The sequence below is a fragment of the Hydrogenophaga sp. L76 genome, assembly GCF_057654755.1.
The window spans coordinates 338700-395077 of record NZ_CM172807.1 but is presented as its reverse complement, the minus strand read 5'-3'; the positions used below and the strand labels follow the sequence as shown (position 1 = coordinate 395077).

Annotated in this window: 51 protein-coding genes, 1 tRNA gene and 5 pseudogenes (2 of these 57 cut by a window edge); 20 read left to right on the top strand and 37 right to left on the bottom strand. The window is 62.1% G+C overall.

What is annotated here, in order from left to right; translation table 11 throughout:
• On the bottom strand, positions 1 to 92 hold the beginning of the coding sequence (locus AC23D4_RS01860; protein WP_472890347.1) for a DUF6172 family protein. The gene continues 256 nt to the left of window position 1, outside the view; 92 of the gene's 348 nt are visible here — the first part of the coding sequence; its start codon is at positions 90 to 92; its stop codon lies beyond the left edge, outside the window.
• A 54-nt stretch (positions 93 to 146) separates the two neighbouring features.
• Entirely contained in the window at positions 147 to 455 is a 309-nt protein-coding gene (locus AC23D4_RS01855; protein WP_472890348.1) for a hypothetical protein, read from the bottom strand.
• A gap of 92 nt (positions 456 to 547) precedes the next feature.
• Here AC23D4_RS01855 and AC23D4_RS01850 point away from each other — a divergent pair, with 92 nt between their 5' ends.
• Positions 548 to 1144: a 3'-5' exonuclease family protein gene (locus AC23D4_RS01850; RefSeq protein ID WP_472890349.1), complete on the top strand. Its 597-nt coding sequence runs from the start codon at positions 548 to 550 to the stop codon at positions 1142 to 1144.
• Here AC23D4_RS01850 and AC23D4_RS01845 read toward each other — a convergent pair.
• Both AC23D4_RS01845 and cysQ read right to left on the bottom strand, forming a co-directional pair.
• On the bottom strand, positions 1084 to 1485 hold the full coding sequence (locus AC23D4_RS01845) for a hypothetical protein (RefSeq protein WP_472890350.1): 402 nt from the start codon (positions 1483 to 1485) through the stop codon (positions 1084 to 1086). The two genes, AC23D4_RS01850 and AC23D4_RS01845, sit on opposite strands and share 61 nt — an antisense overlap.
• A 79-nt stretch (positions 1486 to 1564) precedes the next feature.
• A complete protein-coding gene (cysQ, locus tag AC23D4_RS01840) occupies positions 1565 to 2335 on the bottom strand; it encodes a 3'(2'),5'-bisphosphate nucleotidase CysQ (protein ID WP_472890351.1) in 771 nt (256 codons plus the stop codon).
• A 71-nt stretch (positions 2336 to 2406) separates the two neighbouring features.
• Between cysQ and AC23D4_RS01835 the strand changes: the two are divergent.
• The 5 genes and pseudogenes from AC23D4_RS01835 to AC23D4_RS01815 all read left to right on the top strand — a co-directional run.
• A pseudogene (locus AC23D4_RS01835) lies at positions 2407 to 2574 on the top strand (hypothetical protein); the annotation flags it as partial.
• A gap of 657 nt (positions 2575 to 3231) precedes the next feature.
• On the top strand, positions 3232 to 4131 hold the full coding sequence (cysD, locus tag AC23D4_RS01830; RefSeq protein WP_487623734.1) for a sulfate adenylyltransferase subunit CysD: 900 nt from the start codon (positions 3232 to 3234) through the stop codon (positions 4129 to 4131).
• Positions 4131 to 6031: pseudogene (gene cysN, locus AC23D4_RS01825) on the top strand (sulfate adenylyltransferase subunit CysN). Before cysD ends, cysN begins: the two are co-directional and overlap by 1 nt.
• A gap of 387 nt (positions 6032 to 6418) precedes the next feature.
• The gene (locus AC23D4_RS01820; RefSeq protein WP_472890352.1) at positions 6419 to 7792 is read left to right on the top strand and encodes a tyrosine-type recombinase/integrase; all 1374 of its coding nucleotides are present in this window, start codon (positions 6419 to 6421) and stop codon (positions 7790 to 7792) included.
• Positions 7793 to 7909: 117 nt separating this feature from the next.
• Positions 7910 to 8242, top strand: coding sequence for a helix-turn-helix domain-containing protein (locus tag AC23D4_RS01815; protein WP_472890353.1), 333 nt, complete (start codon positions 7910 to 7912; stop codon positions 8240 to 8242).
• 211 nt (positions 8243 to 8453) lie between these two features.
• Here AC23D4_RS01815 and AC23D4_RS01810 read toward each other — a convergent pair whose 3' ends face one another.
• The 4 genes from AC23D4_RS01810 to AC23D4_RS01795 all read right to left on the bottom strand — a co-directional run bounded on the left by AC23D4_RS01810 (position 8454) and on the right by AC23D4_RS01795 (position 12910).
• Positions 8454 to 9320 carry a nucleotidyl transferase AbiEii/AbiGii toxin family protein gene (locus AC23D4_RS01810; protein WP_472890354.1) on the bottom strand — a complete coding sequence of 289 codons (867 nt, stop codon included), beginning with the start codon at positions 9318 to 9320 and terminating at the stop codon, positions 8454 to 8456.
• A 179-nt stretch (positions 9321 to 9499) separates the two neighbouring features.
• Complete coding sequence (gene istB / locus AC23D4_RS01805; protein WP_487623626.1) at positions 9500 to 10321, bottom strand: IS21-like element ISThsp19 family helper ATPase IstB; 822 nt, start codon at positions 10319 to 10321, stop codon at positions 9500 to 9502.
• A complete protein-coding gene (istA, locus tag AC23D4_RS01800; RefSeq protein WP_487623627.1) occupies positions 10311 to 11855 on the bottom strand; it encodes an IS21 family transposase in 1545 nt (514 codons plus the stop codon). The genes istB (AC23D4_RS01805) and istA (AC23D4_RS01800) overlap by 11 nt, the downstream gene beginning before the upstream one ends.
• Positions 11856 to 11980: 125 nt before the next feature.
• Complete coding sequence (locus AC23D4_RS01795) at positions 11981 to 12910, bottom strand: type IV toxin-antitoxin system AbiEi family antitoxin domain-containing protein (protein WP_472890608.1); 930 nt, start codon at positions 12908 to 12910, stop codon at positions 11981 to 11983.
• 462 nt (positions 12911 to 13372) lie between these two features.
• Here AC23D4_RS01795 and AC23D4_RS01790 point away from each other — a divergent pair, with 462 nt between their 5' ends.
• The 7 genes and pseudogenes from AC23D4_RS01790 to istB (AC23D4_RS01760) all read left to right on the top strand — a co-directional run bounded on the left by AC23D4_RS01790 (position 13373) and on the right by istB (AC23D4_RS01760) (position 20087).
• Positions 13373 to 14131, top strand: coding sequence for a hypothetical protein (locus AC23D4_RS01790; RefSeq protein ID WP_472890609.1), 759 nt, complete (start codon positions 13373 to 13375; stop codon positions 14129 to 14131).
• 110 nt (positions 14132 to 14241) lie between these two features.
• Positions 14242 to 14847 (top strand): annotated as a pseudogene (gene istA / locus AC23D4_RS01785) (IS21 family transposase); the annotation flags it as partial.
• 830 nt (positions 14848 to 15677) lie between these two features.
• The gene (istA, locus tag AC23D4_RS01780; RefSeq protein WP_472890610.1) at positions 15678 to 17189 is read left to right on the top strand and encodes an IS21 family transposase; all 1512 of its coding nucleotides are present in this window, start codon (positions 15678 to 15680) and stop codon (positions 17187 to 17189) included.
• The gene (gene istB, locus AC23D4_RS01775; protein ID WP_472888557.1) at positions 17176 to 17940 is read left to right on the top strand and encodes an IS21-like element helper ATPase IstB; all 765 of its coding nucleotides are present in this window, start codon (positions 17176 to 17178) and stop codon (positions 17938 to 17940) included. Before istA (AC23D4_RS01780) ends, istB (AC23D4_RS01775) begins: the two co-directional genes overlap by 14 nt.
• Complete coding sequence (locus AC23D4_RS01770) at positions 17937 to 18119, top strand: hypothetical protein (RefSeq protein ID WP_305335885.1); 183 nt, start codon at positions 17937 to 17939, stop codon at positions 18117 to 18119. Before istB (AC23D4_RS01775) ends, AC23D4_RS01770 begins: the two co-directional genes overlap by 4 nt.
• A 205-nt stretch (positions 18120 to 18324) precedes the next feature.
• Positions 18325 to 19257, top strand: a pseudogene (locus AC23D4_RS01765) (Mu transposase domain-containing protein); the annotation flags it as partial.
• A complete protein-coding gene (gene istB / locus AC23D4_RS01760; protein WP_472890616.1) occupies positions 19254 to 20087 on the top strand; it encodes an IS21-like element helper ATPase IstB in 834 nt (277 codons plus the stop codon). The pseudogene AC23D4_RS01765 and the gene istB (AC23D4_RS01760), both read left to right, overlap by 4 nt.
• Positions 20088 to 20298: 211 nt before the next feature.
• On the opposite strand, the pseudogene AC23D4_RS01755 reads toward istB (AC23D4_RS01760), so the two are convergent.
• The 11 genes and pseudogenes from AC23D4_RS01755 to aceA form a co-directional block, all read right to left on the bottom strand.
• A pseudogene (locus tag AC23D4_RS01755) lies at positions 20299 to 20712 on the bottom strand (DDE-type integrase/transposase/recombinase); the annotation flags it as partial.
• 368 nt (positions 20713 to 21080) lie between these two features.
• Positions 21081 to 21157: transfer RNA gene (locus AC23D4_RS01750), tRNA-Pro, on the bottom strand.
• A 35-nt stretch (positions 21158 to 21192) separates the two neighbouring features.
• Positions 21193 to 21645: a MerR family transcriptional regulator gene (locus AC23D4_RS01745; protein ID WP_472889481.1), complete on the bottom strand. Its 453-nt coding sequence runs from the start codon at positions 21643 to 21645 to the stop codon at positions 21193 to 21195.
• A gap of 197 nt (positions 21646 to 21842) precedes the next feature.
• Positions 21843 to 22169 (bottom strand): integration host factor subunit alpha, encoded by a 327-nt coding sequence (locus AC23D4_RS01740; protein WP_305362868.1) that lies wholly within the window; start codon positions 22167 to 22169, stop codon positions 21843 to 21845.
• A 31-nt stretch (positions 22170 to 22200) separates the two neighbouring features.
• The gene (pheT, locus tag AC23D4_RS01735; protein ID WP_472889480.1) at positions 22201 to 24627 is read right to left on the bottom strand and encodes a phenylalanine--tRNA ligase subunit beta; all 2427 of its coding nucleotides are present in this window, start codon (positions 24625 to 24627) and stop codon (positions 22201 to 22203) included.
• A 9-nt stretch (positions 24628 to 24636) separates the two neighbouring features.
• Positions 24637 to 25689 (bottom strand): phenylalanine--tRNA ligase subunit alpha, encoded by a 1053-nt coding sequence (gene pheS, locus AC23D4_RS01730; RefSeq protein ID WP_472889479.1) that lies wholly within the window; start codon positions 25687 to 25689, stop codon positions 24637 to 24639.
• Positions 25690 to 25815: 126 nt separating this feature from the next.
• Positions 25816 to 26175 carry a 50S ribosomal protein L20 gene (rplT, locus tag AC23D4_RS01725; RefSeq protein ID WP_305362850.1) on the bottom strand — a complete coding sequence of 120 codons (360 nt, stop codon included), beginning with the start codon at positions 26173 to 26175 and terminating at the stop codon, positions 25816 to 25818.
• Positions 26176 to 26199: 24 nt separating this feature from the next.
• Entirely contained in the window at positions 26200 to 26403 is a 204-nt protein-coding gene (gene rpmI / locus AC23D4_RS01720) for a 50S ribosomal protein L35 (RefSeq protein ID WP_069048846.1), read from the bottom strand.
• Between the two features lie 180 nt (positions 26404 to 26583).
• Positions 26584 to 27120: a translation initiation factor IF-3 gene (infC, locus tag AC23D4_RS01715; RefSeq protein ID WP_487623683.1), complete on the bottom strand. Its 537-nt coding sequence runs from the start codon at positions 27118 to 27120 to the stop codon at positions 26584 to 26586.
• A 176-nt stretch (positions 27121 to 27296) separates the two neighbouring features.
• Positions 27297 to 29204 (bottom strand): threonine--tRNA ligase, encoded by a 1908-nt coding sequence (gene thrS / locus AC23D4_RS01710; RefSeq protein WP_472889478.1) that lies wholly within the window; start codon positions 29202 to 29204, stop codon positions 27297 to 27299.
• Between the two features lie 248 nt (positions 29205 to 29452).
• Positions 29453 to 30784 (bottom strand): isocitrate lyase, encoded by a 1332-nt coding sequence (aceA, locus tag AC23D4_RS01705; RefSeq protein WP_472889477.1) that lies wholly within the window; start codon positions 30782 to 30784, stop codon positions 29453 to 29455.
• A 396-nt stretch (positions 30785 to 31180) separates the two neighbouring features.
• Between aceA and AC23D4_RS01700 the strand changes: the two genes are divergently transcribed.
• Entirely contained in the window at positions 31181 to 32134 is a 954-nt protein-coding gene (locus AC23D4_RS01700) for a DMT family transporter (protein ID WP_472889476.1), read from the top strand.
• 17 nt (positions 32135 to 32151) lie between these two features.
• Here AC23D4_RS01700 and AC23D4_RS01695 read toward each other — a convergent pair whose 3' ends face one another.
• Both AC23D4_RS01695 and hemN read right to left on the bottom strand, forming a co-directional pair.
• Positions 32152 to 32811 (bottom strand): sulfite exporter TauE/SafE family protein, encoded by a 660-nt coding sequence (locus AC23D4_RS01695; RefSeq protein WP_472902489.1) that lies wholly within the window; start codon positions 32809 to 32811, stop codon positions 32152 to 32154.
• A 162-nt stretch (positions 32812 to 32973) separates the two neighbouring features.
• The gene (gene hemN, locus AC23D4_RS01690) at positions 32974 to 34353 is read right to left on the bottom strand and encodes an oxygen-independent coproporphyrinogen III oxidase (protein ID WP_472889474.1); all 1380 of its coding nucleotides are present in this window, start codon (positions 34351 to 34353) and stop codon (positions 32974 to 32976) included.
• A gap of 179 nt (positions 34354 to 34532) precedes the next feature.
• Here hemN and fnr point away from each other — a divergent pair, with 179 nt between their 5' ends.
• Entirely contained in the window at positions 34533 to 35252 is a 720-nt protein-coding gene (gene fnr / locus AC23D4_RS01685) for a fumarate/nitrate reduction transcriptional regulator Fnr (protein WP_472889473.1), read from the top strand.
• An 80-nt stretch (positions 35253 to 35332) separates the two neighbouring features.
• Here the strand turns inward: fnr and AC23D4_RS01680 are convergent, their stop codons facing one another.
• From AC23D4_RS01680 to AC23D4_RS01640, 9 genes are all read right to left on the bottom strand, one after another.
• Positions 35333 to 35626 (bottom strand): hypothetical protein, encoded by a 294-nt coding sequence (locus tag AC23D4_RS01680; RefSeq protein WP_472889472.1) that lies wholly within the window; start codon positions 35624 to 35626, stop codon positions 35333 to 35335.
• 95 nt (positions 35627 to 35721) lie between these two features.
• On the bottom strand, positions 35722 to 36021 hold the full coding sequence (locus AC23D4_RS01675; RefSeq protein WP_472902487.1) for a nitrogen fixation protein FixH: 300 nt from the start codon (positions 36019 to 36021) through the stop codon (positions 35722 to 35724).
• Between the two features lie 35 nt (positions 36022 to 36056).
• Positions 36057 to 37430: a cytochrome c oxidase accessory protein CcoG gene (ccoG, locus tag AC23D4_RS01670; protein ID WP_472889482.1), complete on the bottom strand. Its 1374-nt coding sequence runs from the start codon at positions 37428 to 37430 to the stop codon at positions 36057 to 36059.
• Between the two features lie 170 nt (positions 37431 to 37600).
• On the bottom strand, positions 37601 to 38509 hold the full coding sequence (gene ccoP, locus AC23D4_RS01665; protein WP_472889470.1) for a cytochrome-c oxidase, cbb3-type subunit III: 909 nt from the start codon (positions 38507 to 38509) through the stop codon (positions 37601 to 37603).
• Positions 38510 to 38535: 26 nt separating this feature from the next.
• The gene (locus AC23D4_RS01660) at positions 38536 to 38673 is read right to left on the bottom strand and encodes a cbb3-type cytochrome oxidase subunit 3 (RefSeq protein WP_305362860.1); all 138 of its coding nucleotides are present in this window, start codon (positions 38671 to 38673) and stop codon (positions 38536 to 38538) included.
• Positions 38674 to 38689: 16 nt separating this feature from the next.
• Entirely contained in the window at positions 38690 to 39451 is a 762-nt protein-coding gene (ccoO, locus tag AC23D4_RS01655; protein WP_472889469.1) for a cytochrome-c oxidase, cbb3-type subunit II, read from the bottom strand.
• A gap of 11 nt (positions 39452 to 39462) precedes the next feature.
• The gene (ccoN, locus tag AC23D4_RS01650) at positions 39463 to 40908 is read right to left on the bottom strand and encodes a cytochrome-c oxidase, cbb3-type subunit I (RefSeq protein WP_305362862.1); all 1446 of its coding nucleotides are present in this window, start codon (positions 40906 to 40908) and stop codon (positions 39463 to 39465) included.
• A 67-nt stretch (positions 40909 to 40975) separates the two neighbouring features.
• Positions 40976 to 41113: a cbb3-type cytochrome oxidase assembly protein CcoS gene (gene ccoS, locus AC23D4_RS01645; protein ID WP_177135122.1), complete on the bottom strand. Its 138-nt coding sequence runs from the start codon at positions 41111 to 41113 to the stop codon at positions 40976 to 40978.
• A gap of 43 nt (positions 41114 to 41156) precedes the next feature.
• Entirely contained in the window at positions 41157 to 43595 is a 2439-nt protein-coding gene (locus AC23D4_RS01640; protein ID WP_472889468.1) for a heavy metal translocating P-type ATPase, read from the bottom strand.
• 111 nt (positions 43596 to 43706) lie between these two features.
• On the opposite strand from AC23D4_RS01640, the gene AC23D4_RS01635 reads away from it, so the two are divergent.
• Positions 43707 to 44150 (top strand): universal stress protein, encoded by a 444-nt coding sequence (locus AC23D4_RS01635; RefSeq protein ID WP_177135124.1) that lies wholly within the window; start codon positions 43707 to 43709, stop codon positions 44148 to 44150.
• A gap of 149 nt (positions 44151 to 44299) precedes the next feature.
• On the opposite strand, the gene AC23D4_RS01630 is transcribed toward AC23D4_RS01635, so the two are convergent.
• The 4 genes from AC23D4_RS01630 to ilvD (AC23D4_RS01615) are packed head-to-tail and all read right to left on the bottom strand — an operon-like array spanning position 44300 to position 49376.
• Positions 44300 to 45856, bottom strand: a complete 1557-nt coding sequence (locus tag AC23D4_RS01630) for a malonate--CoA ligase (RefSeq protein ID WP_472889467.1) — start codon at positions 45854 to 45856, stop codon at positions 44300 to 44302.
• Between the two features lie 31 nt (positions 45857 to 45887).
• Complete coding sequence (locus AC23D4_RS01625) at positions 45888 to 46655, bottom strand: enoyl-CoA hydratase/isomerase family protein (protein ID WP_472889466.1); 768 nt, start codon at positions 46653 to 46655, stop codon at positions 45888 to 45890.
• Positions 46652 to 47470: a prolipoprotein diacylglyceryl transferase gene (gene lgt / locus AC23D4_RS01620; protein ID WP_472889465.1), complete on the bottom strand. Its 819-nt coding sequence runs from the start codon at positions 47468 to 47470 to the stop codon at positions 46652 to 46654. The genes AC23D4_RS01625 and lgt overlap by 4 nt, the downstream gene beginning before the upstream one ends.
• A 46-nt stretch (positions 47471 to 47516) precedes the next feature.
• Positions 47517 to 49376 (bottom strand): dihydroxy-acid dehydratase, encoded by a 1860-nt coding sequence (ilvD, locus tag AC23D4_RS01615; protein WP_472889464.1) that lies wholly within the window; start codon positions 49374 to 49376, stop codon positions 47517 to 47519.
• Between the two features lie 128 nt (positions 49377 to 49504).
• Here ilvD (AC23D4_RS01615) and ilvD (AC23D4_RS01610) point away from each other — a divergent pair, with 128 nt between their 5' ends.
• Positions 49505 to 51211 carry a dihydroxy-acid dehydratase gene (ilvD, locus tag AC23D4_RS01610; protein ID WP_472889463.1) on the top strand — a complete coding sequence of 569 codons (1707 nt, stop codon included), beginning with the start codon at positions 49505 to 49507 and terminating at the stop codon, positions 51209 to 51211.
• A 22-nt stretch (positions 51212 to 51233) separates the two neighbouring features.
• Here ilvD (AC23D4_RS01610) and AC23D4_RS01605 read toward each other — a convergent pair whose 3' ends face one another.
• Positions 51234 to 51473, bottom strand: a complete 240-nt coding sequence (locus tag AC23D4_RS01605; protein ID WP_472889462.1) for a TIGR04438 family Trp-rich protein — start codon at positions 51471 to 51473, stop codon at positions 51234 to 51236.
• Between the two features lie 122 nt (positions 51474 to 51595).
• On the opposite strand from AC23D4_RS01605, the gene AC23D4_RS01600 reads away from it, so the two are divergent.
• Positions 51596 to 51901, top strand: a complete 306-nt coding sequence (locus AC23D4_RS01600) for a c-type cytochrome (RefSeq protein WP_305360384.1) — start codon at positions 51596 to 51598, stop codon at positions 51899 to 51901.
• A gap of 94 nt (positions 51902 to 51995) precedes the next feature.
• Here AC23D4_RS01600 and acs read toward each other — a convergent pair whose 3' ends face one another.
• Positions 51996 to 53990 (bottom strand): acetate--CoA ligase, encoded by a 1995-nt coding sequence (acs, locus tag AC23D4_RS01595; protein ID WP_305726288.1) that lies wholly within the window; start codon positions 53988 to 53990, stop codon positions 51996 to 51998.
• Between the two features lie 185 nt (positions 53991 to 54175).
• Between acs and AC23D4_RS01590 the strand changes: the two genes are divergently transcribed.
• Positions 54176 to 54775 carry a TIGR00645 family protein gene (locus AC23D4_RS01590; RefSeq protein WP_305360382.1) on the top strand — a complete coding sequence of 200 codons (600 nt, stop codon included), beginning with the start codon at positions 54176 to 54178 and terminating at the stop codon, positions 54773 to 54775.
• A 71-nt stretch (positions 54776 to 54846) separates the two neighbouring features.
• Here AC23D4_RS01590 and fumC read toward each other — a convergent pair whose 3' ends face one another.
• Positions 54847 to 56232 (bottom strand): class II fumarate hydratase, encoded by a 1386-nt coding sequence (fumC, locus tag AC23D4_RS01585; protein ID WP_472889461.1) that lies wholly within the window; start codon positions 56230 to 56232, stop codon positions 54847 to 54849.
• Positions 56233 to 56363: 131 nt separating this feature from the next.
• On the opposite strand from fumC, the gene AC23D4_RS01580 reads away from it, so the two are divergent.
• Positions 56364 to 56378, top strand: the 5' end (the start) of a protein-coding gene (locus AC23D4_RS01580; protein WP_472889460.1) for a fumarate hydratase. It continues 1539 nt past the right edge of the window; the window shows 15 of its 1554 coding nt (coding positions 1-15); its start codon is at positions 56364 to 56366; its stop codon lies off the right edge, out of view.

The following is a 56378-nucleotide window of genomic DNA, read 5'->3' as shown; positions in this document are numbered from 1 at the left end:
CGCTTCATGTATTTGCGGATGTCGTGCTTGACGGCATCGAGCACGCGGTCGGGATTTTTGCCCTCGGGCCGCAGGGGATAGGTTTTTCTCATGGGGAGTCCTTCAAAGGGAGTGAGCGCCCAGGGAGGACGTGAACGGGGTAGCGATTATGCGGGCAAGACGATCTGGTAGCCGCCTTCGTCCAGGTGCCGGTGCGGTCCGAACACCGCTTCGACGGCCGCCGTCTCGGCGAGCTGCCAGTGTTCGAACACCGTGCGCTCCTCCACCGTGAGCGCTTCCACGTCGGGCGTGTCGCCATACCGGGCCACGATGGCCTGATAAGCCGAGTACACCGGCGCCACCAATGCGGCGTCCCCCAGGGCCGCCTCCAGCGCCTTGCGGAACAGCCGCTCGGCCGCCTGGCGCTGCGCGGGCGTGGTGTCGTCGGACACGTAGAGCTGGAGTGTGTAGGTCATGAAGGCATCGGGCACAAAGGAGTGCATCGGGGCGCGTTGCACAATGCCCTGATTATCGATCCCGCCCACAGCGGCCACCCGCCACCGACCCCATGCAAACCACCCGCCCCACGCCCGACAAGGAAGCCATCGCCCTGCTGCCTGAATTTGACCGCCTGGGCCTGGACCGCATCACGCTGGTGGACACGGTGGTGCAGGCCCGCGAAGCCGCGGCGGCGCTGCGTGACCATGCGGCCTGGGGTTTTGACACCGAGAGCAAACCCACGTTCTTCAAGGACCAGGTGTCCGACGGGCCGCACATCGTGCAGCTCGCCACGCTGCAGCACGCCTGGGTGTTCCAGCTGCAGGACCCGGCCTGCCGCGAGCTGGTGGCGGGCCTGCTCGCCGACGCGGCGTTCACCAAAGCCGGTTTTGGCCTCGGCGACGACACCAAGCGCATCGTGAGCAAACTGCTGGTGGAGCCGGCCGGCGTACTGGAGCTGAACCACGTCTTTCGCCAGCAGGGTTACCGCAAGGACATGGGCGTGAAAGGCGCGGTGGCGGTGCTGTTCAACCAGCGCTTCATCAAGTCCAAGAAAGCCGCCACCTCCAACTGGGCCAATCCGCGCCTGAGCGAAGCGCAACTGGTTTACGCGGCCAACGATGCGTACGCCGCGGCGCGGGTGCACGCGGCGCTGCGCCGCTCATGAGACTCCAGTGCCTGTGCGCTCTGGCACCCGCTCAGGTGCGGACGCACCCGGCTGTCGCCCTGCCGATGCAGGCCAATGCCACCGGCACCCCCACCCAAGCCTGCTGGAACATGCCGATCGGCGACAGGTGGCTGCTGGCGCGAAGCCGGGAGTGCCTTCTGCCGGAAAATTCGGTCCAGCAGCGGAAGCAGCGCCGAACGCTCCAGCTCCAGCGACACCAGCAGCAAAAGGATCAGCGTCGCCAGCGCCAGATTGAAACAGCGCGCCAGCAAGGCCTTTTCGTCGATCAGGCCAAACAGGAAATACGCCGCGGCCCACAGGCCAACACCGCAGCCGACCACCGGCCCTGGACCAGCCGCCCCAGCAGGACCATGATGGACAACAGTGTCAGGGCAGCGGTCATCGCAGGTCCGCCGCGCTTCAGCGCAGACCCCAGGCTGCAAAGTGGGGGTTGTCCAGACCCGGTTTGCCGTAGCGCAGCGGCTGGCCGTCCAGCCGCTCGACCGCGCCACCCGCACCGCTGAGCACCGCGTGACCGGCGGCAATGTCCCATTCCATGGTGCGGCCCAGACGGGGGTACACATCGGCCTGCCCGCTGGCCACCAGGCACAGTTTGAGCGATGAGCCTGCGCTGACGTTGTGCGCGACCTTGCGCCCGGCCAGAAACGCGTCCAGCGCGGCCGCGTCGCCGTGCGAGCGGCTGGCCACCACCGACAGGCCTTCGGGCGGCACGGCACGGCAGGCAATCGGTGTGCGCTGGCCATCCTGCTCCACCCACGCACCCAGGCCCACGCCACCCGCGTACAACGCGCCCAGGGCCGGGGCCAGCACCACACCCAACACCGGCTGCCCGTGCTCCACCAGCGCGATGTTGACCGTGAATTCGCCGTTGCGGCTGATGAATTCCCTGGTGCCATCCAGCGGATCCACCAGCCAGAAGCGTTCACCGATGGCGGGCTGTGCGCCACCCGACACCGCCTCTTCGCCGACCACCGGAATCCCGGGTGTGAGCCGGGCCAGGGCTTCGGTGATCAGGTCTTCCGCCTGCTGATCGGCCGCTGTCACCGGCGAGGCGTCGTCTTTGCTGACCACGTCGAAGTTGGTGGCGTACACCGCCATCACCAGCTCACCCGCAGCGCGCACGATGGGCACCAGTTGCTGCAACAGGTCGGCGTGGTTGGGTGCGCTCATGGACGGGACTCCCCCTCAAACAAACCTGCCGATCATTCTATCGAATGGTTTAACAAGACTCATTCAATTAAATGTTTAGCACAGGGAAAGCCCCCATGAGCGGCAACCAGATCACCGTCGAAGCCTTGAACAGCCAGCGCCGCCAGGCGGTTCAGTTGCGGCTGGAAGGCCACACCCTGAGCGCTGTGAAACAGGCCACGCAGCTGAGCGCGCCCACCATCATCGCGGCGGTCAAGGCCTTCAAGACGGGCGGCTGGGCCGCCGTCACGGTCAACCCCCGACGCGGGCGACCGGCCGCGCAGGCCTCTGCATTCAGCCCCGCCCAGGAACTGGCCCTGCTGCGCCACATGCTCAGTGGCGACGGCCCAGCGGCCTGGAACGTGAACCAGGTGGCGCAATGGTTCAGCGAACACGGCCTGGTGGTGGGGCGGACCGGCATCCTCCAGTGGTGCCGCCGCATCGGCCTGTACCTGCCCGATCAAGCCCTGCCGCCGAGCCAGCCCGGACGCAAGCGCTATCAGCTGCGCAGCTTCCCGCTGCGGCTCGACCCCGGCCATTACCAGGCCCTGGGCTGCCGACCGCTCAGCCGTGTGGCGGTCGACAGCCGCGGCGCCATCCACTGGCGCCTGCATGCGAGCGACGCCCTGCAGGCCAGCGACCACCTGGCGCTCTGGCGTCCGCTGGCCGATGCCAGCCACAAGCCCACCACCTTCCTGCTGGCTGGCGCCACCACTTTGCAGCGTCTGCCGGAAATCGCTGCCTGGCTGCAGCAGCGCAGCGGGTCGGTGGCCCTCCAGGAACCCGAGGGGACCGACGCCACGGACGCCACGGACGCACCGGTCCGCCCCGCCACCCAACGCGCCCTTCTGTCACCCCAGTCATCCGAAAGCACACCCATGACGCTGACCCACCTGCAACGGCTGGAAGCCGAGAGCATCCACATCATGCGAGAGGTCGTGGCCGAAACGGACAACCCGGTCATGCTCTACTCGATCGGCAAGGACAGCGCCGTCATGCTGCACCTGGCAATGAAAGCGTTCTACCCGTCCAAGCCCCCGTTCAAACTGCTGCACGTGGACACGCGCTGGAAATTCCGCGAGATGTACGCCTTCCGCGACCGCATGGCCAGGGAACTGGGCCTGGAGCTGCTGGTGCACATCAACCCGGACGGCATCGAGAAGGACATCAATCCTTTCACGCACGGCTCGGCCATCCACACCGACATCATGAAAACCGAGGGCCTGAAGCAGGCGCTGGACCTCTACGGTTTTGACGCGGCCTTTGGCGGCGCGCGCCGCGACGAAGAGAAGTCCCGCGCCAAGGAGCGCATCTTCTCGTTCCGCTCGGGGCAGCACCGCTGGGACCCCAAGAATCAGCGTCCCGAGCTCTGGAAGCTGTACAACGCGCGCAAGCACAAAGGCGAGTCGATCCGCGTGTTCCCGATCTCGAACTGGACCGAGCTCGACATCTGGCAATACATCCACCTGCAAAACATCCCGATCGTGCCGCTGTACTACGCGGCCGAACGCCCGGTGGTCCGCCGCGACGGCACGCTGATCATGGTGGACGACGACCGCATGCCGCTCAAACCGGGCGAAGTGCCGATGATGAAAAAGGTGCGCTTTCGCACCCTGGGCTGCTACCCGCTCACCGGCGCCGTGGAGTCCGAAGCCGCCACGCTACCCGAGATCATCCAGGAGATGCTGCTCACCACCACCTCTGAACGCCAGGGCCGCGTGATCGACCACGATGCCGCCGCGTCCATGGAAAAGAAGAAGCAGGAAGGGTATTTCTGATGGCACACGTTTCCGACCTCATCGCCACCGACATCGGCGAATATCTCAAGGCCCACGAACACAAGAGCCTGCTGCGCTTCATCACCTGCGGCAGCGTGGACGACGGCAAGAGCACGCTCATCGGGCGCCTGCTCTACGAGTCCAAGATGCTGTTCGAAGACCAGCTCGCCGCCGTGGTCGCCGACTCCAAAAAGTTTGGCACCCAGGGCGACGCCATCGACTTCGCCCTGCTGGTCGATGGCCTGGCCGCGGAGCGCGAACAGGGCATCACCATCGACGTGGCCTACCGCTTCTTCTCCACCGACAAGCGCAAGTTCATCGTCGCCGACACCCCCGGCCACGAGCAGTACACGCGCAACATGGTGACCGGCGCCTCGACGGCCGACGTCGCGATCCTGATGGTCGATGCGCGCAAAGGCATCCTCACGCAGACGCGCCGCCACAGCTACCTCACCTCGCTGATCGGCATCCGCCACACCGTGGTCGCCATCAACAAGATGGACCTGGTGGACTACAGCGAAAAGACCTACCGCAGGATCGTCGAAGACTTCGAAGCCTTCGCCAGGCAGATCGGCCTGAGCGACGTCACCTTCATTCCGCTGTCGGCCTTCAAGGGCGACAACATCGTCGAGCCCAGCGACCGCATGCCCTGGTTCCACGGCACCACGCTCATGGGCTACCTGGAGACGGTGGAAATCGATGAGGCGCGCCAGCAGAAAACCCCGTTCCGCATGCCGGTGCAGTGGGTCAACCGCCCCAACCTCGACTTCCGCGGTTTCTCCGGCACCACGCGGGCGGCATGGTGAGGGTGGGCGACCGCATCCGCACACAGCCTTCGGGCAAGGAAAGCACGGTCGAGCGCATCGTCACCTTCGACGGCGACCTGCAACAGGCCGTGGCCGGCCAGTCCATCACGCTGACGCTGACCGACGAGATCGACATCTCGCGCGGCGACATCCTCTCGCAGGCGCAAGCACCCGCCGGTGTGGCCGACCAGTTCGAGACCACCATCGTCTGGATGCACGAGGAGCCGCTGTTCCCCGGCCGCCCCTACCTGCTCAAGATCGGTACCAAGACCGTCACCGCCACCGTGACCGAGATCAAGTACCAGGTCAACGTCAACACCATGGAGCACATCGCCGCCAAGAAGCTCGATCTGAACGCCATCGGTGTCTGCAACGTGAACCTCGACCGCGCCATCCCCTTTGACCCCTACGCCGAAGACCGCGACACCGGCGGGTTCATCCTGATCGACCGCCTGTCCAACAACACCGTGGGCGCCGGCCTGCTGCACTTCGCACTGCGCCGCAGCCAGAACATCCATCTGCAGCACGTGGACGTGCACAAGGCAGCGCGCAGCGAGCAAAAGGCCCAGAAACCCTGCGTGCTCTGGTTTACCGGGCTCTCCGGCGCCGGCAAATCCACCATCGCCAACCTGGTCGAAAAAAAGCTGTTTGCCATGGGGCGACACACTTACCTGCTGGACGGCGACAACGTCCGCCACGGCCTGAACAAAGACCTGGGTTTCACGGAAGAAGACCGTGTGGAGAACATCCGCCGCGTGGGCGAAGTCGCACGCCTCATGGTGGACGCCGGCCTGATCGTCCTCACCGCCTTCATCTCGCCGTTCAGGGCCGAACGCCAGCTGGCCCGCTCGCTGGTGGCCGAAGGCGAGTTCATCGAAGTGTTCGTGGACACTCCGCTGGCCGTGGCCGAGGAGCGCGATGTCAAGGGCCTCTACAAGAAAGCCCGGCGTGGCGATCTGAAGAATTTCACGGGTATCGACTCGCCGTATGAACGCCCGCAGAACGCGGAGCTGGTGCTGCCGGCCTCGACCCTTTCTTCCGAGGAAGCGGCTGAGCGCGTGATCGAGCTGCTGCGGGAACGTGGCATCGTGTGACGATCCTGACCGGGTCAACCGCCATCGAGACAAGCGCACAACGGCTGCCCCATGGGTTGAAACCAGGACACAAAAAGAAAAGGACTTGCTGCTAGATTTCTAGCAACAAGCCCTTGATATAAATGGCGTGGCGGGATTCGAACTCGCTACCCCTTGCACCCCATCGAAATATACGTGAAATCTTGCGGGATTTCCTGGGACGTTATGGGACGACATTAGTTGTTAAAAATCATATAGTTACATTGAATACTTGATCCCAGGACGTCCCACAAAATACACTGACAGCGTTTTTTCGGTTTACCCCCCGGTTTACCCCCCAGGACCTGTATGACGCGATATCCGAAGTCAGGAAAAGGCAAAAAGTGGACGGCTCTGGAGCTCAAGTCCGTGCCCCTGACGTGGCGCGGCGACATGCTGAGCGACGGCGACGGACTGACCGGCGAAGTCCGGGTCGTCGGTGACCAGACCATCTCCATCCACTTCAAGTTCGCCTTCAAATGGAACGGCAAAGTGGCCTGGCACTACTGTGGCACCTGGCCCGCTCTGTCCATGGAACAGATCCGCCGGCAACGCGACGAGGCGCGTGATCTGGTCCGTTCCGGCGTCAACCCCAACGACCAGAAGAAGGCCGAGCGCATCGAGAACCAGGCCGCGGTCGAGGCGACGATTGCGCAGGCAGCCGCCGAGGCCAGCCAGAACAAGCCCTTCAAGGACATGTTCGACGCCTGGCTGGCCGATGGCGTGGCCCGCAAGGACGGCAACGCCGAACTGCGCCGATCTTTCGAGAAGGACGTGCTGCCCGTGCTGGGCGAGAAGCCCGTGCGCAGCATCACCGAACACGACCTGCGCAAGGTCCTGCGGACCATGGTGGCCCGTGGCGTGAACCGCATGTCCGTGCGCGTGCACCAGGACCTGGTGCAGCTGTTCGCCTGGGCGGAAAAGCGTCAGCCCTGGCGCGGCCTGCTGATCGAAGGCAACCCGGCCGACCTGATCGAGATCCGCAAGATCGTCTCCAAGGACTTCGACATGGTCAACGAGCGCGACCGGGTGCTGACGGCCAGGGAGCTGCAGGAACTGCAGTCGATCTTTGAGCGCATGGAGGCCGACTACGAAGAAACCCCGGCCGGCCACAAGTACGAGGTGCAGCGCCCGCTCAAGCGCGAGACCCAGCTGGCCATCTGGATCTGCCTGGGCACGCTGTGCCGCATCGGCGAGCTGCTTATGACGCGTTGGGAAGACGTGGACCTGGTGGAGCGCTACTGGACCATCCCGGTCGAAAACGTCAAGGGGCCGATGGGCAAGAAGCAGGGTCACCGGGTCTACCTCTCGGACTTCTCGCTGCGCCAGTTCCAGGCGCTCAAGGCGCTGACCGGAACAGCGCCCTACTGCTTCCCCGCCCGCAACCACAAGCAAGACACCCACATCGACGTCAAGACCGTGTCCAAGCAGGTCGGCGACCGCCAGATCCAGTTCAAGACCCGCAAGGACCTGTCACGCCGTGCCAACGACAACGCGCTGGTGCTCAAGAGCGGCAGCCATCGCGAATGGACACCCCACGACATGCGGCGCACCGGCGCCACCATGATGCAGGCGCTGGGCATCCTGCCCGACATCATCGACCGCTGCCAGAACCACGTGATGGCCGGCAGCCGGGTGCGGCGGCACTACCTGCACCACGAGTTCGCGGACGAGAAGAAAGCGGCCTGGGAGAAGCTGGGGCAGCGGATTGATGACATCCTGGCGCAGACAGGCACGACATGACAGACCAAGGAAGCCGACTCAAGTGCCTTCAAAGAGAACATCGGAAGAATGACCAAGGGAGCAGCCCACAAGCTTTGCCTATTTTGTTAGGCGTTTCGGCCATCAACGCCCAGATCAATGAGCACATTTATCACACCCGCGCGCGCTGCTGAACAGGTGGTACAGCTTGGACAGCGCATCCGGATCGCTCGCATCCGCCGGGGCTGGTCCGTCGCTGATCTCGCCAGCAAGGCGGGCATCAACCGCAACACCCTGACGGCGCTGGAGCTGGGCCGACCAGGCACGGGAATCGGTGTGTTTATCACCGTTGTCTGGGCACTGGGTCTGGACAAATCCGTGGACGCCGTGGCAGACCCCGACACCGACCTGCACGGCAAGGCACTTGAGGCCGCGCGTCGCCCCACGCGAGCGGGCAGACCCAGGAAGCCCAGCGACGACTATGACTTCTGACCGCCAGGCCTACGTCTGCATCCAGGTGCCCGACCGCTGGCTGCATCTGCACCGCCGGGGCCTACGACGACGGGCTGGTCTCCAAGAGCGGCGGACGGCGCGATTGAAGCCGTTGAGTCACTTCGTCCCGCACGATAACAAAGGCAAAGTTATCGTGCGAATCGGTTGTTATCCACAACTCAGAGCTGGCGTTGGCGTCTGACGGCCGCAGTCAGGGCCACGGCAGCGACCGATACAGCGCGCGAACGTGCGCCATCGCCTCTTCGAAGTCGGGCAGCTCGCCGTCCACATCATCCCGAAGACCGGCATACCCTTCGCGCGCCATCTCGATCACCACCTTGTCGTCCATGGACGCAGCGGTGGGCTCAATGCCCTTGCTGCGGCAGGAGTCCACCAGCATCTGATGAATCTGGGCCTGTTCGTTGGCCGAGAACGCATCGACCGATGCCAGCAGAAGCCAGATGTCGTAGACGTCCTGGCGGCGCTTGCGCCTGCGAATGGGCTGCTGCAACAGCGAACGCATCTTTTCCGCGATGACGTTGTGCAGCGAGTACGAGTGGATGGTCGCTCCACCCTCAAGCTCCAGCAGCTCGACCTCGAACACCGCTTCATTGAAGCTGTAGTCGATCTCCACCACGTGTGGCGAGTTCTTGGCCCGCAGCCTGGCCATCGCACCGGTGCTGGACCTGTCGGCGAACCCGATCGTCAACGCCAGGTTGTGGTGCGTCCGGTTCTCGCCTTTGGGCTGGACCTTGCGCGACTGCAGGCGACAGGCCGTCCCGTAGGGCAGCCGGTCCTCAGCCGCCACCAGCCCTGCTTCGAACTCGGCCAGCAAGGCATCGGCGTTCTCTGCCGTGTACCGCTCGCGAGTCGAAAAATCCAGGTCACGCGTGAATCGGGTGCTGTCGTAGCGGATGGCCAGTAACAGCCCGCCCTTCATCACCATGCGGGCCTGCAGGTTCTGCGAGCGGCCGATGCCGTCCAGGATGATGTGCACCGCTTCGCGGAACCCGCGCTGATCGGCCGGCGCCGCATCCACCCAGGCCTCGATGTCGATTTCGTGTCGGCGCCGATCCAAATTTGAGCCACCGTGCCGACTGAATATTGAGCCAGGGGTGGAAGCCGACTTTTGTGGGGTCGGCTGTGGATAAGTGTAGGTGCTGTCCTGGTTCGGCGATCTCCTTGTTGTTGTGTTGAAGGCGCTGTGCAAGCCGCGCAGGGCGTAGCCTGTAGCGGCTTGCACAGCACGGCACTTGCTCAGAATGGGTCGGGCTCAGCCTGCGTCGAGGTATTCTTTCGCGCCTGCTCGCGGGCCTTGATACGCTTCTTGGCTGCAGCTGTGCTGCGACTGAAACGGATCGACTCGTTGCCTGTCTCCACGATGTGGCAGTGGTGAGTGAGACGGTCCAGCAGCGCGGTGGTCATCTTCGCGTCGCCGAACACGCTGGACCATTCTGCGAAGTCCAGGTTGGTCGTGATCATCACGCTGGTGTGTTCGTACAGCTTGCTCAGCAGGTGGAACAGCAACGCCCCGCCGGCCTGGCTGAACGGCAGATAGCCCAGCTCGTCCAGAATGACCAGGTCCATGCGCAGCAGGCTGGCTGCGATGCGCCCGGCCTTGCCTTGGGCCTTCTCCTGCTCCAGTGCGTTGACCAGATCGACCGTGGAGTAGAAGCGCACCCGCTTGCCGTGCCGGGTGATGCCCGAGACGCCCATGGCCGTGGCCAGATGGGTCTTGCCTGTGCCCGGCCCGCCCACCAGCACCACGTTGTGCGCCTCGTCGGTGAAGGCCGTGGTGGCCAGAGTCTCCACCAGCTTGCGGTCCACCGGCGAGACCTCGAAGTCAAAGCCCGCCATGTCGCGGTGCACCGGGAACTTCGCCGCGTGCATCTGGTGGCTGACCGAGCGCATCGCGCGGTCCGTGCCCTCGGCCTGCAACAGGTGCTCGATCAGCCAGCGCGAGGACTCGATGCCCACACCGCCTCCCTTACCACCCCCTTGCTCGACCAGATCGGCCCACGCCCCGGCCATGCCGTGCAGGCGCAGTGCCTTGAGTTCGACCAGCACATCAGTCTTCATGGCCGGCTCCTTCGGTGGTCACTCCCACAATGTTGCCCACGGTGTCCGAACGCAGGCTGTCGTAGCGAGCCGTGTTCGCCAGCGGCGGCGTGCTCACCTTCAACAGTGTGGCCGCCGTGGGCGGTATCGGCTGCGCGTTGAGCCGGTTCAGCACGTTGACCACATGCTCCACGCTGACCTTGCCCGGTGGACCGCTCTCCAGTGCCAGCTCGATGGCCACCAGCACCGCGTCCAGACCGGCGCTGAGCACAATGGCCAGCACCTGCGCCATCACCCGGTCGCCACCCGGGTTGCGCAGCAGCCCTCGGCGCAGCCGCTGCAGGGCCTCGGGCATGTCGGCAAAGGGCGCGCCGTTCCTCAGGGCACCGGGCTTCCTCTGCAGCAGCGGGATGTAGTGCTGCCAGTCGTACCGGGTCTCGCCCGCGTTGCTCAGCCGCTCGTGGCGCGCCACGATGGTGTCGTCGGCCACGATGGCCACGCTGCCCGGGTACAGCCGTGTGCTGACCAACTGGCCGACCCGTTCGCACGGCACGGAATATCGGTTGCGCGCCACCGACACCAGGCAGGTGCTGGAGACCCGCGCGGGTTTCTCGACGTAGCCGTCGAACGGCACCGGCATGGGCATGAGGTGCGCGCGCTCGTGTTCGAGCATCTCGGCCACGCTGAACTGGGTGTGCTCGGGGTGGCGCACCTCGTCCCACAGCGCGCGGCAGCGCTGGCCCAGCCAGGCGTTGAGTTCGGTGAAGCTGCCGAACTTGATCTTGGCCGCGTCGATCCAGATGCGCCGACGGCTGTCCTGCACGTTCTTCTCCACCACCCCTTTCTCCCAGCCGCTGGCCACGTTGCAGAAGTCCGGGTCGTACAGGTAGTGCGCGCACATGGTGGCAAAGCGCTCGTTGACGATGCGACCCTTGCCCTTCTTGACCTTGTCTACAGCGGTCTTCATGTTGTCGTAGATGCCGCGTCGGGCCACACCGCCGAGTGCCGCGAACGACCGGGTGTGGGCATCGAACAGCATCTCGTGGCCCTGGCTGGGGTAGGCCACCAGCCAGAAGGCCCGTGAAGCACACAGCTTCATGTGTGAGACCTGCACCCGGTAGTAGATGCCACCGATCACCATGCCTTCCTCGCTCCAGTCGAACTGGAAGGCCTCGCCCAGCTCGAAGGTCAGCGGCACGAAGGCGTTGCCCGCAGACCCCTGACCCTCGCTCTGGCGCCATGCCCGGATGAAGTCGGTCACTCGCGTGTACCCGCCCTCGTAGCCCGCGCGCCTGATCTCGGCGTACAGCGCCTTGGCCGTGCGCCGCTCGTGCTTGGGCCGACGTGCATCGGCCTTCAAGGCCTGCCTGAGTGCGTCATGGAACGCCGTGAGTTTGCTGGGCTGTTCGCCGCGCCGGTACTTCGGCGGGCCGTCCACCTCGCCGTGCAACCACTTCGCCACCGTGTTGCGCGAGAGCCCTGTCATGCGCGATATCTCGCGCTCCGATTTGTTCTTCCGGGCATGCAAATGCCGGATCCTGCCAATCATGTCCATGGTGATCACTCCTTGTCCTCTGCTGCACATAAAAACAGCAGAGTAGGTTGTTCACCTGGCTCAGTTTTGGGTCGGCACTACCCTCAAAAGTGGCTCAGTTTTCGGTCGGCGCCAACAGATTTCGTTCACAAAGCGTCCTCGGAACCCCCAGGCATCAGGGACGCCACGTTGATCGAGAGCTTCCACTTTTCTGAGAAATGTGGTGCGTACTCCCCAAGTGGGTCCAGCAGCCTGGAGCCGCCGCGCTGGGCCTTCTGCGTCCAGCCGTCCACCAGCGGGTGCCGAAGCTGGCAGACCTCTTCGAGCAGGTAGCCAGCACGGACTTTTTCGACCGCGTTGCCATGCTGCTCAACCTCCTCGGCGATGAGCGCCAGGTACCTGGCGCCGTGTTCGCGGTACGTGTCCACGACGTGCTGCATCCCGCCACAGTTGCCCGGCTCACGCACCATGTCCAGGAAAGCCCTGCCGACCATGGCGACCCGGATCGTGGGGGACTTGATGGCCTTGAATGCCCCCCGGCTGGAGCGACGCATGAGCTCGACACGCATGCCTTCGACGCGATCAAAAACCGGTCGCCTGAGCAGTGGTAACTTGGCCTTCTGAAAGGGTTCCATGTGCTCACGCAAGTCTTTCAACATCCGGTCCTTGGCCAGTTCCTTCCACTCTGTGTCCGGTGGCGTGGTCAGGTACAGGATTTTGGAGAACCGGTCCGTCAGCCCGTGAAACTCCATGGCACTGAGGTGAGAGATGTAGGCAAACGGGTCGGCCGCACACGCGACCTCCATGGCCTTCGGCTTTGCGCGCCCGAACAGGTGGTACACCGTCCCTGGCTTGAAGTCCTTGCTCGGGGAGATCAGGCCAAAGGAACCCAGGCTCTCGACGACCTTCTCATAGAGGCGAAGGGTTGGCTGTTCTTCAAGATGAGCCATCTGTGAAGTCATCAGCATAGCCAGCTCGTAGTCGGTCACGACCGGACGCTCCCAGCTCCCAAGCTTTTCCTGGATGGCCTTCATCACTGATGGAAGATGCGTGGAGTGATCGACTTCGACCGCCAAGAGGTATCCTTTGTGTCCTAAGGACACAAAGGATACCTCTTGGAATCGTAACTTGTCAAGTCAATGATTTGACGAATTTCATGGATCGTCATAAACTGCGTCCTTAGGACGCAGTTTATGACGATCCAGATGGAAATATGAGCTGTCAGCAATCCTAAACAGGTGTTCCGTTGTCTTGTCGAATAGTTTGATTCGACGAAAAAAAGGAACATTCCCGTAGTGCAGTCCGGTCGGGAAGAGGTGCCCAGGATGCATAGAAAAATTGTCGCAGTTGACCCAGGAGGACAACTGTCGCAAGAAAAACATCCATCCAGTCGACCGGACAAGACGGCCCATCGATTCACAACGCCTCGCCCAGAGACGTACCCTGCCCTCACCGCATCAAGCCAGAAAATCGCCCCAGCGCTCACGGCCCAACGCTTCCTCTTCAAAAACCAGCCCGAGACCTAGGATGATCGGCACATGGAAGCGTCCGACACCACCACACAACGCAACTACTACGACGACCTGGCCAGACGCGCCGTGGGCCACGGCCATCCCCTTGAAGCGGCCATCGAGCAGGCTGCAAGCGCCTATCTGGATGGGAAGCCTGCGACACAAGGGAAACGCAAGCTCACCAGAAGGGAACGCGACAGCCAGTTCTGGTTGAGTCGCACGGTGAAAGACTGCCCCACCAGTGCCTGGTCCACCGAACCCATGGTGCTGGCCCTGGCCCGGTACCTCAGTCAGGAGCAGCTTGCGGTCGAAGGCCTGATCAACGCGGTCGCTCGAATCGCGCCCGATGCCCTGATCCGGGCGGTCAGGTACTCCGGGCTGGTCCTGAACCAGGAATCACCCCGGCGAGCGGAACTCACGCTGGCGGGAGAAAGCTGCCCGGCAGTCAGAGAGCTGTGCCGCGTGCTGGACATCTTTGATCAGGCGCATCGGCTGCGAGTGAAGGCTGTGCAGACCGCAAGAGACCGATTGACTCACCTCTCGGCCTTCGACTTCCTGGTCTATGCGAGCCTCTACGCCTTCGAGTGCCTGGTGGGCAAAGACATCGCGGCCATGAAGGCCGGGCAAGCGACTGAAAGTCGCACCGAGCTTGCCTGGCATGCCATCAATGATTTACTGGCTTGGAAGCTGGAGACGGCGGATGAGTCGTCATTGAGGCTGAACGATGCAAGCATTGGTCTGTCCCTCGCCCGACATCTCCGCCCCATTCTGTTCGACGAATGTTGATTTCCACGTAAATCTGACCCCTCTGGACTGAGTTTTTTCATCCAACTTTGACCCCTTGAGTAAGGTCTCCTGCTTGTTTTTTGAGCAGGAGGGTTCAAGGAGTGATCAACGTGGGAACACTGGCAAAGATCCGCAGGATGCACCTGCGCGATGGCCTTCCAATCAAAGAGATCGAGCGGCGCACGGGCCTGGCCAGAAACACCATCAAGGTGTGGCTGCGCAAGGGCGAGATGGTCCAGCCCAAGTACCCCCAGCGGGTGGTGGTGAGCAAGCTCGACGGCTTTACCGAGACGCTGGCGACCTGGCTCAAGGCCGACCAGCACCGCGGCAAACGCGATCGCCGCACCATCAAGGCCATGTACGAAGCCCTGGCCGAGCAGGGTTACACCGGCGGCTACGGCCGGGTGGCCGCCTTTGCCCGGCGCTGGCGAGAAGAGCAGTCGGGCAAGGTCGGCAAGCCCGCCTTCGTGCCCTTGAAGTTCGCGCTGGGCGACGCGTTCCAGTTCGACTGGAGCACCGAGTACGCCTGGGTGGGCGGCCTGCGCCGGCGCCTGGAAGTGGCGCACACCAAGCTGTGTGGCAGCCGCGCCTTCTGGCTGGTGGCATATCCGACCCAGAGCCACGAGATGCTGTTCGATGCCCATGCCCGGGCGTTTGCCGCCTTCGGCGGCGTGCCCCAGCGCGGCATCTACGACAACATGAAGACCGCTGTGAACGGCTGTCAGTTTCCGCGTAAATCTGGTGTCGGGAGCAAGCCAGACGCGTTCACCCGCTTCAGTCAGCTGAATGCCTTGAACTTCCTTTGAGTTGAATGGGGGGTGCCCGTTCTGCAGGGCACTGAGGTGTGCCGGGGGGGGGGCGTGCCTGCTTTGGCCGTGGCATGGCGGGCATGAGTCAGCGCAGGGGTATGGCGCAGCGCTGGTGTTTTGCGTTACATATCGCCTACCCGTGTAAGAAGCAGGCGCGACAGTGACAGTCACTTTCCGGTAAACCCACTGTCGCGCCCCGAGACCCACCGCTTTGGAGGGCGCCGTTGCCGCTGTCAGTATTTCACGAAGCGGGCGTGGCTGTCCATAGCATGGGCTCACGCATGGGAATGGAGCGCCCATGCCCACTGCCCAGCCCGCGCCGTCACCACCGCCCAGACGCTTTGTGTGCGCCCTGTGCCGCTGCCCTGTGCTCATCTGCAGCCACTGCGACCGCGGCCAGCGCTACTGCAGCGCGGCCTGCTCGCACCAGGCCAGAAGTGGCGCCCAGCGCGCAGCCGGCAAACGCTACCAGGACAGCCGCAAGGGCCGTCACGCTCACGCCAGACGCCAGGGGCAATGGAGGGCGCGCCAGCAAACAGTGACGCATCAGGGTAGCCCACCACCGCCCTGCACTGATGTACTCCCACCCGGCGAAACAACCGCTCTGATCCCAGACGCAAGTCAACGCTGCAAGTGCCAGTTTTGCGGCCGTTCGGTCTCGAATTTTGTACGCCTGGACTATTTGCGTTGCCGCTTTCGTCGCCCATCGAAACCATCCGTATGGAGTACCGACTCACATGGCCATTTCACCTGAACTCACGGCGCAGATCCTGCGCTACCACCACGCCGAGCACTGGCCGGTGGGAACGATCTCGTCCCAGCTGGGCGTGCACCGCGAGACCGTCATGCGCGTGCTCACCCAGGCCGGCGCCGCCCCCATAGTGCCCGCACAACGCACCTCGGGCGTGAGCCCCTACCTGCCCTTTATTGAAGAGACCCTGAAGCAGTTCCCCAACCTCACGGCCAGCCGGTTGCACACCATGGTCGCCGAGCGCGGTTACGAGGGACGCCCCGACCACTTTCGCCACATCGTCGCCAGGCACCGTCCACGCCCCCCAGCACAGGCCTACTTGCGCCTGCGCACCTTGCCCGGTGAACAGGGGCAATGCGACTGGGGCCACTTCGGCCACATCCAGATCGGGCAAGCCAGGCGACCCCTGATGGCCTTTGTGATGGTCCTGTCCTGGTCCAGACGCATCTTCCTGCGCTTCTTCCTGGGCGCGCACATGGAGAACTTCCTGCGCGGCCACGTCCAGGCCTTTGAATCCTGGGAGTCCGTTCCCAGGGTCGTCTTGTACGACAACCTCAAGAGCGCGGTGCTCGAACGCAGGGGGCAGGCCATCCGCTTCAATCCCACCTTGCTGGCACTCTCGGCGCACTACCGCTTCGAGGCCAGGCCCGTGGCCCCGGCCCGGGGCAATGAGAAGGGCCGCGTGGAGCGGGCCATCCGCTACATCCGCACGGCCTTCTTCGAGGGACGCACCTTTGACGGCCTCGACGATCTCAATGCCCAGGCCGATGCCTGGGTGAACGGGGCAGCCAGCGCTCGGCGCTGCCCCGAGGACTCCCAGCTGTCGGTGCAGCAGGCCTTTGACCAAGAGAAGGCGCACCTGATGGACATCCCGGTCACACCGTTTTGTTGCGATGAGATCCGCGGCGTGACAGCGGCCAAGACACCCTATGTTCGCTTTGACCTGAACGACTATTCCATCCCCCACACCCACGTACAGCGCAGCCTGAGCGTGCACGCCAGCCTGCATGAGGTGCGTATTCTGGACGGCCAGCAGGCACTGGCCACGCACCCGCGTTGCTGGGACAAGGCTCAGCAGATCGAGATCGAGGCCCATGTGCAGGAACTGGTGCAGCACAAGCGAGCCGCGCGAGCCCATCGCGACACGGACCGCCTGGTGCACGCGCTGCCTCAGGTGCAGGATTTGCTGACAGAGGCGGCCAAGCGGGGTGAGCCGCTGGGACGCATCGCCCGTGAGTTGCAGGAACTCCTGGATGTGCATGGACGCACGCAGATGACGGCCGCCGTCGCCGATGCCATGAGCCGCGGTGTGCCGCACCCCCATGCGGTTCGTCTGGCGCTGCAACACCAACGCCAACGCCAGCGCCAGCAGCAAACCCCGCCCCCGCTGGGCGTGGCCCTGTCCGCGCAGGTGCGCGCGCGCGACATCGCCGTGCGCCCCCACAGCCTGGACAGCTATGACCGTCTCACGCAGGAGAGTGACGATGCCAGCAACTGATTCGGCCACACTCAAACACCGCGCCCAGGCGTTGCAACTGCACGGGGTGCTGGCCAACTGGAGTACCTGCTGCACCGAACCCTGGGTGGGCACATTGCTGGACTGGGAAGAGCAGGAGAGAACCCGCCGATCCATGGAGCGGCGCCTGCACAGTGCGCGCATCGGGCGCTTCAAGCCCTTGGTGGATTACGACTGGCGCTGGCCCGAGCAGATTGACCAGGCCAGCGTGAGCGAGCTGATGACGCTGCAGTTCCTGCAAAACGCCAGCAACGCCATCCTGGTGGGGCCCTCCGGGGTCGGCAAGACCACGATCGCGCAGAACATTGCGCACCAGGCGGTGTTGCAGGGACACACCGTCCTGTTCACCACCGCCGGCAAGCTGCTGGGCGAGCTGGCCAGTCTGGACAGCGATTCGGCACTGCGCACCCGGCTGCGCCACTACGCCAGGCCAGAGCTCCTGGCCATTGATGAGGTCGGGTATCTGTCGTATTCCAGCCGCTATGCCGATCTGCTGTTCGAGTTGATCAGCCGGCGCCACGAGCACAAGAGCACGCTGATCACCACGAACAAATCGTTTGCCGAGTGGGGTGAAGTGTTCCCCAACGCGGCCTGCGTGGTCGCACTCGTGGACCGCCTGGTCCACCACGCCGAAATTGTCGGTATCAAGGGCCAGTCGTACCGGCACAAGGAGGCACAAGAACGCGCCCGGGCGCGCACCGCAAAGCGCAAACCGTCGAAGGAAACAGCATGAAGCCGTGGCACCCGCCTTCAGGACTGCACCATGGGCTGCCCTTCACGGTGGACGACACCTGGACACCAGAGCAGGCCTTGGCGGTGATGGAGTTGCTTGATGATCTGCGCGATCGCGTCTGGACCCATTACGGCCGGGTCATCCAGAACCTGCTGCGCGAGCAGCGCGTGACACAGTGAATCGCTGGACGACTTTGACCCGGAGTTGCCGTTCTGAACAACGACGAATCTCCCACGCCAACAGCAAGGGCCCCTGACGGGGCCCTTGCTGTTGGTGGCGCACTCAGCACCGAAAGCCGCCACCAGAATCCGCCGCCACAAATGACCACCGGATTCCGTCACCATTTACCGCCGCCAGATTTACGCGGGTTTAGATCGCCGCTAACAGACCGCCGTGGACAAGGTCGGCGCGGGCAAGAAGCGCGTGATCAATGCGCGCTTTGAAGCCATGACGGGCCACTACCTGTTCGAGCCCGAGTTCTGCAACGTCGCCAGCGGCTGGGAGAAGGGCATCGTGGAGAAGAACGTGCGCGACCGGCGCAGCAGCATCTGGCACAAGGCGCTCAAACAGCGCTGGCCCAGCATGGAAGCGCTCAACGACTGGCTGGCCCAGGAGTGCCGCGCCGCGTGGGCCGAGCTCAACCACCCCGAGTGGCCCACGCTGAAGGTGGCCGACGTGCTGCAGGACGAACAACTGCGCCTCATGCCCAACCCCAAACCGTTTGATGGCTACGTGGAGGTGCTGGCCCGAGTCTCCAGCACGGCGCTGGTGCACCTGCAGCGCAACCGCTACAGCGTGCCGACCGAACACGCCCACGAGGTGGTCAGCCTGCGCCTGTATCCGGATCGCCTGGACGTTGTGGCCGAGAACACCCGCATCGCCAGCCATGCGCGCAGCTTCGAGCGCAGCCAGACCTTCTACGACTGGCGCCATTACGTGAGCCTGATCGAACGCAAGCCCGGGGCGCTGCGCAACGGTGCGCCCTTCGAGACCCTGCCCGAGCCATTGAAGAAGTTGCAGGCCATCCTGCTGCGCCACGAAGGCGGGGACCGGGTGATGGCACAGGTGCTGGCGGCCGTTCCGGTGCATGGGCTGGAGCCGGTGCTGGTGGCGGCCGAGCTGGCGCTGGAGAGCGGCAAGCCCAGTGGTGAGCATGTGCTCAACGTGCTGGCGCGTTTGAAGTCTGGCGGCCAGACGGGCGATGCCCAGGAGGTCAAGACGCCCTTGACGTTGGCGGTGCAGCCGCTGGCCAACGTGCAGCGTTACGACCGGCTGCGCTCGCTCGATGGTGACGACGCCCAAGGAGCGCAGCCATGAGCCAGGCCATCATCACAGCGCTCAAGGCATTGAAGCTGCACGGCATGGCCGCCAACTACCCCGAGGTGGCCGCGCAGGCGCGGCACACCGAGTTCAGTCCTGAGGCATTCCTGGGCCAGTTGCTGCGCGCCGAACAGGCCGAACGCACAGTGCGCTCCATGGCGTACCAGATGGGCGCGGCACGCTTCCCCGCCCACCGCGATCTTGCGGGCTTTGAATTCAGCCAGGCCGGTGTGGACGAAGCACTGGTGCGCACGCTGCATGGAGGCCAGTTCATTGACGCGGCCCACAACGTGGTGCTCATCGGCGGACCGGGTACGGGCAAGACCCACCTGGCCACGGCCATCGGCATCGAAGCGATCCAGCGTCACGGCAAACGGGTGCGGTTCTTCTCGACGGTGGAACTGGTCAATGCGCTGGAGCTGGAGAAGAGCCAGGGCAAGGCCGGGCAGTTGGCTCACCGGCTGGTTTACATGGACCTGGTGATCCTCGATGAACTGGGTTACCTGCCGTTCAGCCAGGCCGGTGGTGCCTTGCTGTTCCACCTGATCTCCAAGCTCTACGAGCGCACCAGCATACTGATCACGACCAACCTGAGCTTCGGGGAATGGAGCCAGGTGTTCGGCGACGCGAAGATGACGACGGCGCTGCTGGACCGGCTGACCCACCACTGCCACATCGTGGAGACAGGCAATGAAAGCTGGCGGTTCAAACACTCCAGCGCTGCAGCAAAGACAGGCCCGAGAAAGAAGCCCCGGACGGCCCAGAACGGCACGACTGAGAAAGGAGAAGCCGATGCACCAGCGGTAGACTTATCCACAGACGCGTAGCTCGGCTACACCCCAACAGGTGGGGTCAATATTGGATGGAAAGCCGGGGTCAGGATTGCGTGGAATTCAACACTACCAGCCGCACTCGGCTCTGAAATAGAGAGTACCGAACGCATCAGGCCACACAGGCACGCCAGAGTTAGTTGCCATGGCGATGCACGCTGGCCGTTTTCGGTCGGCCCCAGAAGCTCTCGGTCGGAGCGTTGTCCTAGCAGTTGCCTTTCCTACTCATCGAGGAACGCGTCTTCCAGACTTTCAAAGCATCCTGGAACTCGCCGCTTCAATTCTGGCTGCCCCTGTCGCTGTGGAATGTCAGACTAGGCGGCGGGCACCACCACTACCACCACGCCATGCCAGCGCGTCCTTGACCAGGCCCGGCTGCATGTGCGGCTGCAGGCTCCAGCCCACGACCTGTCGGCTGAACAGGTTGATGACCACAGCCAGGTACAGCCAGCTCTCGTCGGTGGCGATGTAGGTGATGTCACCACTCCACAACTGGTTGGAGGCCTCGGGGTTGACTTGCCGCTGCACCAGGTCTGGTGCCACCGGCAGGCTGTGTTTGCTGTCAGTCGCCACCACAAACTTGCGCTTGGGTACTGGCTCGGACGCCGTGCTGTTTCAGCATCTAGCGCAACCCTGTCCTTGCTTCCTTTTGAGTATGGGGTCACGTTGCGAATATGAGACGGCTCCGTGAAGACGGGGCCAAGTTCACCGCAAGGACGAACACTTCGGGGAGTTCAACTCATCCCTTTGCCTAGATGGCCACCATCGACAGGATCAAAGGCTGGATGTACGTGGAAGCGAAGCGAATCCGGTGAAGCGGTAGTCGCTTAGCGTCAGTGGCCCTAGATGCCCCAAGGCCAACTCAAACCAGGATTGTGTGTCCCTGGGTCTCCTGAGCCCAGGTGCCCAGTTTTAGGACACGGCTAGGACACGGAGCCAGAAAAAAGAAAAGGGGTTACAGCGGAAAGTGCTGTAACCCCTTGATTTTAATGGTCGGCGTGGCGGGATTCGAACTCGCGACCCCTTGCACCCCATGCAAGTGCGCTACCAGGCTGCGCTACACGCCGACAAGCCTCATAGTATAGCTGGCTATTCCAAGAATTCAGGCTCGAACACTCAGAAGCTCGCGAATTTCCAGCAGTTCGCGTCGCACTCCAACCCATTCCGCTCCCGAACTCTGGCTCATTGGCCTGATCAAGACTTCGTCAGCACTCCCAACCACCCGTGGGGCTGCAACCTCAAAGTCCATCACCTCGATCGCTTCATCGCCTTCGTGACGACGCTTGTCCCGCTCAGCATGCACGAGCTCCTGCAGTTTGTTGCGAGCGCCACTGATGGTGAAACCCTGGTCGTACAACAGTTCACGAATACGCCGAATCATCAGCACCTCATGATGCTGGTAGTAGCGCCGATTACCACGTCGCTTCATCGGACGCAGCTGGGTGAACTCCTGCTCCCAATACCGCAGCACATGCGGCTTGACGCCGCAAAGCTCGCCCACTTCACCGATAGTGAAGTAGCGCTTGGCCGGGATGGGAGGTAGCGTTTTTTCCATGAAAATCAAGGTGGTAGAGGCCGAACCTTGAAATTTACTCTAACACAGGCCAGTGCGGGTGAGCACACACAAATTCCCGCACATATTGCAGCCAAACGCCACTGTCTGGCAATTTCACACGTTTTTGCGGTGCACTTTCGACGTAAAAAAGCCCGGGGCTCAATGCCACCGGGCCGAATCGTCGTCACATCCCGGAATCAGTTGCCGATGACCGCTGTTTGCACCTGCTCCTTGAGCTTCGGGCTGGCGTGAAAGGTGACGACGCGGCGCGCCTCGATGGCCACCGGCTCACCTGTGCGTGGGTTTCGGCCGGGTCGCGGCGCCTTGGTGCGGATCTGAAAATTGCCAAAACCGGAAATTTTCACATCGGTGCCTTCGACCAGGCTGTCGGTGATGAGATCGAAGAACGCGTCAATCATGTCCTTGGACTCACGCTTGTTCAGCCCTATCTGATCAAACAACAGTTCGGCCAGTTGTGCTTTGGTCAGAGCCGGGGTTTCCAGGCTTTCGACAGCAAGTTCCATGAGTTGATGCTCCATCCTCGTTGTTGTTTGCTCAGGCACGCAGGCGGGCAGCCACGCGTTGAGCGAGTGATTCGAGTGCTCCGTTGACCGCTGCATCGATCTCGTCATCGGTCAGTGTAGCCTCGTCACGGCTCAGGGTCAGGCGCACGGCCAGACTCTTTTCATCAGCCGCCAGGCCGCCGGCGGGGGCATCACTCTGCTTCTTCGGCCGGTACACGTCGAACAGCACCGCGTCGCGCAGCAGGTCACCACCACCGGCACGAACAGCGGCCATCACGGCCGCGTGAGTGACCGACTCCTTGACCACGATGGCCAGATCACGCTCGACCGGCTGGTGGCGGCTCACGGCCTGGAACACCGGCACGTCGCGTCGCAGCACGGCATCCAGCTCCAGCTCAAACATCACCGGCGCCTGCACCAGATCGTAGGTCTGGCGCCATTTGGGGTGCAACTCACCCACATGGCCGATGCAGCGCTCGCCCAGCCACACGCTGGCGCAGCGGCCCGGGTGCATCGCGGGATGTTCGTCCGGCTTATAGGTTGCCTGCAACGGCGCCAACAGGGACTGCACGTCGCCCTTGACGTCAAAGAAGTCCACCGCACGCTCTGCAGTGCCCCACTGCAACGCGTCAACGGAGCCGAAACAAAGGCCGGCCACCCGCATGGGCTGGTCAAAGCCGGCCACGGTGGTGTCGCTGCCGGGCACCGAAGGATCCTTGCGGAATACGCGACCCAGTTCGAACAGGCGCACACGCTGGGCCTTGCGATCCAGGTTGAACTTGAGCACCGCCATCAGGCTGCCCAGCAGGGATGAACGCATCACGCTCATCTGACTGGCGATCGGGTTCTTCAGTTTGATCGGGTCGGCATTGCCGGCCAGCTCGCGCTCCCAGCGCTCTTCAACGAAGCTGAAGTTGATGGTTTCCTGGTAACCCAGTTGCGCCAGTTGTCGGCGTACGGCGAACGGGCCACGCCTGGATTCGGCGCGCAGCCTGGCGGTGATGGGCGCCAGCGGCGGATTCGTCGGCAACTGCTCGTAGCCGATGATCCGGGCCACTTCCTCGATCAGGTCTTCTTCGATCTGCAGGTCAAAGCGGAAGGCTGGCGGCGCCACGGTCACCGTGCCCTTGCCTTCGGTCACGTCCAGTCCCAGGCGGCGCAAGGCGCCCGCGCATTGCTCTTGCGAGACCGGCATGCCAATCACCTTGGCCGCACGGGCCACGCGCAGCGTGACCGGCTTGCCTTCGGGCAGCACCAGCGTCTGATCGTCCAGCGGACCGGCCTGACCGCCGCAAATGTCCAGCACCAGCTGCGTGATGCGCTCGACGTGTTCGACGGTCGTGGACGGGTCCACACCGCGCTCGAAGCGGTGACCAGCGTCGGTGCTGAAGTTGTAGCGGCGCGAACGGCCGGCAATCGCCTTGGGCCACCAGAAAGCGGCCTCGATGAAAATACTGGAGGTGTCGTCGGAGACAGCTGTGGCATCGCCGCCCATGATGCCGGCCAGAGACTCCACCTCCTTGTCGTCGGCGATCACACCCACGTTGGCATCGACCGTGATGGTGTTGCCATTGAGCAGCTTGAGCAGTTCGCCCTCGCGGCCCCAGCGCACCTGCAGGCCGCCGTGGATTTTGTCGAGATCGAAGATGTGCGAGGGGCGACCCAGCTCGAACATCACGTAGTTGGAGATGTCCACCAGCGGCGAGATGCTGCGCTGGCCACAGCGCGCCAGGCGCTCGACCATCCAGGCCGGCGTCTGCGCCTGGGTGTTCACACCGCGCACGACGCGGCCACTGAAACGACCACACAGATCGGGCGCCTGAACGCTCACGGACAGGCGGTCCTGAATCTGAACGGAAGCCTCCGGAAATTCGGGCTGCAGCAGTGGCGTATCGGTGAGCGCCGAGACTTCACGAGCGATGCCGTACACGCTCAGGCAGTGCGCCAGGTTGGGCGTGAGTTTGAGCGTGAACAGCATGTCGTCCAGACCCATCTGTTCGCGGATATCGCGGCCGATCACCGAGTCTTCACCCAGCTCCAGCAGACCGTGACTCTCTTCGGAAATCCGCAGCTCCTTGGCCGAGCACAACATGCCCTGGCTCTCCACGCCACGCAGCTTGCCGAGCTTGATGGCAAAGGGCTTTCCGTCTTCACCCGGTGGGAGCAAGGCGCCCACCGTGGCGCAAGGAATCTTGATGCCAGGGCGTGCGTTGGGCGCACCACAGACGATGTTCAGCGGAGCACCTTGCCCTACATCTACCTGGCACACACGCAGGCGGTCAGCGTTGGGGTGTTGCTCGGCACTCAGTATCTGGCCAACCACCACACCGGTGAAGGCGGGCGCGAACGGGCGCAGTTCTTCGACCTCCAGACCGGCCATGGTCAGGGTATCGGCCAGCTGCTGGCTGGTCAGGGATGGGTTGCAGAAGGCACGCAGCCAGGATTCGGGGAATTGCATGGTGGTCGCTTATCTGAACTGACTGAGGAAACGCACGTCGCCGTCGAAGAACAGACGCAGGTCGTTCACACCGTAGCGCAGCATGGTCAGGCGGTCCGGGCCCATGCCGAAAGCAAAGCCGATGTAGCGCTCGGGGTCCAGGCCCATGTTGCGAACCACGTTCGGGTGCACCTCACCTGAGCCTGCCACCTCCAGCCAGCGGCCGGCCAGCGGGCCGCTCTGGAACTGGATGTCGATCTCTGCGCTGGGCTCGGTGAACGGGAAAAAGCTCGGACGAAAGCGCAGCACCAGGTCGTCGGACTCGAAGAAGGTACGGCAGAAATCAGTGAAAACGACCTTCAGGTCCTTGAAGCTCACGTTCTCGCCGATCCACAGACCTTCGCACTGGTGGAACATGGGCGAATGCGTCGCGTCGCTGTCCACGCGGTAGGTCCGGCCAGGCGCGATGACGCGAATCTCCGGCATGGGCAGACCGGCGTCCAGCGCGGCGCGGTGGCGCTTGACGTGCTGCACCGCGTGGCGGATCTGCATCGGGCTGGTGTGGGTGCGCAGCAAATTCGGCGCTTTGTCGCTGCCGCCTTCGACGTAGAAGGTGTCGTGCATGGAACGCGCCGGGTGATCCTCGGGCGTATTCAGCGCGGTGAAGTTGAACCAGTCAGACTCGATTTCAGGCCCCTCGGCAACCTCGAAGCCTTGCGAGGCAAAGATGGCCTCGATACGCTCCAGCGTCAGGCTCACGGGGTGCAAACCGCCCAATCCACGCTGACGGCCCGGCAGACTCACGTCGAGTGCCTCGCCCTTGAGCTGGGTTTCGAGCTCGGCATCGGCCAGCGCCTGGCGCCGCTCGTTGAGGGCAGCCTCGATGGCCTGCTTCGCCACGTTGATCGCAGCGCCACGGGTCTTTTTCTCGTCGACCGGCAATGCTGCCATGCCCTTCATCAGCTCGGTGATGCGACCCGATTTGCCCAGGTACAGGGCTTTGGCGTTTTCCAGATCGGCCGGGGTGGCGGCTTGCGCGAAGCCAGCGCGGGCGCTGTCAACCAGTGCGTCCAACTCGTTCATGTGTGTCTTGTGCAGAGAAATGAAAAAAGGGGCTGAGAGCACCGAGGGAATCCCTCAAGCCTCAACCCCTTTGAGCGACGGGAAACCGCCATCACCTTTGCAGGCAACGACGTCTTCCGCCGTGAATCAAGCGGCCAGCTTGGCTTTGACTTGCTCCACGATGCTGTTGAAAGCAGCCACGTCGTTCACGGCCAGATCGGCCAGGACCTTGCGGTCGATCTCGATCTGGGCCTTCTTCAGACCGTTGGCGAACTGGCTGTACGTCAGGCCGCAAGCACGGGCACCGGCGTTGATACGCGCGATCCAGAGCTGACGGAAGACACGCTTCTTATTACGGCGGTCACGGTAGGCGTATTGCCCAGCCTTCATCACCGCCTGTTTGGCGATGCGGAAGACGTTACCGCGGCGACCGCGAAAACCCTTGGCAAGGGCGAGAACTTTTTTGTGGCGGGCGCGTGCCGTTACACCACGTTTGACGCGAGGCATGAGTGACTCCTTGTTCGTCGTTGATCAAATACCCATGCCGGGCAGCATCTGCGCCATGTGACCCATATTGGTCTCATGGACAGTCACTGCTCCACGCAGGTGGCGCTTGGTCTTGGTGGACTTCTTGGTCAAGATGTGACGTTTGAAGGCTTGACCGCGCTTGACGGTGCCACCGGGACGAACGCGGAATCGCTTCTTCGCGCTGCTCTTGGTCTTCATTTTGGGCATCTTCATGCTCCTTTTGATTTGTGCTCGTGAGGCGCCGCGAACCTTCCGCGGACTTGTTGGCCCCGAGCCACTTTTATGAAAGGCTTTACAACCTCTCTTTCAGCATCCGGCTTTTCAGCCAGTGCCTCGGACCGGCAGGAGACTACCCTGCCCGTCCAATACTGTTTATCACCGGTCCCTTCAGGTTGCCGATTGTTCAGCGCTTTGCGCTGGCGCCTCAGGTGACTTGGCTGCGGCCTTCTTGCGACCGGGTGCAATCATCATGATCATCTGGCGGCCTTCCAGCTTGGGAAACTGCTCCACGATGATCGAATCGGCCAGCTCGTCGCGAATACGGTTCAGCAGCGCCAGTCCCAAGTCCTGGTGCGTGATCTCGCGGCCGCGAAAGCGCAGCGTGATCTTGCATTTGTCGCCATCATCCAGAAAGCGTCGGATGTTGCGCATCTTGATGTTGTAGTCACCGTCGTCGGTGCCCGGGCGGAACTTGATTTCCTTGATTTCAATGACCGTCTGCTTGGCCTTCGCTTCCGCTGCCTTCTTCTGCTCCTGATACTTGAACTTGCCGTAGTCCATCAGGCGACAGACAGGCGGCACTGCGGTGGCCGCAATTTCGACCAGATCCACATCCAGCTCACCTGCCATGCGCAGTGCCTCCATCAGACTGACGATACCCAGCGGTTCGTTCTCGGGTCCGTTGAGGCGAACCTCAGGAGCCATGATTTCACGGTTCAGTCTGTGTGCACGCTCTTCACGTTGGCGGCGGTCGCGAAAATTGGTAGCTATGGTGTATTCCTTGATGTGGGCTGTTCAGACAGGCGGGCAACCTTCGTCACCCTCAATGCGCGCGCCACGTGCACCGCAGCATGGGAGGGGTATCAACCGGATGTTTGACTTCAAACCTTCGATGAAACGTCTGCCGCAATCAGTCTGGAAAAGTCTTCCAGCGGCATGACCCCGAGGTCTTTGTTACCTCGCGCCCGAACAGCCACGGCGCCAGCAGCCCTCTCTTTGTCGCCCACGACAATGATATAAGGCCGCTTTTGCAATGCGTGCTCGCGTATTTTATACGTTATTTTCTCGTTGCGCAGATCAGTCTCAACTCTAAGCCCTTGATTCTGCAGTGCTTTCGCGATTTCACGACAGTAGTCGGCTTGCGAATCGGTGATATTGAGCACCGACACCTGCACCGGCGCGAGCCAAACAGGCAGCGCACCGGCGTGTTCCTCGATCAAAATTCCGATGAAACGCTCCAGACTGCCAACGATGGCGCGGTGCAACATGACCGGACGATGGCGTGCGCCATCCTCACCCACGTACTCTGCATCCAGCCGCTCGGGCATGGAGAAATCCACTTGGATCGTGCCGCACTGCCACTGGCGTCCAATGGCATCCTTCAGCGTGTATTCAATCTTGGGGCCATAGAACGCACCTTCGCCCGGGGAAATTTCAAACTCGCACCCAGCCACGCGCAAGCTTTCCATCAAAGCGTGCTCGGCTTTGTCCCAGCTTTCATCGCTGCCAATGCGGGCATCCGGACGGGTGGCGATCTTGTAGATGATGTTCTTGAAACCGAAGTCGGCGTACACCTTCTGCAACAGCGCGGTGTAGGCTACGCACTCATCCAGAATCATGTCTTCGGTACAGAAGATGTGCCCATCATCCTGCGTGAACGCACGCACGCGCATGATGCCATGCAGGCCGCCGGTGGGCTCGTTGCGGTGGCACTGGCCAAACTCGCCATAACGCAGCGGCAGGTCGCGATAGCTCTTGATCCCCTGCTTGAAAATCAGGATGTGACCAGGGCAATTCATCGGTTTGAGCGCGTATTCACGCTTCTCCGACTCGGTGGTGAACATGTTGTCGCGGTACTTGTCCCAGTGCCCCGTCTTCTCCCAGAGGCCTTTGTCCAGGATCTGAGGGCCCTTGACTTCCTGATAGCCGTTGTCACGGTAGACCTGCCGCATGTACTGCTCGACCCCTTGCCACACCGTCCAGCCTTGGGGGTGCCAGAACACGGTGCCCGGCGAGTGTTCGTCGATGTGGAACAGATCCAGCTCACGGCCCAACTTGCGATGGTCGCGCTTTTCAGCCTCCTCCAGCATGGTCAGGTGCTGCTGCAGTTCGTCCTTGGTGGCCCAAGCCGTGCCGTAGATGCGCTGCAGCATTTCGTTGCGGTGATCGCCACGCCAGTAGGCACCTGCCACCTTCATCAGCTTGAAGTGCTTGAGCTTGCCGGTGCTCGGCACGTGCGGGCCACGGCACAGGTCTTCGAAGTTGCCTTCGCGGTACAGGGACACGTCTTCGTTGCTGGGAATGCTCGCAATGATCTCGGCCTTGTAATGCTCACCCAGGTTCTTGAAATACGCCACGGCCTCATCGCGCGGCAACACGCGGCGCACCACCGGTTCGTCCTTGTTGGCCAACTCGGTCATCTTCTTTTCGATGGCCACCAGGTCTTCGGGCGTGAACGGGCGCTTGTACGAGAAGTCGTAAAAGAAGCCGTGCTCGATCACAGGACCGATGGTCACCTGGGCATCCGGGAAAAGCTCTTTCACCGCGTAGGCCAATAAATGGGCGGTGGAGTGGCGGATGACTTCCAGACCATCGGCATCCTTGGCGGTGATGATGGACAGCGGGCAGTCGGCCGTAATTTGAAAGCTGGTATCCACCACCCTGTCCCCGATCTTGCCGGCGAGTGCGGCCTTGGCCAGCCCGGTACCAATCGAAGCAGCGACTTCGGCCACCGTGACCGGGCCGGGAAATTCGCGTTGGGAACCGTCGGGAAGTGTGATGTGAAGCATGGGGAGTCCAGAAACAAAAAAAGCGCGGCATGGGCCGCGCTGGATGTGATCGAAAAAAGAAATCGGGCAGGCGCGAACTGCAGGCCTCAGGAGACCAGGGAGAACATCACACGAGTTCGCGGTGTCATAACCAGATTGCCTTTCTCGCTCTTGCTGCTTGATGAATATTTGAATTTTCCCACAAAAAAGCCCGGGGCTGGCCCGGGCTCCTGTCTCTTCAGCCTCTGCAGGCCCCGTTGAGCATCAGATCAGTGGAACTGCTCTTCTTCGGTCGAGCCGGTCAAAGCTTTCACGCTGGAAGAACCACCCTGGATCACGGTGGTCACGTCGTCGAAGTATCCAGCGCCGACTTCCTGCTGGTGCGACACAAAGGTGTAGCCTTTTTCACGGGCGGCGAACTCAGGTTCTTGCACCATTTCGGTGTAGTGCTTCATGCCTTCGCCGCGGGCGTAGGCATGGGCGAACTGGAAGGTGTTGAACCAGTTGATGTGGATGCCGGCCAGCGTGATGAACTGGTACTTGTAGCCCAGCGCGGCCAGATCTTCCTGGAACGAGGCGATCTGCTTGTCGTTGAGGTTTTTCTTCCAGTTGAAGGAAGGCGAGCAGTTGTACGACAGCAGCTTGCCGGGACATGCGGCCTGCACGGCCTGGGCGAATTCGCGGGCGAAACCGATGTCGGGCACGCCAGTCTCGCACCACACCAGGTCGGCGTAGGGGGCGTAGGCAATGCCGCGGCTGATGGCCTGCTCCAGGCCGTTCTTGACGCGGTAGAAGCCTTCCTGGGTACGCTCGCCGGTGAGGAAAGGCTTGTCGTTGGCGTCGTGGTCGCTGGTGATCAGGTTGGCGGCTTCGGCGTCGGTACGGGCCAGCACAATGGTGGACACACCCATCACGTCGGCGGCGAAGCGCGCGGAAATCAGCTTCTCGCAAGCCTCTTGCGTGGGCACCAGCACCTTGCCACCCATGTGGCCGCACTTCTTCACGGCCGCCAGCTGGTCTTCGAAGTGCACGCCGGCTGCACCGGCGGCGATCATGTTCTTCATCAGCTCGAAGGCGTTGAGAACGCCGCCAAAGCCGGCTTCTGCATCGGCCACGATGGGCAGGAAGTAGTCGATGAACTCAGGGCTGCCCGGCTCGATGCCACGGCCCCACTGGATTTCGTCGGCGCGCTTGAAGGTGTTGTTGATGCGGCGAACCATGGTGGGCACCGAGTCGTAGGCGTAGAGCGACTGGTCGGGGTACATGGTCTCGGATGTGTTGCCATCGGCAGCCACCTGCCAGCCCGACAGGTACACGGCTTCCAGGCCGGCCTTGGCTTGCTGCATGGCTTGGCCAGCAGAGATGGCGCCGAAGGCGTTCACGTAGCCTTTCTTCGCGCCGCCGTTGACCTTGTCCCAAAGCTTTTCGGCACCGCGCTTGGCCAGTGTGTGTTCGATCTGCATGCTCCCGCGCAGACGCACGACGTCAGCAGCAGAGTAACCGCGCTTGACACCTTTCCATCGCGGGTTGGTGGCCCAGTCTTTTTCCAAGGCTTCGATCTGCTGTTGGCGGCTCAGTTGCTCGTTAAGGGATTGGGGCATTTGAAGACTCTCCGTGAGGTTGATGAAAAGGGGTCGGCGCTCTCACCATGCAAGCCAGATGCCGATGTATGAACTTTAAGTCTTATAGAAGAGTTTTTAAAGCTCTTATGTCTTATATAAGATAAAATATTTCTCATTTAAAATCAACAATGTTTACAAAACATTTCTCAATACGATATTTTATTTCTTGTATTGAGAAATTTTTTTGCAGCGCAACACATCCTGTTTTCACATTAAGAAAAGACGTTCTCTCATCCCGGAATAGATAAAGCACCATCCCTGTGGGTGCCCCGCGCATGCGACCCACCTCCAGGACGCACGTATTCCAGGCGAGCTGTGTCTGCACATACCGGCTGCGAGGCTGGAGTGACGGGGCTTCGGGCATGATCTGCGGCCATGCACGCTTCCATCACAACAACCCCTGCGATACCGCGTTGGTGGGCCTACGCTTGCCTGGCCCTGAGTATGTCGCTGGTCGGCAGCTACGTGGCACTGTCCAAACCTCTTGTGCTGGTCTTTCCGGTTTTTCTGCTGGCCTGGCTGCGCTTCGGCATCGGAGGAATCGCCATGTGGCGCTGGCTGCGCAAGCCAGCGGAGGAACCTCCGTTTTCGCCCCGAACACGCCGCCTTCTGTTCCTGGAATCCTTCCTCGGCAACTTCCTGTTTTCGATCTGCATGCTGTTTGGTGTCAGCTTGACCACGGCCGTGGCCGCTGGTGTGGTGATGGCGGCCATTCCGGCGGTGGTGGCGATTCTGAGCCGCATCTTTCTGAAAGAACGCATCGGTCGCCGGACAACTGCCACCATTGCTTGCGCCGCGCTCGGTATCGGCTTGTTCTCTCTGCAAAAACCCGATGTCGGCCTGGCCGGATCGCAAGAATTGACATTCCTGGGACTGGGATATTCGGTCTGGGGCAACATGCTCGTGTTCGCTGCCGTGGTGTGTGAAGCATCCTATGTGGTGATCGGCAAGAAGCTGACTGAAGGCCTCGGGCCCAAACGCATCTCTGCCATCATCAACCTCTGGGGTTTTGCGCTGGTCACGCCGTTTGGCTTGTGGGCAGCGTGGCATTTCGATTTCACGGCGGTCAGCGGCGGAATCTGGGGCCTACTGGTGTTCTATGGGCTCGCCGCCAGCATGTGGACCGTCTGGCTGTGGATGACCGGGCTTCGGACAGTACCTGCCTCACGTGCGGGCGTGTTCACGGTGATGCTACCGGTTAGTGCCGCGGCCATCGGGGTGCTGTTCATGGGAGAACGGTTGACGCCGTTGCAGATGCTGGCGTTCGGTATCGCGCTACTGGGCTTGATCCTGGCAACCCTGCCCGCTCGCCAGTCGACCAAGCGCTGACCCGCTTCAGCTACCGGTCACAGGCAGAACAAGCCAGTGGGGTTGGTCAGCCCCATCCAGAGTGCCCAGCCAGAAGTCAGAGCAAGCGCCAAGCCGGCCAAGCGGATGGCCCAAGCTCCCGATTGACCGCCTCGCAGGCGCAGCAACAACCAGGGAGCCGCCGTGAGGGAAATGGAAGTACCCAATGAGAACAGCGCCATGATGGCAGCTCCCTCGAACACGTTCGCCGAGAGCGATGCCACGAGCAAGGCGGAATACAGCAGACCGCACGGCATGAACGCCCAGCCGATACCCAACACAATGGGCGCACGGGGGCCCAAGCGGGTAAGCACCGGGCGTGCCTTGCGCCACAGCGATTGGCCCAGGCTGTCAATCCAGGCGGGTTGGCGTGCTTGCCAGATCAGTGCCAGCCCAAGGAGAAATGCCGCCGCGTGGAACATGGTCCAGAGCGGCCGGATCGCGATGGTGTTGGTCCCCAGCACCGCAAGCCCCTGGACCGATCCCGCTGCGAAAGCGCCGAACAGTGAATAACCCAGCATGCGACTGAACTGGAAGGACCACAAAGCCTGCGTGCTGCGAGCTCCCGCCGCGCGGCTGATCCCGGCGCAGGCTGCACCGCACATGGCAACGCAGTGGGGGCCCCCCACGATGCCCATGAACAGGGCCGTGATCGCCATGGAAGTTTGCATGAAAGAACTGTAGCAGTGTGTGCGTCTTGGCCTTCGAAGGCAAAGTCAAACCCGCACCCACAAGGATTGGATGCTTTTTTCCAGCGCACGCGCCAACTCGTGCGCATTTCTCGCGGGCCGAGCCCCGCCCCAGGTATCCGAATTGACCGTTCAGATGATCTTTGAAAACCGGGCCCGGTCCAGATCAACCTGCAGGTTCTTGTCGAACACCATGGCAATGGCCCGGACCAGATACCAGCCCGTCGGCGTGACCTGAACACCGCTGTCATCCAGGGTGACCAAGCCGTGTTCGGCCAGTCCGGCCAACACCTCGAGTTCACGCGCGAAGTAGCTTTTGAATTCGATCAGATGCCCCAGTTCGATCGATTCGTACTGCAGCTGACCCTGACACATGATGGACATGATGACGGCACGGCGCAGCAGATCATCGCGCGTGAGCACAAGACCACGCACGATGGGCAGCCTGCCCTGATCGAGGGCATCGTAGTACTCCTCCAGCGTCTTGGCGTTCTGGCTGTAGGTAGCACCGATGCGACCAATAGCGGAAACCCCCAGAGCGATCAGATCACAATCGGGCTGCGTGCTGTAGCCCTGAAAGTTGCGATGCAGGCGGCCCTGGCGCTTGGCAACCGCGAGTGCATCCGTCGGCAGGGCGAAATGGTCCATGCCCACGTAAACATACCCGGCATCGCTCATGGCATCCAGCGATGCTGACAACATGGACAGCTTGTCGCCAGGACTGGGCAACTCGGCGGAAATGATGCGACGTTGTGGCTTGAAGCGGGACGGGAGATGCGCATAGGCGTATAGCGCAATGCGGTCCGGCCGCAACTGGTTCACTTGCGCGAGCGTGCGTGCAAACGACTCGGGCGTCTGCAGCGGCAGACCGTAGATCAGATCAACGTTGACCGACTCGAAACCGATCTTGCGCGCAGTGTCCACCAGCGCGAACACCTGTTCAGCGGGTTGCACGCGGTGCACCGCTTTCTGAACGGCAGGGTCGAAATCCTGGACACCAAAACTGAGACGGTTGAAGCCCAGTCTCGCCAAGGTCTGAAGCCGCTGGTCGGTCACGGTCCGGGGATCCACCTCGATCGAGTACTCGCCACCCGGCACCAACTTGAAGTTGCGCCGGATCATCGTCATGAGATCCTCAAGCTCTGCATCGGACAGAAAGGTAGGCGTGCCGCCACCCAGGTGCAACTGGGACACGCTGTGCCCCTTCCCAAAATGCTGGACCTGCAACTCCACCTCACGTGACAGGTAGCGCAGGTATTCGGCCGCCCGTTCGTGGTGTTTGGTGATGACCTTGTTGCAGGCGCAGTAATAGCAGACCGACTCGCAGAACGGAATGTGTACGTAGATGCTGAGCGGAAGAGCCAACGAGCCGGCTCTGCGCTGCTCCAGCGCTTGTATATAGTCGCCCTCGGTGAACGCTTCCACAAAGCGGTCAGCCGTCGGGTACGACGTGTACCGCGGACCGGGAACATCGAATCGCTTGAGCAATTCATCGGAAATGGCGTGACTCACAAACTGTTCTCCAATGCTGAGCCCCGAATGTGCACCAGGCTCGCAGATCCTCCCTTGATCTTGATCAAGCCCCCGTGTGTTCGCAAGCCATCGCTCCCAGGAAGGGCCTGGCACGCGGCCATTTCCTCGACACAAGTCCCAGCTATGCGTTAAGCTCACCACCGATTTCCGGATAATTTATGGACGCACAAAGCATCAAAGTCGCCTGTTCGAGTTGCAACCTGCGAGAATTGTGTCTACCCATGGGTCTCAACCCAGACGAAATGGACAAGCTCGACAATGTCATTTCGGCGCGGCGACGCATCAAACGCGGGTCGGCACTTTTCAGTACGGGTGACCGGTTCACCTCGCTTTACGCGGTGCGTTCCGGCTTCTTCAAAACCTGTGTCACCACGGCCGATGGCAGGGATCAAGTGACCGGCTTCCAGATGACCGGAGAGATCATCGGCCTGGATGGCATCGTGAGCGACCGCCATTCCTGCGATGCCATCGCACTGGAAGATGCTGAAGTCTGTGTGATGCCGTTTGATCAAGTCGAGGAACTCTCCCGAGAGTTCACCACCCTTCAACACCATGTGCACAAGATCATGAGCCGCGAAATTGTGCGCGACCACAGTGTCATGCTGCTGCTTGGCAGCATGCGCGCAGAAGAACGCCTCGCGGCGTTCCTGCTGAATTTGGTTCAGCGCCTGCACGCCCGCGGCTTCTCCCAGTCCGAGCTGATTCTCCGCATGACACGCGAAGAAATTGGTAGCTACCTGGGCATGAAGCTGGAGACGGTGAGCCGCACTTTTTCCAAGTTCGTGGACGAAGGCATCATCGAGGTCAAACAGCGTTACGTCCACATCAAAAACACCGAAGGGCTCAAGCTGATCGTGACCCCCCCGACCGGTCACTGAACCCAACATCTGTCCCAACAGGAAGCCTCAGCTGGAAACACTCCGCTGGGGTTTTTTATTTTGGAGATCTGCAGGAGCGTTCAGGAACAAGATTCATTCTTGGCACAATCCCGCGGCCGCTGATCCGGCGGGACGGGACACCGGTTCACTTCAAAAGGTGACATGGACAGCAAAGAGGTGAGTGCACTCGACACCATGGCCACGATCCAGAAGGTGAAAAATGCCAGCGTGTAGACCGCTGGACGAGACAACTCCAGAGGAGCCCCAAACCAGTGAAGATCACTCGGATCGATCATGGCAAACACGATCATCTCCAGAACCGCCGCCACCAAAAATGCGGGCCACGCAATCCACATCCATCGTTGAGCCGTCATTCCTGTTTCTCCTCGGGTGTTGTTGTGATCGATTCCGGGCATAACCGGTGCATAGTCGTTCAGGCCATGGCTTGGGATAGTCGCAGCACGCGCTATTACTTCGTCGGTGGCACCACAGGGGAGGCTGCGTGGTTCCGAGCCTGGTGAGCCGGTTGAAGTTGAATCAGCGCTTCGGCACGAGCTTGTCCGTCCAGCATCTGGGCCGCCTTCAGGTCGCGCTCAAAGTCGGCCTTGTTGAGCACCGGGTCTGCGCCCTTCACTGCAATGACGGCCGTGATGATGGCGGCCACAACAACCACCAATGGCCCCCCCACCACCAGCCACATGTGGGGAACGCGCCACCAAGGAATCGGGAGCTGTTCATTGACCGGTGTTTTGAGTATTGTGGTGTTCATAGGGAATCTTGAAACGGGTTGACTGAAAGTGGTGCTCAGCGCGGTACCAGGAAGGCCGCTTTTTCGGTGACACGTGTGCCCGAATCTCCGACAGCCTGGATTTCGAAATAGATGGAATGGGAACCGGTGGCAGCGGTTCCCGGGGGAACCTGGACCCGCATGACCGCAGAGCGTACTTCCGTCGGCAATACTTCAATCTCTGTTTCCGACGCAATGGCAATGCCCGGCAATCCGGAAACACCGATCACATAGCGTTGTGAGCGCTCGGTCGCGTTCATCACCTGCAACCGGAAGACGTTTTCGATGCGTCCCTGTTCCACCATGCGTGCCAACGCACCGCGGTCCCGGATGACATCAACCTTGAGTGGCTTGCGCAGAAACAGACTGACCATAACCGCGAGGCTGATGGCCAACAGGATGCCTGTGTACACCAGAACCCGCGGACGCATGGCCCGACGGATCATCTGCTGGGAGTTCCATCCTTGTGCAATACCGTTCTGGGTCGAGTATTTGACCAGTCCACGCGGATAGCCCACCTTGTCCATCACTTCGTCGCAGACGTCGATACAGGCACCACAACCGATGCACTCGTACTGCAGACCGTTGCGGATATCGATGCCCGTCGGACAAACCTGAACACACAGCGTGCAGTCTACGCAGGCACCCAGTCCCAGTGCTTTGGGGTCGGCCTTCTTCGAGCGCGGGCCACGCGGTTCACCGCGTTTTTCGTCGTAGGTCACGATCATCGTGTCCTTGTCAAACATCGCGCTCTGGAAGCGCGCGTAAGGACACATGTATTTGCAAACCTGTTCACGCATGAAGCCAGCGTTGCCGTAGGTGGCAAAACCGTAGAAAAATATCCAGAAAGTCTGCCACGGCCCCAGCGAAGCGGCCAGCGAGACCGCGGCCAACTCCCGAATCGGTGTGAAGTAGCCGACAAAGGTAAAACCGGTCCACAGCGAGAACAGAATCCAGAGTGCGTGCTTCGACCACTTCTTCCCGAACTTGCCAGCTGAAAACGCCGAATCGTCCAGACGCATGCGCGCCGAGCGGTCACCCTCGACCTTTTTTTCGATCCAGAGGAAAATTTCGGTGTAGACCGTCTGTGGACAGGCGTAACCACACCACAAACGACCGGCAACAGCCGTAAACAGGAACAATGCCAGGGCTGCAATGACGAATAGACCCGTCAGGTAAATGAAGTCCTGCGGATACAGTACCAAGCCAAAAATGTAAAAACGGCGCGCCTCAAGATCGAAGAGCACCGCCTGTCGGGCATTCCACTCTAGCCAAGGCAACCCGTAGAAAACGATCTGGGTGATCCAGACTGTGATCCAGCGCCACTGGGAAAACAGACCCGAAACCGATCGCGGGTATATTTTCTTGCGCGAAGCGTAGAGAGAAACCATGACCTCATCGTCTGCAGGAACCCCCTTGGGCGGTGGTTCCGGAACGGTGGGAGAGATGGTGGTCTGAATGGCGTTGGTGTCTGGCTTGGCGGAACTCACGAAGAACCCGATGTTGGGAAAAGAAAAAAGTTGCAGCGGTCGACCCGACCGCTGCAACTCTCTTTAAACGCTCAATTGGCCGATTTATTGGACATGCCCCATACATAGGAGGCCAGCACATTGATCTGAGCTTCGTTCAACAAAGCCGACTGGCCAGGCATCTGGTTGTTATAGCCATTGTTGATCGAACGGATGATGGCCTCTTCACCCCAGCCGTGCAGCCAGATACCGTCGGTCAGGTTGGGAGCACCCACAGCTGCCATACCCTTGCCGTCCATGCCATGACAAGCCGCACAAGCAGCGAACTTTTCTTTGCCTTGGGTGGCCCGCACGGAGTCGTGAGGACTGCCAGACAGGCTCAGCACAAAATTCGCCACGTTGCGCACGTCTTCAGCACTGCCCACGGCAGCAGCCATGGGGGGCATGACACCGACACGGCCCTGCGTGATGACCGTCTTGATGGTCGCATGATCACCACCACCCAGCCAGTCATTATCGGTCAGGTTGGGAAAGCCTTTGGCACCGCGCGCATCCGATCCATGGCACTGGGCACAGTAGTTCATGAACAGGCGCTCACCGATTGCCATGGCTTCGGAGTCACCAGCAATCTGCTCGGGAGTCATGCCGCTGAATTTGGCGTAGATGGGGGCGATTGCCGCCTCCACCTTGGCAACTTCAGCTGTGTGTTGACCCTGCGAACTCCAGCCCAGTGCACCCTGAAATTTGCCAAACATGGGATACAACGCACCATAGGCCAGTGCGAAGATGACCGTGATGACGAACAGATACACCCACCACCTGGGTAGCGGGTTGTTCATCTCCGCCAAGTCGCCGTCCCAGACGTGCCCGGTGGTGTTGTCGGCATGGGTGGTCGCCTTGGTAGTGCCGCTGATCCAGAGCAGGACCAAGCAGGCGATGATGCTGATCAGCGTCAGTCCACCCACGTAGAGGTGCCAGAAATCACTTGTAAAGTCGCTCATGATGTTTCTCTTGTTGGTGCCGCGGTTTAGTCGTCAGTGAAGGGCAGCTGGGCTGCCTCGTCAAAACCAGCCTGGTTGCGTTTGGACCAGGCCCAGACCACGATGCCCACGAAGGTCAGCAGGCTGACCACCGTGACAATGCTGCGGAGATCGTTGATGTCCATGATGGGCCTTCCGCGTTTACTGGTTGGTACCAGTCGCCGCCGCGGGAGCTGGTTCAACAACCGGCGCGGCTTCAGTCGCGGGTGCAGCAGCCTCGGTCGCTGGCGTCACATCAGCAACGGCGGGCGCTGGAGCGACTTCGGCAGCTACCGGACGGACAGCGCTGCGAGCGGTACCCAGTACCTGCAAGTAAGCGATCACGGCTTCCATCTGGGTCTTGCCCTTCACCGCATCGACCGACTGGGCGATCTCCTCATCGGAGTACGGAGCGCCCAATGTGCGGAGCACTTCCATGCGCTTGGGCATGCTGTCCGCATCCACCGATTTCTCACCCAGGAAGGCGTAGGCAGGCATGTTCGATTCAGGCACCACATCACGCGGGTTGTTCAGGTGCACACGGTGCCACTCGTCACTGTAGCGGCCCCCCACGCGATGCAGATCAGGACCCGTGCGCTTGGAGCCCCACTGGAATGGACGGTCGTACACGAACTCGCCAGCGACCGAGTAAGGGCCATAACGCAGTGTCTCGGCCTGGAAGGGGCGAATCATCTGCGAGTGGCAGTTGTAGCAACCTTCGCTGACATACACATCGCGACCGGCCAGCTGCAGTGCGCTGTAAGGTTTGAGGCCTTCGATCGGTGTGGTGGTGGACTTCTGGAAGAACAGGGGCACGATTTCAACCAGACCACCCACAGCCACCACAAGCGTGATCAACACGATCATGAGGAAGTTGTTGGTCTCGATCCGTCCGTGGCCTTCGATTTTTTCGTTGTTTGCCATGTTTTTACTCCTCAGGCGTGTGCAGGGTTGACGGCAAGGACAGGCACGTCCACAACACGGCCCTGGCGCATCGTCATGATGACGTTCCAGAGCATGACCAGCATGCCACCGAGGTACAGCAAACCACCCAGCAGACGGATCACATAGAACGGGAAGGTGGCTTTCACCGATTCGACAAAGGTGTAGGTCAGGCTGCCGTCGGGATTGACCGAGCGCCACATCAGACCTTGCATCACGCCGGCAATCCACATCGCTGCGATGTACAGCACGATGCCGATGGTGGCCACCCAGAAGTGCAGTTCAATGGCGGGCACTGAGTACATCTTCTTCTGGCCGAATAGGCGCGGGATCAGGTAGTACAGCGAACCCATGGACACCAGACCCACCCAGCCCAGCGCACCGGAGTGCACATGGCCCACGGTCCAGTCGGTGTAGTGCGACAGCGCGTTGACGGTCTTGATCGACATCATCGGGCCTTCGAAAGTGGACATGCCGTAGAACGACAGGGACACGATCAGGAAACGCAGGATGGGGTCGTCACGCAGTTTGTGCCAGGCGCCCGACAGCGTCATGATGCCGTTAATCATGCCCCCCCAGCTGGGAGCCAGCAGGATCAGGGAGAACACCATGCCAACCGATTGCGTCCAGTCTGGCAGCGCGGTGTAGTGCAGGTGGTGAGGACCTGCCCACATGTAGGTGAAGATCAGCGCCCAGAAGTGGACGATGGACAGGCGGTAGGAGTAAACCGGGCGCTCGGCCTGCTTGGGGATGAAGTAATACATCATGCCCAGGAAGGCTGCGGTCAGGAAGAAGCCCACAGCATTGTGACCGTACCACCATTGCACCATGGCGTCCTGCACACCGGCGTAGGCCGAGTAGGAGTGCGTGGCGCTGGTCGGGATGGCCAGGTTGTTGAAGATGTGCAGCAGGGCAATGGTGATGATGTAGGCACCAAAGAACCAGTTGGCCACGTAGATGTGCTTGACCTTGCGGATGCCGACCGTGCCGAAGAACACGATGGCATAGGACACCCAGACCACAGTGATCAGCAAGTCGATCGGCCAGATCAGCTCAGCGTATTCCTTGCTCTGGGTCAGACCCATGGGCAAGGTAATCACCGCCGAGACGATCACCGCATTCCAGCCCCAGAACGTCAGCCAGGCCAGCTTGTTCGAGAACAAGGCGGTGTGACAGGTTCGTTGAACCACGTAGTAGCTGGTAGCAAACAGCACCGACCCACCAAACGCAAAAATCACCGCGTTGGTGTGCAGCGGACGTAGGCGACCATAGGTCAGCCATTCAATGCCCATATTGAGCTCGGGCCAGGTCAACTGGGCCGCGATGATTACACCCACCAGCATGCCCACCACGCCGTAGATCACGGACATGACGGCAAACCCGCGGACCACACTATCGTTGTAGACCGCCGGTTGGCTGGCCTTTGTTGTCACGGACATACAGAACTCCTCAAAAATGTCACTTGGCGAGTGTCTACAGGCACCCTGCCAGCCGCCTTGACTTAAGTCAATCACCTCGGAGAATACGCTCGCCTTCTCGCTCGATGTTGTCAAATTGCCCCGCGTGGAGCGCCCACCAGAAAATGCCGATGATGGCGAAGACCAGAACCACGGAGAGCGGAACCAGCAAATACAAAACGTCCATGGTGAATACCTCTGGAAACCTCGGTTCGAAAACAAGCGCGATCTTACGCCGGCCACCCCATACCGGACTGGGTATCCGAGGATCGGACAGGAATATGGGTCGCCAGCCGCAGCGCGTTGCCAATGACCAGCAGAGAACTGCCCGCCATGCCCAACCCGGCCAGCCATGGCGGCATCCAGCCGATCAGGGCCATCGGGATGCTGACCACGTTGTAGAGCGCGGCCCATATCAGGTTCTGGCGCACAATGCGCATCGTGGACTTGGCCAGCTTCAACGTCAAGACCACATCCATGACTTCGCCGCCCTGGATCACATAGTCCGATTGGGCCTGTGCCAGGGGAGCTGCATGCCCAAGAGCAAACGAGGTGTCGGCTCGCGCCAGCACCGGTCCATCGTTCAAGCCATCACCTACCATAGCCAGGCGGTGGCCCCTGGACTGGAGGTTCACCACCTCGGCCAACTTCTGTTCCGGCGTGGCGCCGGCGATGACATGGTCCACGCCCACCGCCTGCCCGACCTGGCGCGCGGCGGCTTCACGGTCCCCGGACAGCAGCCAGGTCTGGATGCCCAATTCGCGAAGAGCGGATACGGCGGCCTGTGCGTCCTCACGCAAACCTTCCTGAAACTCGAAAGTGGCCAGCCATCCCTGGCCGTCAGCCAGATGGGCCAGAGGCGCGCCGTCCACTTCGTCGGTCGCCCCACGGTTTACGCTACAAAATGCGGCTGATCCCAGCCGCAGTGGCCCTCCGTCCAACAGTTTCGCCTGCATGCCCTGACCCGCCATCTCCTGCATGTCCGTGAAGCTGATGGGCACGTAGTCTGCACCTGCCGCATCGAACTGCGCCTGGACCAGCGCCCGTGATACGGGGTGCAGCGAGCCCTGTGCCAGCGAAGCCGCCAGCAACAGCACGTGGGCCGGATCCGCGCCGTCCCTGGTGCGCACAGCCTGAAGCTTCAACTGGTCATGGGTGAGTGTCCCTGTCTTGTCAAAGATCACTGTGTTGATCCCAGCCAGTGACTCAAAGGCCTGCAACCGGCGGACCAGAATGCCGCGACGGGCCAGCGCGCCGGCCGACGTGAGCATGGCTGCGGGCGTCGCCAGTGAGAGCGCACACGGACAGGTGACGATGAGCACCGCCACCGCCACCGCCAGCGCCTTGCTGTGATCGATCTGCCACCAGTACCAGCCAGCGAAGGCGGCCGCCAAAAGCACCATCACCAGGAACGGCGCCGCAATACGGTCGGCCAGCACCGCCAGCCGCGGCTTTTCTGTGGATGCTTTTTCCATCAGCGCCACGATTTGGGCAAACCGGGTATCGCGCCCCAGGCGCTGAACGGCCACCAGCACCGGGCCGCCCAGGTTGAAACTGCCGGCCACGACCGATTGGCCACGCGTGCGCATGACGGGGCGTGACTCACCCGTCAGCAAGGCCTCGTCGACCGTCGCGAATTCGCTGCGGACCTCACCATCACCCGGAAACGCCTGACCCGCCTGAACCCGCACCACATCGCCCACAAGCAGTCGGCGAACCGAAACCGATTCGAGGCCGCCGTCCAGCTTCAGTCGCTCACACACTTCGGGCAGACGGCTCATCAGGCTGTCGAGTGCACCCGCCGTTCGATCGCGCGCCTTGAGTTCAAGGTAGCGCCCACCCAACAGGAAAAAAACGAACATGGTCAGCGAGTCGAACCAGACCTCATGGCCCCAGGGACCGGTCGGATCAAAAGTGGCTGCCGAGCTCGCGATGAAAGTCACCAGAATGCCGATGGATACCGGTGTGTCCATCCCCACTCGGCCCCGCAGGAGGTCGCGCCAGGCGCTGCTGAAAAACGGACCACTGGCAAAAAACACCACCGGCAGGCTCAGCACCCAACTGGCCCAGCGCAGCAACTGGTCAATGTCGGGAGGGATCTCACCGGGCGCGGCCACGTAAGCTGGCCATGCGTACATCATGACCTGCATGGCGCAGAAGCCGGCGACAAAGAGGCGCCACAGCGCGCGGCGGGTTTCGCGCAGGCGTTCGCTGATCGACAAGGCCTGTTGCATCGGAAGCAGCCGGTAGCCGGTCTCGCCAACCACTTGTGCCAGGCTGGACATGCGGGTCTGGGTCGGATCCCAGCGCACCGTCAGGCGTCTTGTGGCGGCATGCACCCGGGCAAGCTGCACACCAGGCAGATCCTGCAAAGCACATTCGACCGTGTCGGCACAGGCTGCGCAGTACATGCCCTGCACCATCAACACCGACTCCGCCACCTGGCGGCCATCGATTTCGGAGAATTGGGTGAAATCCTGCTGCTCGACCGGGTCGTCCAGAACAGCGAAGTTGTCGGTGACGGTGAGGGGGCCTCGGTGCGCACCAAACAGGCTGGGAACAGCCGCGCCCTCACCCGTCTGCTCGACGCGGCCAGGGGCCGCGAGATCGCTGGGCAAGGAACGCCCAAGCGATGACCCCACCGGGGGCGCGGTGACGGCCTCGTTCATGCGCTGAGGGTAATTCAACTGGTGCTCCTGGCGCTTGATTTAAGTCAACCACTCCAGGGCGGTCTTTGTTAGCCTATTGTCTGTCCAACAACAATTTCACTGGAGAAGACCATGTACAAGCGCATCCTCGTGGCGACCGACGGTTCCAAACTGTCGCAAATGGCCGTCGAGCACGCCATCAATCTGGCCGATATCACAGGTGCCGAGGTGGTGGCACTCAAGGTGGTGCCGCGCTATCCGCAGACCTATTTTGAGGGCGGTGTGGCCCTGGCCGCGGCGGAAGTCGCCCGCATCGAAAAGCAGTGGCAGGACGAGGCCATGGAGGCGGTCAACGCCGTGAAGTCGGCGGGACAGCTCCGCGAAGTGAAGGTCAAGCCAATCACCGTGAAATCCGATCTGATTGCCGAAGCCATCATCGCTGCGGCCAAACGCAACAAATGCGACCTGATCGTGATGGCATCGCATGGTCGTCGAGGCCTCAAGCGCCTGTTGCTGGGCAGCGAGACCCAGCAGGTGCTGACGCATTCGCACACACCTGTGCTCGTGTTGAGGTAACTGGCACCTCCGCGCCACTGGGATTCCCTGCGCCGCCCTTCGGCGTCACACCCCCAGGGGCAATGCGAGCGACCCGGCCAAGCCGGCTTCGCCGCGTTCTGGCTTGATGACACGTGCTCCGGAAAAGCCACCGCAGCGCGTTTCATTTTTCAGGCGAATTCGCTCTTGTATTGCTCGCGCAGCAGGTTCTTCTGAACCTTCCCCATGGTGTTGCGGGGCAGTTCATTCACCACGAAGCAGCGCTTGGGAATCTTGAAGTTCGCCAATTGCGCCTTGAGCATGACCAGCACCTGTTCGGCGTTCAACTGGGCACCCGGTCGTGCGATCAGCACGGCCACACCCACCTCGCCAAAGTCCGGATGCGGCACGCCCACCACGGCGCTCTCGGCCACGCCCGGCAGTTCGTTGATGAAGCCTTCGATCTCGGCCGGATAGACGTTGTAGCCACCACTGATGATCAGATCCTTGCTGCGCCCGACGATGGTCACGTAGCCTTGAGCATCGATGCGCCCCACATCACCGGTCTTGAAGAAACCGTCGGCGGTGAATTCTTCGGCGGACTTCTCTGGCATGCGCCAGTAGCCCTTGAAGACGTTGGGTCCGCGCACCTGAATGCCACCGACCTTACCCACGGGTACCGGCTCACCCGCATCGTCCACCACCCGCAGCTCCACCCCGGGCAACGGAAACCCCACCGTGCCGCCGCGCCGCTCGATCTGCCCGCCGTGGCGCGCGTCAGCCGCGCAAGGGTTGGACGTCAGCATGACGGTTTCGCTCATGCCGTAGCGTTCCAGGATGGTATGCCCGGTGCGGGCCTGCCAGGTGTTGAAGGTTTCGATCAACAGCGGTGCCGAACCGGAGATGAACAGGCGCATGTGACCAGCCTGCTCGGGCGTGAGGCCGGGTTCGGCGAGCATGCGCACGTAGAGAGTGGGCACGCCCATGAACACCGTCGCTCGCGGCAGCAGCGACACCACGCTGGGTGCGTCGAATTTGTTGAGCCACAGCATCGGGCTGCCGTTGATGAGCGCGCCATGGATGGCGACAAACAGACCATGCACATGGAAGATCGGCAAGGCGTGGATCAGCACGTCATCCGGCTGCCAGCACCAGTGGTCGCGCAGCACCAGCGCATTGCTGAGCATGTTGCCGTGGCTGAGCATGGCGCCCTTGCTGCGACCGGTGGTGCCACTGGTGTAGATGATCACGGCCAGGTCGTCGGCGGCGCTGGTGGCCGGCGTGTGCTGGTCGCTGTGATGAGCGGCGCGTTCGAGCAAACTGCCTGTACGATCATCGCTCAAGGTGAAGACGTGGCGCGTGCCGGCCGTGAAGGCGATTTTGGACACCCAACCGTGGTTGCGCGGGCTGCACACGAACACAGCGGGTTCGGCGTTGGCCACGAAGTACGCGATCTCCGCGCTCTGGTAAGCCGTGTTGAGCGGCAGAAAGACAAAACCCGAGCGCAGCGTGGCCAGGTAAAGCACCATCGCCTCCACCGATTTTTCCACCTGCACCGCGATGCGTGCGCCCGGAGGCAGATCGAGCGAGGCCAACAGATTGGCCACCATGGCGGATGCGCGGTCGAGGTCGCGCCATGTGTAGCTCAAGCCGGTGCCGCCACCGGGCTCAATGTCTTCGACCGCGACCTGATCCAGATCGGTGGGAAACGCCGCACGCAAGGCGGCATACAGGTTGTGGTTGTTCATGGACGGCACAACAGGATGAAGCACAGACGGATCAGAAGACCGGTGGCCGCTTGGCCAGGAAGGCTGTGATGCCCTCGCGGTGTTCGGCGCTGTCGGCGTAAGCGTAGGCGTCGGCCAAGACTCCGTCGTCCAGTGGCGCCGTCGCCAGGCGCCGCAGCGTCTGCTTGTTCAGACGCGCGGCCTGCGGGGCCAGCGTGGTCAGGCGTTGCGCGCGCACCTGGGCATCCAGCTCCACATCGGCACCGGGCAACACGGCGCGCAGAAAACCGCTGGCCATCATCTCGTCGGCACTGAAGACCATGGCCTCCAGCAACATCGAACGCGCAACTGGCAGGCCGACCTCACACGCCACCAGTTGCGCCTCCCGTGGTGCCATCGGAAATCCGAGTCGCGCAATGGGCGCGCCAAAACGGGCGTCCTGTCCTGCGATGCGGATATCACAGCAACATGCAATCTCGACACCGGCTCCCATGCAATTGCCTTCGATCTGCGCCAGGATGGGCAGGTCACACGCCAGCATGGCCGCCAGCCCGCCCCAGACATCCTGCTCGTGAAAAGCGCGCAGGGTGGCTTCGTCAAAACGAAAATCCGGGTACTCGGCGATGTCGCCTCCCGCACAGAAGTGACCACCCTCCCCGCTCACGATCACGCAGCGCAGATCGGTGCGTAGCTGCAGGTGGTCGAAAACCGTCTTCAACTCACGCCACATCGCGCGCGACATCGCGTTGAACTTGCCAGGATGCGACAGGGTGACCCGGGCCACTGGCCCCTGGCTCAACAACTGAACCGTCCCGCTCATGCCCGAGCTCCCGGGCTGCGCTGTCCATACCACCACCACATCCCCGCGCCAGCCACGATCATGGGCACACACAGCCATTGGCCCATGCTCATCCCGAGCGAGAGCAGTCCCAGATGGGCATCAGGTTCACGGAAGAACTCGGCAATGAAGCGGAACACGCCGTAGCCAAACAGGAAGACCGAGGAAACCTGACCCGTGGCGCGCGGTTTGCGCGCGTACAGCCACAGCAACACGAAGAGCACCACACCCTCCATGAGGAACTGGTAGACCTGCGAAGGATGGCGCGGCAGGTCGCCCGCGCCACGGAACACCATGCCCCAGGGCAACGACGGGTCGGCGACACGCCCCCACAACTCGCCGTTGATGAAGTTGCCCAAGCGCCCTGCGGCCAGACCGGTGGGCACGCAAGGCGCCACAAAGTCCATCACCTGCATGAAGGGTCGATGGCGACTGCGTGCGTACCAGACCATGGCGGCCATCACACCCAGCATGCCGCCATGAAAACTCATGCCGCCTTGCCAGACCGCAAAGATTTCCAGCGGATGCGACAGGTAGTACGCGGGCTTGTAGAACAGGCAATAGCCGATGCGCCCACCAAGCACCACGCCCATCACACCGAGAAACAGGATGTCCTCGGTGTCGCGACGGGTCCAGGGCTGGGGCACCCGGATCGACGCGAAAGGCTCGTGCTTCAGGCGCGCATAGGCCAGCAACATGAACAGGCCAAAAGCGGCCAGGTACGTCAGCCCATACCAGTGAATGGCCAGCGGGCCCAACTGCAGGGCGACGGGATCAATTTGGGGATGAATCAGCATGGCTTGCGATTGTGCACGCAAGCCATGACCGCCCGTCACAGGAGGATCAGTCGCCGAGCAGGGACAGGTCGCGCACCGCGCCCTTGTCGGCCGAGGTGGCCAGCAGTGCATAGGCTTTGAGCGCGGCCGACACCTTGCGTGGGCGCGGCAGCGTGGGCTTCCAGCCCTTGGCGTCTTGCTCGGCGCGGCGCGTGGCCAGTTCCTCGTCGCTCACCAGCAGGTTGATGCTTCGGTTGGGGATGTCGATGCGGATCCTGTCGCCGTTGCGCACCAGACCGATCGCGCCGCCCGCCGCGGCTTCGGGCGAGCAGTGACCAATGGACAGGCCCGAGGTGCCGCCCGAGAAGCGGCCGTCGGTCAACAGCGCGCAGGCTTTGCCCAGGCCCTTGGACTTGATGTAGCTGGTCGGGTAGAGCATCTCCTGCATGCCGGGGCCACCCTTGGGGCCTTCGTAGCGCACGATCACCACATCGCCCGCCTTCACGTGGTCGGCCAGAATCTCGGCCACAGCCTCGTCCTGCGATTCGGTCACAAAGGCAGCGCCTTCGAACACCAGAATCGATTCGTCCACGCCGGCGGTCTTGACCACGCAGCCATCCACGGCGATGTTGCCATGCAACACCGCCAGACCGCCTTCTTGCGAAAAAGCATGCTCGCCCGAGCGGATGCAGCCTTCGGCGCGGTCCACGTCCAGGCTGGGCCAGCGGGTGTTTTGGCTGAAGGCCACCTGCGTGGGGATGCCGGCCGGGCCGGCCATGTAGAAGGTCTTGACCTCGTCCGATGGGCAACGCGCGATGTCCCAGGCATCCAGCGCGTCTTTCATGGTCTTGCTGTGAATGGTGGGCACATCGGTGTGCAGCTTGCCGGCGCGGTCCAGCTCACCCAGGATCGCCATGATGCCGCCCGCGCGGTGCACGTCTTCGATGTGGTACTTGTTGGTGTTGGGCGCCACCTTGCACAGCTGCGGCACCGATCGCGACAGGCGGTCGATGTCCTGCATCGTGAAGTCGATGCCAGCTTCTTGCGCGATCGCCAGCAGGTGCAGGATGGTGTTGGTCGAGCCACCCATGGCGATGTCCAGCGTGATCGCGTTCTCGAAGGCCTTGAAGCCCATGGAGCGCGGCAGCACCGATGTGTCGTCCTGCTCGTAGTAACGCTCACACAGCTCCACCGCCAGGCGACCGGCGCGCTTGAAGAGCTGCTCGCGATCGGCGTGTGTGGCCACCACCGTGCCGTTACCCGGCAGCGAGAGGCCCAGCGATTCGGTCAGACAGTTCATCGAGTTGGCGGTGAACATGCCCGAGCAGGAACCGCAGGTCGGGCAGGCCGAACGCTCGACTTCGGCCAGATCAGCGTCGCTCACCTTGTCATCCACCGCCATCACCATGGCATCGACCAGGTCGAGCTTCTTGAACTCCATCACCTGCGTTTGCGGATTGGCCAGTCGCACCTTGCCGGCTTCCATCGGTCCACCGGAGACAAACACCACCGGGATGTTCAGGCGCATCGCGGCCATCAACATCCCGGGCGTGATCTTGTCGCAGTTGGAGATGCAGACCAGCGCATCGGCGCAATGGGCATTGACCATGTATTCCACCGAGTCGGCGATCAGGTCGCGGCTGGGCAGCGAATAGAGCATGCCGTCGTGGCCCATGGCGATGCCATCGTCGACAGCGATGGTGTTGAACTCCTTGGCCACACCGCCCGCGGCTTCAATTTCACGCGCCACCAGTTGACCCAGGTCCTTCAGGTGCACATGGCCGGGCACGAACTGGGTGAAGGAGTTGGCGACCGCGATGATGGGTTTGCTGAAATCGCCGTCCTTCATGCCGGTGGCACGCCAGAGCGAGCGGGCACCGGCCATGTTGCGGCCGGCGGTGGAGGTCTTGGAGCGGTAAGCGGGCATGGTGAGGTCTTTGTCTGGGCGGATCTGGTGGGCAAAAAACGCAGCCGTGGATTATCTCCCACACATCGGAGGTGATTGCCGTCGGCGCTATAAGCACGAGAGAACACCACAACACCACCGGAGACCCCATGGCCGACCACACCGTCATTCCCATCCACCCGATGAACCCGCGCAGCCGCAACATCACCCAGGGCAAATCGCGTGCGCCCAACCGCTCCATGTACTACGCCATGGGTTACGAAGAGGCCGATTTCGTCAAGCCCATGGTGGGCGTGGCCAATGGCCACAGCACCATCACCCCGTGCAACTCGGGTCTGCAGAAACTGGCCGACGCGGCCATCGCCGGCATCGAGGAAGCCGGTGGCAACGCCCAGGTGTTTGGTACACCCACCATCTCCGACGGCATGGCCATGGGCACCGAGGGCATGAAGTACTCGCTGGTGAGCCGCGAGGTGATTGCCGACTGCATCGAGACCTGTGTGCAGGGGCAGTGGATGGATGGCGTGCTCGTGATCGGTGGCTGCGACAAGAACATGCCTGGTGGCCTCATGGGCATGCTGCGCGCCAACGTGCCGGCCATCTACGTGTACGGCGGCACCATCCTGCCCGGGCGCTACAAAGACCAGGATCTGAACATCGTGAGCGTTTTTGAAGCGGTGGGCCAGAACGCGGCCGGCAACATGAGCGACGCCGAGTTGCGCGAGATCGAGATGCGGGCGATCCCGGGAACGGGCTCCTGCGGTGGCATGTACACCGCCAACACCATGAGCTCCGCCTTCGAGGCGCTGGGCATCTCCCTGCCCTACTCCAGCACCATGGCCAATCCGCACGACGAGAAAACCAACTCGGCCCGCGAATCAGCCAAGGTGCTGATCGAGGCGATCCGGAAAGACATCAAGCCGCGCGACATCGTCACCCGCAAGAGCATCGAAAACGCGGTCGCGGTGATCATGGCCACAGGCGGCTCCACCAACGCCGTGCTGCATTTTCTCGCCATCGCACACGCTGCCGGCGTCGAATGGAACATCGACGACTTCGAGCGCGTGCGCGTGAAAACACCAGTGCTCTGTGACCTCAAGCCCAGCGGCCACTACCTGGCGGTCGACCTGCACCGCGCCGGCGGCATCCCGCAAGTGATGAAGATGCTGCTGAACGCCGGCCTGCTGCACGGCGACTGCCTCACCGTCACCGGCCAGACCATCGCCGAGATGTTGCAGGCGGTGCCCGACGCGCCGAGCGCCGACCAGGATGTGATCCGTCCCATCGACCGTCCCATGTACGCCCAGGGTCACCTGGCCATCCTCAAAGGCAACCTGTCACCCGAGGGCTGCGTGGCCAAGATCACAGGGCTGAAGAACCCCGTGATGACCGGCCCGGCGCGGGTGTTCGACGACGAGCAATCGGCGCTGCAGGCCATCCTGGATGGCCGGATCAAAGCCGGTGATGTGATGGTGCTGCGCTACCTCGGCCCCAAAGGCGGACCGGGCATGCCCGAGATGCTGGCGCCCACCGGTGCGCTGATCGGTGCCGGGCTGGGAGAGAGCGTCGGCCTGATCACCGATGGCCGCTTCTCGGGCGGCACCTGGGGCATGGTGGTGGGCCACGTGGCGCCCGAGGCCGCTGCCGGCGGCACGATTGCCCTGGTGCACGAGGGGGACAGCATCACCATCGACGCCCATGCTCTCAAGTTGGAGCTCAACGTGGCCGCAGATGAAATTGCCCGCCGTCGGGCCAACTGGACCGCTCCCGTGCCCCGCTATACGCGTGGCGTACAGGCCAAGTTTGCGTTCAACGCCGCCAGCGCGAGCCGGGGCGCCGTGCTCGACAACTATTGAGTTGCGAGGACCCCGGCGCAGGTCAGCGGCGCTTGCTCTTCATGCCCAGCGCCTGGCGCTGCCGTTCGATGCGGTCCTGCTTTTTCTGGTCCATCTTCTCCATTTCCTTGCGCTTGGTGTAGCCCGTGCTGTCAGCCCAGGCCCACCAGGCGACAGCCATGGCGAAAGGCGACAACACCCACCACCAGGAAAGCTCGGCGACGAATCCAATCTCGAAATACTTCAGTAGCATCAGGCCGACGCCCGCGATCAGCAAATACATCACACCCTCCAGTAAAGGTCCGATAAAGCCCGGCAAGAAACTGTAAGCGAGCGTATCCGGGCCGTCCCACTGGGTAAAATCCAGCCTGTGAGTTTTTCACGTTCACCCACTAGGACAACACCATGAAACGCGCTCTCCTGATTATGGCCGCTGTGGCCGCCATCTCCGCTCCCGCCATGGCCGACGAGGCCTTGGCCAAGAGCAAGAACTGCATGGCCTGCCATGCGGTGGACAAGAAACTGGTTGGTCCGGCCTACAAGGAAGTGGCCAAGAAGTACGCCGGCAATGCCAAGGCCGCCGACATGCTGGCCGAAAAGATCGTCAAGGGTGGTTCTGGCGTCTGGGGTGCGATTCCCATGCCCGCCAACCCGCAAGTAAACGCTGCCGACGCCAAGAAGCTGGCAGCATGGGTGATGAGCCAGCAGTAAACCGCTTCTCGCTTCCGCAACAAAAAACCCGCTGGTCTCCAGCGGGTTTTTTGTTGCCTGGTTCCTGGAAACTAAAGGCACCAGGAACTTAAGATCAGTTGTTTTCCGACAACTGATCCAGGATGGCCGGGTTCTCCAGCGTGGAGGTATCCTGGGTGATGGCTTCGCCCTTGGCGATCGAGCGCAGCAGGCGGCGCATGATCTTGCCCGAGCGGGTCTTGGGCAGGTTGTCACCGAAGCGGATGTCCTTGGGCTTGGCAATCGGGCCGATCTCCTTGCCCACCCAGTCGCGCAACACCTTGGCAATCGCCTTCGCCTCGTCGCCGGTGGGGCGTGAGCGCTTGAGCACGACGAAGGCCACAATGGCTTCGCCGGTCAGGTCGTCCGGGCGGCCCACCACGGCGGCTTCAGCCACCAGGTCGGTCTTGCCGACCAGGGCCGATTCGATTTCCATCGTGCCCATGCGGTGGCCCGACACGTTCAACACGTCATCGATCCGGCCGGTGATGCGGAAATAGCCGCGGTCAGGACTGCGCACCGCGCCGTCACCGGCAAGGTAGTAGCCCTTGAGTTCCTCGGGGAAGTAGCTCTTCTTGAAACGCTCGGGGTCGCCCCAGATGGTGCGGATCATCGAAGGCCAGGGCCGCTTGACCACCAGAATGCCACCCGCACCATTGGGCACGTCCATGCCGGCTTCGTCGACGATGGCGGCGGTGATGCCAGGCAACGGCAGCGTGCACGAACCCGGCACCAGTGGCGTGGCACCCGGCAGCGGCGTGATCATGTGGCCACCGGTTTCGGTCTGCCAGAAGGTATCCACGATCGGGCAACGCTCGCCGCCGATGTGTTTGTAGTACCACATCCAGGCCTCGGGGTTGATGGGCTCACCCACCGAACCCAGGATGCGCAGGCTGCTCAGGTCGGAGCGCGCAGGATGCACCTTTTCGTCACCCTCGGCCGCCTTGATCAACGAACGGATCGCGGTCGGGGCGGTGTAGAAGATGGTGCACTTGTGGCGCTCGATCATCTGCCAGAAACGGCCGGCGTTCGGGTAGGTGGGCACACCTTCGAACACGATCTGGGTTGCGCCAGCGGCCAGAGGGCCATAGGCCACGTAGGTGTGGCCAGTGATCCAGCCGATGTCGGCCGTGCACCAGAAGATGTCGCTGTCCTTCAGGTCGAAGGTCCAGTTCATGGTCAGGTTGGCCCACAGCAGGTAACCGCCGGTGCTGTGCTGCACGCCCTTGGGCGTGCCGGTGGAGCCTGAGGTGTAGAGCACGAACAGCGGGTGCTCGGCACCCACCATGACAGCCGGGCAGTCGGTGGACTCGGCCGCCATCACCTCGTGCATGAAGCTGTCGCGACCGGCCACCATGTTGCAGGCGGTGGGCGTGCGCTGGAAAACGATCACGTCCTTGACGCACTCGCAGCCGCCCATGGCAATGCCTTCGTCCACGATGGACTTGAGCGGCAGCTCCTTGCCACCGCGCAGCTGGTAGTTGGCGGTGATCACCGCCACAGCGCTGGCGTTTTGAATCCGTTCCTGCAGGGCCTTGGCGGAGAAGCCGCCGAACACCACGCTGTGCGTCGCGCCGATGCGGGCACAGGCCTGCATGGCCACCACGCCTTCGATCGTCATGGGCATGTAGATGACGACGCGGTCACCCTTCTTCACACCCCTGGCCTTGAGCGCGTTGGCAAACTGGGACACCTTGGCCAGCAACTCCTTGTAGGTCACCTTGGTCACTTCACCGCCATCGGCTTCGAAAATGATCGCCGTCTTGTTCTCCACCGGCGTGCCCATGTGGCGGTCGAGGCAGTTGTAAGAGGCGTTCAGTTCGCCGTCTTCGAACCACGTGTAAAACGGCGCATTCGACTCGTCCAGCGTCTTGGTGAAGGGCTTGCTCCAGGTCAGTGTTTCGCGCGCGAGCCTGGCCCAGAAACCTTCGAAATCATTTTCGGCCTCGGCGCAGAGGGCGTTGTAGGCGTCCATGCCCGAAATGCGCGCCGCCTTGCGGGTGGCCTCGGTGGGTTCAAAAACACGGTTTTCGACCAGGGTGGATTCAATCGACGACGAAGGCGCGGACATGGGCAGTCTCCTCAGGTGTTGTGGGAACAGGTAACACATGAATGTGCGCAAAGGCTCTTACGAGCCACTTACATGGACGCGACGGCCCCCAGCGCGCACCACGCCGCCACTCTACAATGCCGCCAAAGCCCTGAGGCTCGAACGCCTTCTTCTGTACGTTCGCTTCCGGCAAAACACCCATTTCCATGACCGCTCCCGTCAAAACACCCGTCGCCATCCGCTCCCTGCCCAACCTGATTTTTGCCAGCCGCTGGCTGCAGTTGCCGCTGTATCTTGGCCTGATCCTGGCTCAGGCCATCTACGTTTTCCATTTCTGGGTGGAGCTGGTTCACCTGATCGAGGCGGCCTTTGGGAGCAAGGATGCGCTGGCCGCGCTGGTTCACAGCATCGGCTACAAGGAATCGGCCGATGTCACCTCGCTCAACGAAACCATCATCATGCTGGTGGTGCTGGCGCTGATCGACGTGGTCATGATCTCGAACCTGCTGATCATGGTGATCGTGGGTGGCTACGAAACCTTCGTGAGCCGCATGAACCTGGAGAGCCACCCGGACCAGCCCGAGTGGCTGAGCCATGTGAACGCTTCGGTGCTGAAGGTCAAGCTGGCCACCGCCATCATCGGCATCAGCTCCATCCACCTGCTCAAGACCTTCATCAACGCGGCCAACTACGATGAAAAGGTGCTCATGTGGCAGACCATCATTCATGTGGTGTTCCTGCTCAGCGCCATGGCCATCGCCATGACCGACCGCCTGATGGTGCATCCAGCGACCAACACCCACTGATCGCCCGGACTCGCACAGGATGAAAAGCGGCCACCCGGCCGCTTTTTTTTCATTCTGCGTCCTGGGCAGCATCAACGCCCGGTCATGTCGCCCGGCACCACCCACCGATCAAACTGCTCGGCGCTCACGTGACCTGACGCCAGTGCAGCCTCTCTGAGGGTCATACCTTCCCGGTGCGCTTTTTTCGCAATCTCGGCGGCACGGTCGTAGCCGATGTGAGGGTTCAGCGCGGTCACCAGCATCAGCGACTGCTCCAGCATTTCAGCGATGCGCTCGCGGTTGGGTTCGATGCCGGCCGCGCAGTGCTCATGGAAGCTCGCCATGCCATCGGCCAGCAGGCGCACGCTCTGCAGAAAGTTGTGGGCCACCATCGGACGGAACACATTGAGTTCGAAATTGCCCGACGAACCACCCATGTTGATGGCCACGTCATTGCCCATGACCTGGCAACACAACATGGTGAGCGCCTCGCACTGCGTCGGGTTGACCTTGCCCGGCATGATGGACGAGCCCGGTTCGTTTTCGGGAATGGACAGTTCGCCCAGTCCGCTGCGTGGACCACTGGCGAGCCAGCGCACATCGTTGGCGATTTTCATCAGACTCGCTGCCAGCCCTTTCAAAGCACCATGGGCGTGCACCAGCGCATCGCAGCTGGCCAGCGCTTCAAATTTGTTGGGTGCGCTCACCAGCGGCAGGCCGGTGTACCGGGCCAGCTCGGCGGCCACCTGCTCGGCGAAGCCCGCTGGCGCGTTGAGCCCGGTACCCACCGCCGTACCGCCGAGCGCGAGTTCGCACAGGTGCGGCAGCGCGGCACGCACATGGTGCTCGGCATGCGACAGCTGCGCCGCCCAGCCCGATATCTCCTGCCCCAGCGTCAGCGGTGTGGCGTCCTGAAGGTGGGTGCGGCCGATCTTCACGATACCGTCAAAGTCCGTCGACTTGGCGGTCAGCGTGTCTCGCAGCGCGATCAGCGCCGGCAGCAATCGGTGGGTGAGTCCGTCCACCGCCGCCAGGTGCATGGCGGTGGGAAACACGTCGTTGGACGACTGGCTGCGGTTGACGTCGTCGTTCGGGTGCACCAGTCGCCCCTCGCCACGCGTGCCGCCCAACAGCTCGCTGGCGCGGTTGGCCAGCACCTCGTTGACGTTCATGTTGGTCTGCGTGCCTGAACCGGTCTGCCAGATCACCAGCGGAAATTCGGCATCCCACCGCCCACTGATCACCTCTTCGGCCGCGGCCTCAATGGCTCGCGCATTGTCGGGCGCCAGACCGGCAAGGCTCTGGTTCACCACGGCACAGGCCCGCTTGGCCCGGACCAGCGCACGGATCAGCTCACGCGGCATCCGCTCGCCAGAAATGTCAAAGTGCTGCAGGGAACGCTGGGTTTGCGCACCCCACAGGTGGTCCGCGGGCACCTCGATCGGTCCCATGCTGTCGTGTTCGGTACGGGTATCCATGGCGGGCCTCCAGTCGTCAGCCGGTGAAAGGCTAGTCCTGTCAAAATAGCAGGCTGATCCCACCGTAGCAGACCTTGCGCCGCGCCACCAGTGCAGCACCCGTTGTCCACGTCAATCACACAGCCCACGCCATGACCACGAGCATC

What these genes read in the sequence shown, in the direction of transcription:
- AC23D4_RS01635 (WP_177135124.1), top strand. Translation starts at nt 43,707, where the DNA reads ATGTACAAGCGCATCCTCGTGGCGACCGACGGTTCCAAACTGTCGCAA.
- ccoP (WP_472889470.1), bottom strand. Translation starts at nt 38,509, where the DNA reads ATGAGCGACTTTACAAGTGATTTCTGGCACCTCTACGTGGGTGGACTG.
- fumC (WP_472889461.1), bottom strand. Translation starts at nt 56,232, where the DNA reads ATGGATACCCGTACCGAACACGACAGCATGGGACCGATCGAGGTGCCC.
- ccoS (WP_177135122.1), bottom strand. Translation starts at nt 41,113, where the DNA reads ATGGACGTTTTGTATTTGCTGGTTCCGCTCTCCGTGGTTCTGGTCTTC.
- pheS (WP_472889479.1), bottom strand. Translation starts at nt 25,689, where the DNA reads ATGAACGAGTTGGACGCACTGGTTGACAGCGCCCGCGCTGGCTTCGCG.
- AC23D4_RS01600 (WP_305360384.1), top strand. Translation starts at nt 51,596, where the DNA reads ATGAAACGCGCTCTCCTGATTATGGCCGCTGTGGCCGCCATCTCCGCT.
- istB (WP_472888557.1), top strand. Translation starts at nt 17,176, where the DNA reads ATGCCAGCAACTGATTCGGCCACACTCAAACACCGCGCCCAGGCGTTG.
- AC23D4_RS01700 (WP_472889476.1), top strand. Translation starts at nt 31,181, where the DNA reads ATGCACGCTTCCATCACAACAACCCCTGCGATACCGCGTTGGTGGGCC.
- rplT (WP_305362850.1), bottom strand. Translation starts at nt 26,175, where the DNA reads ATGCCTCGCGTCAAACGTGGTGTAACGGCACGCGCCCGCCACAAAAAA.
- istA (WP_487623627.1), bottom strand. Translation starts at nt 11,855, where the DNA reads ATGGACATGATTGGCAGGATCCGGCATTTGCATGCCCGGAAGAACAAA.
- AC23D4_RS01590 (WP_305360382.1), top strand. Translation starts at nt 54,176, where the DNA reads ATGACCGCTCCCGTCAAAACACCCGTCGCCATCCGCTCCCTGCCCAAC.
- AC23D4_RS01605 (WP_472889462.1), bottom strand. Translation starts at nt 51,473, where the DNA reads ATGTATTTGCTGATCGCGGGCGTCGGCCTGATGCTACTGAAGTATTTC.
- AC23D4_RS01625 (WP_472889466.1), bottom strand. Translation starts at nt 46,655, where the DNA reads ATGAGCGGGACGGTTCAGTTGTTGAGCCAGGGGCCAGTGGCCCGGGTC.
- AC23D4_RS01740 (WP_305362868.1), bottom strand. Translation starts at nt 22,169, where the DNA reads ATGGAACTTGCTGTCGAAAGCCTGGAAACCCCGGCTCTGACCAAAGCA.
- istA (WP_472890610.1), top strand. Translation starts at nt 15,678, where the DNA reads ATGGCCATTTCACCTGAACTCACGGCGCAGATCCTGCGCTACCACCAC.
- AC23D4_RS01660 (WP_305362860.1), bottom strand. Translation starts at nt 38,673, where the DNA reads ATGGACATCAACGATCTCCGCAGCATTGTCACGGTGGTCAGCCTGCTG.
- AC23D4_RS01850 (WP_472890349.1), top strand. Translation starts at nt 548, where the DNA reads ATGCAAACCACCCGCCCCACGCCCGACAAGGAAGCCATCGCCCTGCTG.
- AC23D4_RS01790 (WP_472890609.1), top strand. Translation starts at nt 13,373, where the DNA reads ATGGAAGCGTCCGACACCACCACACAACGCAACTACTACGACGACCTG.
- infC (WP_487623683.1), bottom strand. Translation starts at nt 27,120, where the DNA reads ATGGCTCCTGAGGTTCGCCTCAACGGACCCGAGAACGAACCGCTGGGT.
- lgt (WP_472889465.1), bottom strand. Translation starts at nt 47,470, where the DNA reads ATGCTGATTCATCCCCAAATTGATCCCGTCGCCCTGCAGTTGGGCCCG.
- cysD (WP_487623734.1), top strand. Translation starts at nt 3,232, where the DNA reads ATGACGCTGACCCACCTGCAACGGCTGGAAGCCGAGAGCATCCACATC.
- ccoO (WP_472889469.1), bottom strand. Translation starts at nt 39,451, where the DNA reads ATGGCAAACAACGAAAAAATCGAAGGCCACGGACGGATCGAGACCAAC.
- rpmI (WP_069048846.1), bottom strand. Translation starts at nt 26,403, where the DNA reads ATGCCCAAAATGAAGACCAAGAGCAGCGCGAAGAAGCGATTCCGCGTT.
- fnr (WP_472889473.1), top strand. Translation starts at nt 34,533, where the DNA reads ATGGACGCACAAAGCATCAAAGTCGCCTGTTCGAGTTGCAACCTGCGA.
- AC23D4_RS01630 (WP_472889467.1), bottom strand. Translation starts at nt 45,856, where the DNA reads ATGAACAACCACAACCTGTATGCCGCCTTGCGTGCGGCGTTTCCCACC.
- AC23D4_RS01745 (WP_472889481.1), bottom strand. Translation starts at nt 21,645, where the DNA reads ATGGAAAAAACGCTACCTCCCATCCCGGCCAAGCGCTACTTCACTATC.
- acs (WP_305726288.1), bottom strand. Translation starts at nt 53,990, where the DNA reads ATGTCCGCGCCTTCGTCGTCGATTGAATCCACCCTGGTCGAAAACCGT.
- ilvD (WP_472889463.1), top strand. Translation starts at nt 49,505, where the DNA reads ATGGCCGACCACACCGTCATTCCCATCCACCCGATGAACCCGCGCAGC.
- istB (WP_472890616.1), top strand. Translation starts at nt 19,254, where the DNA reads ATGAGCCAGGCCATCATCACAGCGCTCAAGGCATTGAAGCTGCACGGC.
- AC23D4_RS01770 (WP_305335885.1), top strand. Translation starts at nt 17,937, where the DNA reads ATGAAGCCGTGGCACCCGCCTTCAGGACTGCACCATGGGCTGCCCTTC.
- AC23D4_RS01680 (WP_472889472.1), bottom strand. Translation starts at nt 35,626, where the DNA reads ATGACGGCTCAACGATGGATGTGGATTGCGTGGCCCGCATTTTTGGTG.
- AC23D4_RS01640 (WP_472889468.1), bottom strand. Translation starts at nt 43,595, where the DNA reads ATGAACGAGGCCGTCACCGCGCCCCCGGTGGGGTCATCGCTTGGGCGT.
- thrS (WP_472889478.1), bottom strand. Translation starts at nt 29,204, where the DNA reads ATGCTTCACATCACACTTCCCGACGGTTCCCAACGCGAATTTCCCGGC.
- AC23D4_RS01815 (WP_472890353.1), top strand. Translation starts at nt 7,910, where the DNA reads ATGAGCACATTTATCACACCCGCGCGCGCTGCTGAACAGGTGGTACAG.
- pheT (WP_472889480.1), bottom strand. Translation starts at nt 24,627, where the DNA reads ATGCAATTCCCCGAATCCTGGCTGCGTGCCTTCTGCAACCCATCCCTG.
- AC23D4_RS01855 (WP_472890348.1), bottom strand. Translation starts at nt 455, where the DNA reads ATGACCTACACACTCCAGCTCTACGTGTCCGACGACACCACGCCCGCG.
- cysQ (WP_472890351.1), bottom strand. Translation starts at nt 2,335, where the DNA reads ATGAGCGCACCCAACCACGCCGACCTGTTGCAGCAACTGGTGCCCATC.
- ccoG (WP_472889482.1), bottom strand. Translation starts at nt 37,430, where the DNA reads ATGGTTTCTCTCTACGCTTCGCGCAAGAAAATATACCCGCGATCGGTT.
- istB (WP_487623626.1), bottom strand. Translation starts at nt 10,321, where the DNA reads ATGAAGACTGATGTGCTGGTCGAACTCAAGGCACTGCGCCTGCACGGC.
- AC23D4_RS01675 (WP_472902487.1), bottom strand. Translation starts at nt 36,021, where the DNA reads ATGAACACCACAATACTCAAAACACCGGTCAATGAACAGCTCCCGATT.
- AC23D4_RS01695 (WP_472902489.1), bottom strand. Translation starts at nt 32,811, where the DNA reads ATGGCGATCACGGCCCTGTTCATGGGCATCGTGGGGGGCCCCCACTGC.
- ccoN (WP_305362862.1), bottom strand. Translation starts at nt 40,908, where the DNA reads ATGTCCGTGACAACAAAGGCCAGCCAACCGGCGGTCTACAACGATAGT.
- ilvD (WP_472889464.1), bottom strand. Translation starts at nt 49,376, where the DNA reads ATGCCCGCTTACCGCTCCAAGACCTCCACCGCCGGCCGCAACATGGCC.
- aceA (WP_472889477.1), bottom strand. Translation starts at nt 30,784, where the DNA reads ATGCCCCAATCCCTTAACGAGCAACTGAGCCGCCAACAGCAGATCGAA.